This is a genomic window from Marinomonas algicola (genome assembly GCF_014805825.1).
In the GTDB taxonomy this organism is placed as follows: Bacteria; Pseudomonadota; Gammaproteobacteria; order Pseudomonadales; family Marinomonadaceae; genus Marinomonas; species Marinomonas algicola.
This window is the reverse complement of record NZ_CP061942.1, coordinates 1-57,671: the sequence shown is the minus strand read 5'-3', so window position 1 is coordinate 57,671 and position 57,671 is coordinate 1. Positions and strand designations below refer to the sequence as shown.

Annotated in this window: 53 protein-coding genes and 4 pseudogenes (1 of these 57 running past the window's edge); 33 read left to right on the top strand and 24 right to left on the bottom strand. The window is 43.8% G+C overall.

The window, feature by feature from the left end:
- Positions 1 to 1,099 carry the 5' portion of a hypothetical protein gene (locus IEZ33_RS20205; protein ID WP_191603805.1) on the bottom strand. Its footprint begins 98 nt before the window's first position, so the window shows 1,099 of its 1,197 coding nt (coding positions 1–1,099); it begins with the start codon at positions 1,097 to 1,099; its stop codon lies off the left edge, out of view.
- Here IEZ33_RS20205 and IEZ33_RS20200 point away from each other — a divergent pair.
- Complete coding sequence (locus IEZ33_RS20200) at positions 1,095 to 2,069, top strand: IS5 family transposase (RefSeq protein ID WP_240009725.1); 975 nt, start codon at positions 1,095 to 1,097, stop codon at positions 2,067 to 2,069. The two genes, IEZ33_RS20205 and IEZ33_RS20200, sit on opposite strands and share 5 nt — an antisense overlap.
- Positions 2,070 to 2,184: 115 nt before the next feature.
- Here IEZ33_RS20200 and IEZ33_RS20195 read toward each other — a convergent pair whose 3' ends face one another.
- The 5 genes from IEZ33_RS20195 to IEZ33_RS20175 form a co-directional block, all read right to left on the bottom strand.
- Positions 2,185 to 2,511, bottom strand: coding sequence for a hypothetical protein (locus IEZ33_RS20195; RefSeq protein ID WP_191603803.1), 327 nt, complete (start codon positions 2,509 to 2,511; stop codon positions 2,185 to 2,187).
- Between the two features lie 271 nt (positions 2,512 to 2,782).
- Positions 2,783 to 3,223 (bottom strand): hypothetical protein, encoded by a 441-nt coding sequence (locus IEZ33_RS20190; protein ID WP_191603802.1) that lies wholly within the window; start codon positions 3,221 to 3,223, stop codon positions 2,783 to 2,785.
- 208 nt (positions 3,224 to 3,431) lie between these two features.
- Complete coding sequence (locus IEZ33_RS20185; RefSeq protein ID WP_191603801.1) at positions 3,432 to 4,136, bottom strand: RES family NAD+ phosphorylase; 705 nt, start codon at positions 4,134 to 4,136, stop codon at positions 3,432 to 3,434.
- On the bottom strand, positions 4,120 to 4,527 hold the full coding sequence (locus IEZ33_RS20180) for a hypothetical protein (RefSeq protein WP_191603800.1): 408 nt from the start codon (positions 4,525 to 4,527) through the stop codon (positions 4,120 to 4,122). The genes IEZ33_RS20185 and IEZ33_RS20180 overlap by 17 nt, the downstream gene beginning before the upstream one ends.
- 142 nt (positions 4,528 to 4,669) lie before the next feature.
- Positions 4,670 to 4,960, bottom strand: coding sequence for a helix-turn-helix domain-containing protein (locus IEZ33_RS20175; protein WP_240009722.1), 291 nt, complete (start codon positions 4,958 to 4,960; stop codon positions 4,670 to 4,672).
- Positions 4,961 to 5,453: 493 nt separating this feature from the next.
- On the opposite strand from IEZ33_RS20175, the gene IEZ33_RS20170 reads away from it, so the two are divergent.
- Entirely contained in the window at positions 5,454 to 5,723 is a 270-nt protein-coding gene (locus IEZ33_RS20170; protein ID WP_055464734.1) for an SHOCT domain-containing protein, read from the top strand.
- Between the two features lie 61 nt (positions 5,724 to 5,784).
- Here the strand turns inward: IEZ33_RS20170 and dsbD are convergent, their stop codons facing one another.
- Positions 5,785 to 7,674, bottom strand: a complete 1,890-nt coding sequence (dsbD, locus tag IEZ33_RS20165; protein ID WP_082443882.1) for a protein-disulfide reductase DsbD — start codon at positions 7,672 to 7,674, stop codon at positions 5,785 to 5,787.
- Between the two features lie 68 nt (positions 7,675 to 7,742).
- A complete protein-coding gene (gene cadR, locus IEZ33_RS20160) occupies positions 7,743 to 8,195 on the bottom strand; it encodes a Cd(II)/Pb(II)-responsive transcriptional regulator (protein WP_055464751.1) in 453 nt (150 codons plus the stop codon).
- Between the two features lie 81 nt (positions 8,196 to 8,276).
- Here cadR and IEZ33_RS20155 point away from each other — a divergent pair, with 81 nt between their 5' ends.
- The 11 genes and pseudogenes from IEZ33_RS20155 (at position 8,277) to IEZ33_RS20105 (ending at position 18,180) form a co-directional block, all read left to right on the top strand.
- The gene (locus tag IEZ33_RS20155; protein WP_211262094.1) at positions 8,277 to 10,478 is read left to right on the top strand and encodes a heavy metal translocating P-type ATPase; all 2,202 of its coding nucleotides are present in this window, start codon (positions 8,277 to 8,279) and stop codon (positions 10,476 to 10,478) included.
- 16 nt (positions 10,479 to 10,494) lie between these two features.
- Entirely contained in the window at positions 10,495 to 10,764 is a 270-nt protein-coding gene (locus tag IEZ33_RS20150) for a TFIIB-type zinc ribbon-containing protein (protein ID WP_055464737.1), read from the top strand.
- Between the two features lie 55 nt (positions 10,765 to 10,819).
- Complete coding sequence (locus tag IEZ33_RS20145; protein ID WP_055464738.1) at positions 10,820 to 11,824, top strand: DsbA family protein; 1,005 nt, start codon at positions 10,820 to 10,822, stop codon at positions 11,822 to 11,824.
- Positions 11,825 to 11,852: 28 nt separating this feature from the next.
- Positions 11,853 to 12,338, top strand: a complete 486-nt coding sequence (locus IEZ33_RS20140) for a DUF411 domain-containing protein (RefSeq protein WP_191603799.1) — start codon at positions 11,853 to 11,855, stop codon at positions 12,336 to 12,338.
- A gap of 95 nt (positions 12,339 to 12,433) precedes the next feature.
- Positions 12,434 to 13,024 (top strand): Spy/CpxP family protein refolding chaperone, encoded by a 591-nt coding sequence (locus tag IEZ33_RS20135; protein WP_055464740.1) that lies wholly within the window; start codon positions 12,434 to 12,436, stop codon positions 13,022 to 13,024.
- A gap of 173 nt (positions 13,025 to 13,197) precedes the next feature.
- A complete protein-coding gene (locus IEZ33_RS20130; RefSeq protein WP_055464741.1) occupies positions 13,198 to 13,650 on the top strand; it encodes a disulfide bond formation protein B in 453 nt (150 codons plus the stop codon).
- The gene (locus IEZ33_RS20125) at positions 13,647 to 14,300 is read left to right on the top strand and encodes a DsbA family protein (RefSeq protein ID WP_055464742.1); all 654 of its coding nucleotides are present in this window, start codon (positions 13,647 to 13,649) and stop codon (positions 14,298 to 14,300) included. Before IEZ33_RS20130 ends, IEZ33_RS20125 begins: the two co-directional genes overlap by 4 nt.
- A gap of 120 nt (positions 14,301 to 14,420) precedes the next feature.
- Positions 14,421 to 14,954, top strand: a complete 534-nt coding sequence (locus IEZ33_RS20120) for a DsbE family thiol:disulfide interchange protein (RefSeq protein ID WP_055464743.1) — start codon at positions 14,421 to 14,423, stop codon at positions 14,952 to 14,954.
- Positions 14,955 to 15,072: 118 nt separating this feature from the next.
- Entirely contained in the window at positions 15,073 to 15,624 is a 552-nt protein-coding gene (gene lspA / locus IEZ33_RS20115) for a signal peptidase II (RefSeq protein WP_082443884.1), read from the top strand.
- Between the two features lie 2 nt (positions 15,625 to 15,626).
- The gene (locus IEZ33_RS20110; RefSeq protein ID WP_055464744.1) at positions 15,627 to 16,952 is read left to right on the top strand and encodes a M23 family metallopeptidase; all 1,326 of its coding nucleotides are present in this window, start codon (positions 15,627 to 15,629) and stop codon (positions 16,950 to 16,952) included.
- A 186-nt stretch (positions 16,953 to 17,138) separates the two neighbouring features.
- A pseudogene (locus IEZ33_RS20105) lies at positions 17,139 to 18,180 on the top strand (DMT family transporter).
- 146 nt (positions 18,181 to 18,326) lie between these two features.
- On the opposite strand, the gene IEZ33_RS20100 reads toward IEZ33_RS20105, so the two are convergent.
- Positions 18,327 to 18,869 carry a recombinase family protein gene (locus IEZ33_RS20100; RefSeq protein WP_055464746.1) on the bottom strand — a complete coding sequence of 181 codons (543 nt, stop codon included), beginning with the start codon at positions 18,867 to 18,869 and terminating at the stop codon, positions 18,327 to 18,329.
- Positions 18,870 to 19,038: 169 nt separating this feature from the next.
- Here IEZ33_RS20100 and IEZ33_RS20095 point away from each other — a divergent pair.
- Positions 19,039 to 19,950, top strand: a pseudogene (locus tag IEZ33_RS20095) (DUF4158 domain-containing protein); the annotation flags it as partial.
- 38 nt (positions 19,951 to 19,988) lie between these two features.
- Here IEZ33_RS20095 and IEZ33_RS20090 read toward each other — a convergent pair.
- Complete coding sequence (locus IEZ33_RS20090; RefSeq protein ID WP_191602418.1) at positions 19,989 to 20,936, bottom strand: IS30 family transposase; 948 nt, start codon at positions 20,934 to 20,936, stop codon at positions 19,989 to 19,991.
- A gap of 108 nt (positions 20,937 to 21,044) precedes the next feature.
- Here IEZ33_RS20090 and IEZ33_RS20085 point away from each other — a divergent pair.
- Positions 21,045 to 23,162: pseudogene (locus tag IEZ33_RS20085) on the top strand (Tn3 family transposase); the annotation flags it as partial.
- On the opposite strand, the gene IEZ33_RS20080 reads toward IEZ33_RS20085, so the two are convergent.
- Complete coding sequence (locus IEZ33_RS20080) at positions 23,119 to 23,631, bottom strand: recombinase family protein (RefSeq protein WP_240009721.1); 513 nt, start codon at positions 23,629 to 23,631, stop codon at positions 23,119 to 23,121. The pseudogene IEZ33_RS20085 and the gene IEZ33_RS20080 overlap by 44 nt on opposite strands.
- A gap of 272 nt (positions 23,632 to 23,903) precedes the next feature.
- Between IEZ33_RS20080 and merR the strand changes: the two genes are divergently transcribed.
- The 7 genes from merR (at position 23,904) to IEZ33_RS20045 (ending at position 29,059) form a co-directional block, all read left to right on the top strand.
- A complete protein-coding gene (gene merR, locus IEZ33_RS20075; RefSeq protein ID WP_191603808.1) occupies positions 23,904 to 24,356 on the top strand; it encodes an Hg(II)-responsive transcriptional regulator in 453 nt (150 codons plus the stop codon).
- Positions 24,357 to 24,587: 231 nt separating this feature from the next.
- Positions 24,588 to 25,871, top strand: coding sequence for a Glu/Leu/Phe/Val family dehydrogenase (locus IEZ33_RS20070; protein WP_191603798.1), 1,284 nt, complete (start codon positions 24,588 to 24,590; stop codon positions 25,869 to 25,871).
- A 78-nt stretch (positions 25,872 to 25,949) separates the two neighbouring features.
- Positions 25,950 to 26,297, top strand: coding sequence for a mercuric transporter MerT family protein (locus IEZ33_RS20065; protein ID WP_058405804.1), 348 nt, complete (start codon positions 25,950 to 25,952; stop codon positions 26,295 to 26,297).
- Between the two features lie 46 nt (positions 26,298 to 26,343).
- Positions 26,344 to 26,619: a mercury resistance system periplasmic binding protein MerP gene (gene merP / locus IEZ33_RS20060; protein WP_191603797.1), complete on the top strand. Its 276-nt coding sequence runs from the start codon at positions 26,344 to 26,346 to the stop codon at positions 26,617 to 26,619.
- Positions 26,620 to 26,628: 9 nt separating this feature from the next.
- Entirely contained in the window at positions 26,629 to 27,048 is a 420-nt protein-coding gene (gene merC / locus IEZ33_RS20055; RefSeq protein WP_191603796.1) for an organomercurial transporter MerC, read from the top strand.
- 20 nt (positions 27,049 to 27,068) lie between these two features.
- Positions 27,069 to 28,508 (top strand): mercury(II) reductase, encoded by a 1,440-nt coding sequence (gene merA / locus IEZ33_RS20050; protein WP_191603795.1) that lies wholly within the window; start codon positions 27,069 to 27,071, stop codon positions 28,506 to 28,508.
- Between the two features lie 113 nt (positions 28,509 to 28,621).
- Complete coding sequence (locus IEZ33_RS20045; RefSeq protein ID WP_191603794.1) at positions 28,622 to 29,059, top strand: MerR family transcriptional regulator; 438 nt, start codon at positions 28,622 to 28,624, stop codon at positions 29,057 to 29,059.
- A 169-nt stretch (positions 29,060 to 29,228) separates the two neighbouring features.
- On the opposite strand, the gene IEZ33_RS20040 is transcribed toward IEZ33_RS20045, so the two are convergent.
- From IEZ33_RS20040 to IEZ33_RS20025, 4 genes are all read right to left on the bottom strand, one after another.
- Positions 29,229 to 32,228, bottom strand: coding sequence for a Tn3 family transposase (locus IEZ33_RS20040; protein ID WP_191603807.1), 3,000 nt, complete (start codon positions 32,226 to 32,228; stop codon positions 29,229 to 29,231).
- A gap of 529 nt (positions 32,229 to 32,757) precedes the next feature.
- The gene (locus IEZ33_RS20035; protein ID WP_191603737.1) at positions 32,758 to 33,732 is read right to left on the bottom strand and encodes an IS5 family transposase; all 975 of its coding nucleotides are present in this window, start codon (positions 33,730 to 33,732) and stop codon (positions 32,758 to 32,760) included.
- A 343-nt stretch (positions 33,733 to 34,075) separates the two neighbouring features.
- Positions 34,076 to 34,960 (bottom strand): hypothetical protein, encoded by an 885-nt coding sequence (locus IEZ33_RS20030; RefSeq protein WP_191603793.1) that lies wholly within the window; start codon positions 34,958 to 34,960, stop codon positions 34,076 to 34,078.
- Between the two features lie 421 nt (positions 34,961 to 35,381).
- Positions 35,382 to 37,166 (bottom strand): hypothetical protein, encoded by a 1,785-nt coding sequence (locus tag IEZ33_RS20025; protein ID WP_191603792.1) that lies wholly within the window; start codon positions 37,164 to 37,166, stop codon positions 35,382 to 35,384.
- Between the two features lie 1,898 nt (positions 37,167 to 39,064).
- Here IEZ33_RS20025 and IEZ33_RS20020 point away from each other — a divergent pair.
- The 5 genes from IEZ33_RS20020 (at position 39,065) to tnpC (ending at position 42,626) form a co-directional block, all read left to right on the top strand.
- On the top strand, positions 39,065 to 39,331 hold the full coding sequence (locus tag IEZ33_RS20020; protein ID WP_191603791.1) for a hypothetical protein: 267 nt from the start codon (positions 39,065 to 39,067) through the stop codon (positions 39,329 to 39,331).
- A gap of 91 nt (positions 39,332 to 39,422) precedes the next feature.
- Positions 39,423 to 39,656 carry a hypothetical protein gene (locus IEZ33_RS20015; protein WP_191603790.1) on the top strand — a complete coding sequence of 78 codons (234 nt, stop codon included), beginning with the start codon at positions 39,423 to 39,425 and terminating at the stop codon, positions 39,654 to 39,656.
- A gap of 118 nt (positions 39,657 to 39,774) precedes the next feature.
- Complete coding sequence (locus IEZ33_RS20010) at positions 39,775 to 40,110, top strand: hypothetical protein (RefSeq protein ID WP_191603789.1); 336 nt, start codon at positions 39,775 to 39,777, stop codon at positions 40,108 to 40,110.
- 528 nt (positions 40,111 to 40,638) lie between these two features.
- Positions 40,639 to 41,001: an IS66 family insertion sequence element accessory protein TnpB gene (gene tnpB, locus IEZ33_RS20005; RefSeq protein ID WP_191603788.1), complete on the top strand. Its 363-nt coding sequence runs from the start codon at positions 40,639 to 40,641 to the stop codon at positions 40,999 to 41,001.
- Between the two features lie 26 nt (positions 41,002 to 41,027).
- A complete protein-coding gene (gene tnpC / locus IEZ33_RS20000) occupies positions 41,028 to 42,626 on the top strand; it encodes an IS66 family transposase (protein ID WP_191603787.1) in 1,599 nt (532 codons plus the stop codon).
- Positions 42,627 to 42,644: 18 nt separating this feature from the next.
- Here tnpC and IEZ33_RS19995 read toward each other — a convergent pair whose 3' ends face one another.
- Both IEZ33_RS19995 and IEZ33_RS19990 read right to left on the bottom strand, forming a co-directional pair.
- Positions 42,645 to 45,482: a UvrD-helicase domain-containing protein gene (locus IEZ33_RS19995; protein WP_191603786.1), complete on the bottom strand. Its 2,838-nt coding sequence runs from the start codon at positions 45,480 to 45,482 to the stop codon at positions 42,645 to 42,647.
- An 832-nt stretch (positions 45,483 to 46,314) separates the two neighbouring features.
- Positions 46,315 to 47,289, bottom strand: coding sequence for an IS5 family transposase (locus IEZ33_RS19990; RefSeq protein ID WP_240009723.1), 975 nt, complete (start codon positions 47,287 to 47,289; stop codon positions 46,315 to 46,317).
- Between the two features lie 574 nt (positions 47,290 to 47,863).
- Between IEZ33_RS19990 and IEZ33_RS19985 the strand changes: the two genes are divergently transcribed.
- The 4 genes from IEZ33_RS19985 to IEZ33_RS21075 all read left to right on the top strand — a co-directional run bounded on the left by IEZ33_RS19985 (position 47,864) and on the right by IEZ33_RS21075 (position 50,228).
- Entirely contained in the window at positions 47,864 to 48,181 is a 318-nt protein-coding gene (locus tag IEZ33_RS19985; protein ID WP_191603784.1) for a hypothetical protein, read from the top strand.
- A 180-nt stretch (positions 48,182 to 48,361) separates the two neighbouring features.
- Positions 48,362 to 49,474 carry an AAA family ATPase gene (locus IEZ33_RS19980; protein ID WP_191603783.1) on the top strand — a complete coding sequence of 371 codons (1,113 nt, stop codon included), beginning with the start codon at positions 48,362 to 48,364 and terminating at the stop codon, positions 49,472 to 49,474.
- Between the two features lie 226 nt (positions 49,475 to 49,700).
- A complete protein-coding gene (locus IEZ33_RS21080; RefSeq protein ID WP_420844881.1) occupies positions 49,701 to 49,949 on the top strand; it encodes a helix-turn-helix domain-containing protein in 249 nt (82 codons plus the stop codon).
- A 123-nt stretch (positions 49,950 to 50,072) separates the two neighbouring features.
- Positions 50,073 to 50,228 (top strand): hypothetical protein, encoded by a 156-nt coding sequence (locus tag IEZ33_RS21075; RefSeq protein WP_420844882.1) that lies wholly within the window; start codon positions 50,073 to 50,075, stop codon positions 50,226 to 50,228.
- Here IEZ33_RS21075 and IEZ33_RS19970 read toward each other — a convergent pair.
- The 4 genes and pseudogenes from IEZ33_RS19970 to IEZ33_RS19955 form a co-directional block, all read right to left on the bottom strand.
- Positions 50,218 to 50,430, bottom strand: coding sequence for a DDE-type integrase/transposase/recombinase (locus IEZ33_RS19970; protein ID WP_191603781.1), 213 nt, complete (start codon positions 50,428 to 50,430; stop codon positions 50,218 to 50,220). The two genes, IEZ33_RS21075 and IEZ33_RS19970, sit on opposite strands and share 11 nt — an antisense overlap.
- 15 nt (positions 50,431 to 50,445) lie before the next feature.
- A complete protein-coding gene (locus IEZ33_RS19965) occupies positions 50,446 to 50,652 on the bottom strand; it encodes a transposase (protein WP_191603780.1) in 207 nt (68 codons plus the stop codon).
- 42 nt (positions 50,653 to 50,694) lie between these two features.
- A complete protein-coding gene (locus IEZ33_RS19960) occupies positions 50,695 to 50,967 on the bottom strand; it encodes a helix-turn-helix domain-containing protein (RefSeq protein ID WP_191603779.1) in 273 nt (90 codons plus the stop codon).
- Positions 50,968 to 51,069: 102 nt separating this feature from the next.
- A pseudogene (locus IEZ33_RS19955) lies at positions 51,070 to 51,293 on the bottom strand (IS6 family transposase); the annotation flags it as partial.
- 32 nt (positions 51,294 to 51,325) lie between these two features.
- Between IEZ33_RS19955 and IEZ33_RS19950 the strand changes: the two are divergent.
- Positions 51,326 to 51,994: an IS66 family transposase gene (locus IEZ33_RS19950; protein WP_191603778.1), complete on the top strand. Its 669-nt coding sequence runs from the start codon at positions 51,326 to 51,328 to the stop codon at positions 51,992 to 51,994.
- A gap of 81 nt (positions 51,995 to 52,075) precedes the next feature.
- Here the strand turns inward: IEZ33_RS19950 and ltrA are convergent, their stop codons facing one another.
- A complete protein-coding gene (ltrA, locus tag IEZ33_RS19945) occupies positions 52,076 to 53,350 on the bottom strand; it encodes a group II intron reverse transcriptase/maturase (protein ID WP_191603777.1) in 1,275 nt (424 codons plus the stop codon).
- Positions 53,351 to 54,063: 713 nt separating this feature from the next.
- Here ltrA and IEZ33_RS19940 point away from each other — a divergent pair.
- On the top strand, positions 54,064 to 54,579 hold the full coding sequence (locus IEZ33_RS19940) for an IS66 family transposase (protein ID WP_191603776.1): 516 nt from the start codon (positions 54,064 to 54,066) through the stop codon (positions 54,577 to 54,579).
- Positions 54,580 to 55,152: 573 nt separating this feature from the next.
- On the opposite strand, the gene IEZ33_RS19935 is transcribed toward IEZ33_RS19940, so the two are convergent.
- Positions 55,153 to 56,259: a hypothetical protein gene (locus tag IEZ33_RS19935; RefSeq protein ID WP_191603775.1), complete on the bottom strand. Its 1,107-nt coding sequence runs from the start codon at positions 56,257 to 56,259 to the stop codon at positions 55,153 to 55,155.
- 26 nt (positions 56,260 to 56,285) lie between these two features.
- Positions 56,286 to 57,560: a ParA family protein gene (locus IEZ33_RS19930; protein WP_191603774.1), complete on the bottom strand. Its 1,275-nt coding sequence runs from the start codon at positions 57,558 to 57,560 to the stop codon at positions 56,286 to 56,288.
- Between the last annotated feature and the right edge of the window lie 111 nt (positions 57,561 to 57,671).

Sequence of the window (57,671 nt, the reverse complement as noted above, 5' to 3'; positions counted from 1 at the left end):
ACTCACCCACTTTTAAGTTACTGTTTGCTATAGCCGTGGCTATACTCTTTTTCTTCGATATTCCTAACCCCATTCTCCAATGCGGAATGCATTTTCTCATGATGTTGCTATGACTCTGGCCTTTGCCATGCAGCAGGGTGAAAGTTATGGCCACATCAGCAGTTTTAAGTAGGGACAATGCTTCGATAATAGGTTTCGCAGCCTCAACACTTGTGAATCTCATTAAGTGATTTCGTTTTTGAGTGTGCTGCTGAAAACCGTTTAACAGTACTTGTAGCTGTTCTGGCTGATTCTTACTCAGTTCATCAAGTGACTTAATCAGGCTTAGGTATGCTGCGCGATCTTGAACTATTTTTCTGGGCTGTGCTGGTAGAGGAAGTGTTTCGCCGTTGTAGCTTTCTAGATTGATTTTCTTGGCGTTCGATATGTCGAATTTATGAGCACCAGCACTCAAAAGTGAAAGTAGATTGTTCTGCCATGTTTCAATATCGGACTTAGCTATACCTGTGCTATCGGATAGCCGTGAGATCTTGTCAAATGTGTTGGAGCTCTGTATTAACTTAAACAGAACCTTACGACATTGGTTAAATTCTCTCTCAAGATCGCTATTAGCGGTCTCAAGACTAAAGTTTATGATCGCTTCTGCGGGTGGGATGGATACTGTTTTTTGATCAATGATTAGAAACTTCTTGCGAAAGTTTTCTCTGTATTTGTTCTTTCCAGGTTCTAGCCAGCGATAGATGGTGCTCATAGATTGGCCGGATGCTAATGCGAGTTGTTCGTGTGTTGGCGCCAGCCTTTCTTCAATCAATTCACGGGCAATATAATCTAGCAGGTGGCTATAGTGTTCGAGCGTTGTTTCAGGGGAGGCATGCCCCATGAGCATTGATATTGCGTACAGACTCTTTTTAGTGGGGGTTAAAGTCCCAAATAGATGTCTCTTGAGTCCTTCGCTGTTTCTAATCCACTCCTGTGTCCGTGGATACGAATCAAAAATACTTAAAGAGGATTTGTCATTCAGCATTAGGGAACATGCGATTAAGTCGGTAACATGAGACAATCTTGCCGACTTAATCTGACTACGACTCCAGCCGATCATGAACCAACTCTCTTTCGCCGACACCGAATTTACCAGCAAACGCCGCAAAACTCGCAAAGAACTCTTCCTCAGTCGAATGGATGAGTTGATTCCCTGGCAGCAGCTTGAAGACCAAATTGAACCCTTCTATCCAAAAGCAGGTAACGGCCGTCGTCCCTATCCTTTGTCTACCATGTTGCGTATTCACTTAATGCAGAACTGGTACAACATGGGGGATCCAGCCATGGAGGACGCGCTTTACGAGATTACCTCTATGCGGCTGTTTGCTGGGTTATCTTTAGAAGGCGCAATACCTGATCACACCACTATTATGAATTTTAGGCATTTACTGGAAAAGCATAAGCTTGGACGTAAGCTCTTTAAAGAAGTCCACAAATGGCTATCAGATTCGGGGATTTACTTTAAAGAAGGCACCATCGTTGACGCGACTATTATTGAAGCCGCTAGCTCGACCAAAAATAAAGCCAAATCACGTGACCCAGAAATGCATCAGACCAAGAAAGGAAATCAATGGTTCTTTGGGTTGAAGGCACATATTGGAGTCGATGCTAAACGTGGCTTGGTGCACAGTTTTACCACCACTTCTGCCAATGAACATGATCTAAACCAAATCACTGAACTCATGCATGGCGATGAGACGTTTGTCTCAGCCGACTCAGGCTATCGTGGCGTAAAAAAACGTGAGGAAACCAAAGATAAGAAATTGGACTGGTTGATTGCGGAGATGCCAAGCAAGGTTAGGGAATGGAAGAAGCATCCCCGTATTAATAAAACCCCCATCAATACTGAGTACATAAAAGCGAGCATCAGAGCAAAAGTAGAGCACCCGTTTCGAATACTCAAATGCCAGTTTGGCTTCCGAAAAGTAGTCTATAAAGGATTATCAAAAAATGACAACAAGCTCGCGGTGTTGTTTGCACTGGGAAACATACTGCGAGTGGATCAGATGATAAGATCTGCACGGAGTTAATCCGTCTGGATGACGGTAGTTGGAGCTTTAAAGGCTTCAACTAGAGGATAAGACACACTAAAAACTGAGGTTTTGAGCAAATTGAAAAGCAAATCAAGCCAGTAGTGATTTCGTACTAACTAGCTGACTTAATCGCACGTTCCATAATTGTGTTAATTAATTCAGTTAGTGCTAAGCCTTTATAATTTGAAAAGAACCAATCTATAAGGCCTTCTATAACTGATTGCTCGAAATCGTTATGTAATTCAATGGTTTGCTTGGTTATGTCACGTAAAGGGCTGCCAATGGGCAATGTTGATACAATGCTTAAAGCTTCCAGGTTGGGATAGAATTTTGTTAAGCCAGATGTTTTTTCCTTCAGAAGCCATCGCTGTACGGCTTCCGCCGTTTCTTTTTCTTGCAAAAATTCAGCTGATAAAAAAAGATTCGATAATGCTTTCATGTTGCGCCCCTTGTGCTTAGTTGATAAAGCTATTTTCTCCTTTTAAGAGGGACTTAGAGTTTAAATCTGATACCTGTATTATCTACACCAAAGAAGTTAAAGACGAAGTCTAGCAAAGAGAGTGGGGGGGCTTATAATTTCAATTTTTATAGATAGTTTGAGGCAGTACATTTGGTAAATTTGACCAAAATACTGCCATGATATTGATTTAAAAAATGACTGGTTTTGCTGTGTTATGTCGCACCTGTTAGTTGTTGTTTTTTGTGCATGTTTAAGAACATACTATCATATCAATATCTGGGCTATGAAAGTACAAGCCGCTTTGTTTTAGATTTTCAACAACATTGTTAAGACATGTGCAATCAGTATGGCTTGAAAAACCAAATTCATCAAAAAAGGTTATTCTTGGTGTTTCACTTGTAGAGGGATGAACTAGGCCGAACCTATCCTTTTTAGCGTTGCTGTAAATTGAACCGTATCCATTCTTGTCTAATTCAGATTTTATACGCCTTTCATGGGATCGATAATAGGCTACTCGCTTTGATCTTTTTGCTTGTCTTGATAAACCTGGGTCCTCGGAATGAATGAAAAACTCCTCAGTCCCGTCAAAAAATGAAATTAAATCATCTATTTTTAGGTGAGAAATTAGATTGAAAAATTCACGGTCTGTAGCGGCCGCGCACGCTTTTTTTTGAAGTTCTTGAATGGTCATAATTAGTCTCCAATAAATGTAAATCGCTTTAATTCAATAAGTTAATTATAAAGATTACATTTGAAGAGCTGTTTAATTTCAAATATCCAGGTTAATTTACCCAACATGTTAAAGGGGAACCCTGACTACGAGAAGATGGTTATTCGAAAGTCGGTAAGTTTTAGTCGAGATTTCCTCACCCTTAATTTGGCTTCGTAAGATGTTAAAATTAAAGACTAATAAATCGACCAAGTTTAGAGTAATTGGTGAACTTTTCACCATCAAACATAATTGCGTAGTGGCCAGATTGAATCACTTTAGAGGTGGCTGGTGGTCTAGTAATAGCTACACATAGACCTCCGTCATCACGCATAGAGTTGTAAAGTATTCCATGCATGTTGGACATTAAAACTCCCGCTAAAAGGCGATGATTAGCATCATACTCCTCAGTCATTAAATCAGGTCGATTTCGGGCATCGTAGAAAGCTTCTTCAAAGTGCCCCGTATAACATCGAACCACAGCCGATACCTCAGATGTGAATTTCATTTCATCGACCCAATATTTACGGGTATGATGTGCCCATTCTCTCAGGCTGGTTTGTAAGCTATCAGAGCAATAATAAGCTCCTTGCTTATCGGTGCTGTAACGTCCTGACCTTGGGTAAGCAAATGAGGCCATAACCGCTCCCCAGCCGTCTCCATAACGCAAGTCTGCCTTATCAACATAAATATCTTGTAAGCTTAGAAGATGATTTGATTCACCATTACTGTTGCCCAAGTTCAATAAAGATCGGCTGGCTGTCATGTTCTCTATTTCACCCAATACCAAATTATCAGCATGGTTATTAGCAAAGATATTGATAGTTGGGTATTTTGAATGAATCACACGATAATGCTTCCACTCAGGCTTTACTGTTTTAGGCGCGTCTAGCATCAAAATGGTTCCTAACTGCATTTATGAAAAGTATGTCTGAATCGATTAATATTTGCTCTTTAGCGCTTTTTCCCTGAAAAAGAGGATGATCGATTGGACGTTTAAAAAAGTCGAATTCGTAGCCTTGGGGTGCTGACAAAGCTAATGCCTTATGTATGCCCAGCAATAACGATAGACGAGTAATTGTGTCTCTTGATAGAGTTACTTCGTTGTTGTTCTTAGCCTTTCTTACCCAAGATTTGTAGGTATTTCGAGATACGCTACCCATTAGAATGCATGCTTCATCAAGTGTTAAATTCCACTTTTCTTGTCTGCGCATATCTTCGAGCCACAAAAGAGCAACAGCAATTTTTTGAGCCTCGGTTCTTGTTTCTATGTTATGTGTATGCATTTTATGTTCTCCATTAGGCTATAAAAGAGAGTATAGCCTAACAGTCAATATTGATCAAAATATATAAATACGATCAATTTTGAAAAGCTATTCCATCATGTTTCTAATAGGGGGTTTTGTGCCCATCCCCTCGAAATTAACCTTAGTCTGAATTTTTAAGCTTTTTTCTAACTCTAATCACTGTACTTCGGCTAACTCCAACAGCTTCAGCCGTTTTATTAATACTAAATCCAGCTTCAGTAAATGAAGCTATTCTTTCATGGTTTTCTAAATCAGGCTGACGACCGTGATAAAGTCCCTTTTGCTGTGCTTTTACAATACCTTCTTTTTGCTTAGGGGTTTGAAGTCCAACGGAACGAAAACGTACGCTAAAAGTAACCGTCCGGTAAACCCATCTTGAGCCATGTGCTGGCTTTGCCAGGATAGTGTCCACTTAATTCTTAGTGGACACCTATTAGGGGTTACCGCACGAAACGGAAAATATTGTACGTTAAGGTTTCCACGGCACCCATTGAGGGCGAACCAGCCCTTTTTTGACCTTACGGCGCCGACGCCCTATCACGGTAGTGCATTGCAGATTTAGAGAGGGAAGGCATCGGGGACCCACCGGTGTCGACACATTGCTGCTGACCCCTTCAGGCCTGAGTGGGCTGTTGATGAAACTTCAGAATTCCATTAAGCGAACATCCCTCTTGGCTCGCGGCATGAATGGGGACTGAGCGGTCTCTGCGATATTTGATTCGGAGCTGGAAATACCTGACTTTTGTGCCAATTTAGCCCTTGCCTTTGCATGACGTCGCGTAAATGGTGATGCAGACAAACAACAAGGCAAGAGCGGACAATAGAGCGCAATCGAGATCGCCGACAGCTAGAGGGGACGTGCGACCAAGTTGACAGTCGAAATGCGCTATCATTAGGGTAGTCTAATGTTTGGTGGTACCAGGGAGGTGGATGTCATGTGGCACGATCACATGTGGAGCGGACCAGGGATGATGGGATGGGGGTTTATCCCCATGGTGCTGTTTTGGTTGTTGGTTATCGGGGTTTTCGTTTTTCTGTTCAGGTTGTTCTCGGGCAAGCGTTCGGAGCCCTCGGATGATTCCAGCTTACAGATTTTGAAGGATCGCCTAGCCAGCGGTGATATCGACCAGGTGGAGTTTGATTCTCTGTACGACAAGCTCAAACACGCCCATTGATGTAGCTGATTGGCCGAGCCAACTTTTGTGGAGGCTCGGCCGATGTCGCTTTGGTTGGGCTTCAAATGCTTCGTAACAAATCAACGAAATCGGCGACCGTTGGCACGCCTATCAGGATCTTTTCTGCCAGTAGCTTACCCTTGTGGTCATAAAAAATTTGCGCGGGTGGGCCGATGATTTTGTACTCCTTGTTCAAGGCGGTCGCAGCATCATCGTTAGCCGTAACATCGACCTTAATCAGCGTAAAGCGTTTGAATTCCGCTTGTACACTGGCGTCAACAAACACAAAGCTTTCCAGCTCTTTGCAGGTAATGCACCAATCTGCGTAAAAATCGAGCATCACGGGGCGCCCTTGGTCACGGGCTTGATCAAGCAAGGGGCGAAGCTGATCGAGTGAGGTAACCTTGGCAAAAGGTGCCAGAGCCACGGAGCTGTTGGATGACCCTCCACCGATTCCACCAAGCGGTTTCAACAAACTGGCGGTTCCAGCCGCTATGCCGATCAGCAGGGTTGAGCCGTAGATCAGCATCAGCACCCCGATGCCTTTACCTAGTTTCCCCCAGCCTGACGAACCCTCGGGCAGTCGATCCAGCGCTTTCAAGTAGATGGAAGAGGTAATCAGGATCGCACCGACGAGCAGTACCGTCACCGTTGGAGGCACAATGCGATCCAGCATCCAAACGGCCATCAGCAGCATGACAACGCCGAATCCTGCCTTGATATGAACCATCCAATGCCCTGCTTTGGGTAGCAGTTTGCCCGCCGACGTACCGATGATGATCAGCGGCGCGCCCATGCCCAAGCTCAGGCTGAATAACGCGGCCCCACCAAGCACCGGATCGCCGGTTTGGCCAATGTAAACCAAGGCACCCGCCAGAGGGGCGGCGACGCAGGGCCCTACGATCAGAGCAGACAGAACGCCCATTGCAAAAACACTCGCGGAACGACCTCCGCGTTGTTGGCGGCTGAGGTTCGCCAGTCGATTCTGAATCACGGCGGGCATCTGTATCTCAAAAAAGCCGAACATCGATAATGCGAAAACCACGAACATCAGGCTGAATGTCGAAATGATCCAGGGATTTTGGAATGCCGCTTGGATGTTGGCACCGAAAATACCCGCAGCGACTCCGGCCAGGGTGTAAGTTAGCGCCATCGCAAGCACATAGATGCTGGAGTAGAGGAACGCCTGTCGGGTGGACACCTTCCCCTCATGACCCACAATGACTGAAGAGAGAATGGGGATCATCGGAAACACGCAGGGGGTCAGTGACAGGGCTAGGCCTGCTAGGAAAAATAGCAACAGGGTAACGCTAAAACTACCTGAGGTCAGCATATCGGAGAAACGGCGCTGATCCGTCAAAGAGAAATCGAGTGGGTCATCAGAGATCTTAGGTGATACGGCTTTGGCCAAGAGAGGTGCGGCTGGAGCGGTATCCGTGGGCACGGCGGTTAGCTGGACCGTTTCAGTCTGGGGGGGGTAACAGATGCCTCCCTCCCAGCAGCCCTGGTATTCAATCTTGAATTCCGGATTTGGATTCCCAGCTGAAGACTGCTGCACCGCGATCCGAAATTCGGCCTGATCGTAATAGACCTGGCTCTGTCCATAAATAGCGTCTTCTTTTTCAACCGTAGGCCCCTTTTGAATATCACCGACGTCGAGCTGACCGTTGGTGTGCAGTTTGATCTGGTCTCGATAGAGGTAGTAGCCGCTTTCGGGCATGACCCATTGCAGGACCAGCAATCCCGGTTCGGGCTGGTTGTAGCTGAAGAGATAGGCTTCTTCCACCGGTAGAGGGCCTTGAGGTTTCTGACCTGTCAGCGATTCCCACAGACCCGCATTGGCTACGCTCAGTTGCGCCCACAGCAGAGCGACCATTGCCAATCGCCAACAGAAACTTAGCTTTAGGAAAGAGGAGGGGCTCGGCTGCTGATTTGTCGTTCTGGTGTTCATCTACACTCTCAATCTCTAACGTATCGGGTCGTCTGTTTAGGTACGGTTATTCCTTAAGGTTCACAAGCTTAATCAGAGGCCTGAGGATGCTGATGTCCACTGCATACGCCTTCCGGCTGGCAGTTTTCCAAGAATTGTAGGATGCCGCAATTGGCCGCCTGCCCTTCCGGGTTGACAACTTGGTTGCACTGCGTCCGTAGCTGGCGCAGCTGTTTTTCCAGCTGTTTCAGCTCTTTAATCTGCCGCTGGGTTTGAACAATGTGGCCATCAATCATCTCATTGACATGATGGCAGCTATCGATCGGGTGATCTCGGCACTGGAGCAGTTGCCCGATTTCGTCCAGATTGATGCCAATGCCGCGGCAATGGCGGATAAACAGCAGCCGCTCCCTGTGCTGATCACTGTATATGCGATAATTGCTAGTGGTACGCTCGGGTGGCGGCATCAAACCTTTGCGCTCGTAAAACCGGATAGTGACCGTTTCGGTATCGGTTAATTTTGCCAGTTCTCCAATTTTCATCTCGCTACCTGCTTGCTTGACATTATACCCACTATAACCTTTATAGTAATGGCTAAGCAATTTTCTCAAGCCGGAACTCTTATGCAATCGAAGTCATCAACCTCCTGCTGTGGCGGCTGCCAGACCGAAGCCACCGTGACCGATACCGCACCCCAGACGGAACCGTTGACGGGGGGCGTTCGCCTCTACATCAACGCGATGGACTGCCCCACCGAGGAGCGGATGATCCGCGCCAAGCTGGAAACCATGCCGGAAGTAAAAAACCTGGCATTTAACCTGATGGATCGGGTGTTGACCGTTCAACCCGCGACCGCTGACAGCATGCCCGCCATCATTCGAGCGCTGGAGGATATCGGCTTTCCCCCTGAAGTTCTCGATGATGATCAGTCGATCCCGGTCGAACCCTCTTCCGGTTTTTTCAAAGACTATGGGCGGTTGGTGCTTGGTGGGCTTTGCGCCCTGGTAGCCGAAGTCTTGGATTACCAAGCCATTGATCAAGCGTGGCTTATTGTAGCCTTTGCCTTGCTGGGTATCGCATTGAGCGGACTCGGTACATACAAGAAGGGCTGGACTGCGCTCAGGCACCTGGACTTCAATATCAACGCGCTGATGTCGATTGCCGTTACCGGTGCCATGCTGATCGGCGAGTGGCCGGAAGCGGTCATGGTGATGGTGCTTTTTACCCTGGCCGAGGTGATCGAAAGCAAGTCGTTGGATCGTGCGCGTAACGCCATCAAGGAGTTGATGGCGCTGGCGCCGGATACCGCGACCGTCAAAGGTCCCGCCGGGGATTGGGTGGCGCAGCCGGTTGGCGAGGTTGAGCTCGGTCAAACCGTGCGCGTCCGCCCCGGGGAGAAAATTCCACTCGATGGAGAAATCATCTCGGGGTCGGCGGCCGTTAACCAGGCACCCATTACCGGTGAGAGCCTGCCGGTCGAAAAAACGGAGGGTGATAAGGTGTTTGCCGGTACCCTGAATGAGACCGGCATGCTGGAACTTAAGGTCACGGCGCTTGCAAGTAATTCAACCGTTGCACGCATTATTCACGCGGTGGAGAAGGCGCAGAGTGAGCGCGCACCGGCGCAGCGCTTTATTGACCGTTTTGCACGCGTCTACACGCCTGCCGTTCTGATTCTGGCCGCCCTTACCGCACTGCTGATGCCGCTCGCCTTTGGCTGGAGCTGGATTGATGCGGTATATCGTGCCCTGGTTCTGCTGGTGATCGCATGCCCATGCGCGCTGGTGATCTCTACCCCGGTGACTGTGGTCAGCGGATTAGCGGCGGCGGCGCGTCATGGGGTGCTGATCAAAGGTGGGCTCTATCTGGAGCAGGCCAGCAAATTAAAAGCCTTGGCCTTTGATAAGACCGGCACCCTGACCGAGGGGCGCCCGCAGGTGACTCATGTCGAGCTGATCGGTGATGCAACGCACGCCGATGCGGTGCTGTTCGCCGCCTCCTTGGCCAGCCACTCAGACCATCCCATTTCGCAGGCGGTGGTTCGATTCGCCAACGAGCGGGAGCAACTCAGCGATTTTCTCTCCGTCGATGGGTTCGAGTCGCTGACCGGGCGCGGGGTTCAGGGGCGGCTGGAAGCGCTGGACTGCGTACTGGGGAACCACCGATTAATCCATGAACTCGGTCTTTGCTCCAGCGCCTTGGAAGCATCGCTGGAGGCGATCGAGGAACAGGGGCAGACCGCCGTGGTGTTAGTATGTGACCAGCGACCCTGGGCGATCTTTGCCATCGCCGATCAGCCCAAAACTCACAGTCGTAAAACCTTGGAACAATTAAGGGAATTAAATGTCCATACGCTGGTCCTGTCAGGCGACAATCCCCATACGGTAGCCCGTATTGCGGAACAACTGGGCGTCGACGATGCCCGCGGTAACTTGCTGCCGGAGCAAAAGCTGGAGGCCGTACAGGCATTAAAGACGCAGCACGGCATCACCGCGATGGTGGGCGATGGCATTAACGATGCGCCGGCGATGGCAAGTGCTGACATCGGCTTTGCCATGGGTGCCGCCGGTACCGATACCGCCATCGAAACCGCCGATGTGGCGTTGATGGATGACAACCTGGAAAAGCTGCCCTGGTTTATCCGGCTCAGCCGCACGGCGAGTTGGCGCCTCAAGCAGAATATCACCTTAGCGCTCGGCATCAAGCTGCTGTTTATGGTGCTGGCATTAACAGGTGAAGCAACGCTCTGGATGGCGGTGTTTGCCGATTTGGGTGCCAGCCTGTTGGTGATATTCAACGGCTTACGCTTATTACGTTTTAAATAGTGGAGGAAAAAAACGGATGAAATGCCCCCATTGTGACACCTTGCTGCAGATGACCGACCGGCAGGGGATCGAAATTGACTATTGCCCCAGCTGTCGCGGCGTCTGGTTGGATCGCGGTGAACTGGATAAGCTTATCGAGCGCTCAACGCAAGCCGATGACCGGCGTCCGGAATCGCGACGCAGCGAACCACGCTCGGACTACCAACATCAGAACCATCACAGACAGGGTTCGCACTATAAAAAACGCAAAAGCTTCCTTGGGGAACTTTTCGACGTTTTTGACTGAAACCGCTGGAATTATCAGCAACCAAATAATTTTACCGAGTTAAGGACCGTACAAAATGCTTAAACGAATCACTGCCGTGGCTGCGATTGCCGGGTTGCTTGTTTTACCCTCCGCCTATGCAGAGCAATCCCCCAAGCTGACCTACGATGGCCAGCAGTATCAGGGGGACACCCTGCCGCCTGCGTTAAAGCAGTCACTGAACCAACTGGCGCAACAATACAACGACCAGCGCCGCCAGGCAGTCGATCAGTACGCGTTGAATCGCTATGTGCAGGAAGAAGCCAGCAGACAGAGCAAAGATGTCAAAACCTTGCAGCAGGAGCTGATGGCCGTCGCCGATCCGACCGAGGAGCAACTGAAGGGGTTCTACGAGGCCAACAAGGCACGTATCCAAGGTACCTTCGAGCAGGTTAAGCCCGAGCTGGTTAACTACCTCAAGCGGCAGCAGATGACGGAAAGAGCGCAGCAGCTATTGGAGCAGATCGCGCTGAAAAAGGGCTACCGCGTGGAACTTCCCGAGCCTGAACAACTGCGCCTAGACGTTGCTACCAAGGGGTACCCCTCCAAGGGAAACCCAGACGCAAAAATCACTCTGGTTGAATTTGCCGATTACCAATGCCCCCACTGTAAGAATGCGGTCGAGGCCGTCGATGCGCTTCTCAAACAGTACGGCGATAAACTTCGTGTCGTCTATAGAGACTTCCCGATTAATCAGTCCGGTATCTCCCGTAAAGTTGCGGAAGCCGCGGTGTGCGCCGACCAACAAGGGCAATTCTGGAAATTCCATGATCTCGCGTTCGAGCGCCAAAACTACCTCAAGTCAATCCCTGTCGATGCCCTGGCCAAGGAAGCGGACTTGGATATGGGCAAGTTTGGTGACTGTTACCAAGACGCCGCCACCCAGGCCAAAGTGACCGCGTCGCTGAATGAAGCACGCGAGCTGGGTCTCTCCGGGACGCCATCGTTTTTCGTCAATGGTCGGCCGCTGGGCAACACCCACGGCGATCTGCTGAAAGACCTGAAGGAATTGATCGACGAGGAGCTACAGGCCGGTAGTTGAACTAACGTATTTCAAGAGGAACAATAAAATGAAACATCTACTCACATCGGCGCTACTAGTGCTGGCTTTAGGCAACGGAACAGCCGCCGTTGCCGCTAACCCAGCTTGGCTCGAAAGTAAGTCGGAGAAGGCTTACGAAATAACCGTTTATCGCAGTGCTTCTTGTGGTTGCTGCAAAGGTTGGATTTCCCATCTTAAAGACCATAACTTTGCCGTCAAGGACGTCGTGGTCGACGACGTGAATCCTTATAAAGAAAAGTTGGGTGTGCCCGCCCAGGGGGCGTCCTGTCATACGGCAGAAGTTAACGGCAAAGTGATTGAAGGGCATGTGCCTGCGCAAGACATCAAGGCCCTGCTTGGCTCAAATTCTGATATTCGCTTGCTGACTGTGCCGGGGATGCCTTCGGGTGGGCCGGGTATGGATATGGACGGTGCGAGAAAGGATGCCTTCAAGGTTTATGCTGTCGACAGTGGAGAGCAGGTCAGCGTCTTCAACGAATATAAGCAGTATTGATGGGGGGTAAATTCGGTACCTCCCTAACATCGAACTATAGGTAGTTGAATACCTATATTTCCATGTGATTTGTGTGTGCTTAAAGGAGAAAATCCATGAAAACGAAGCGATGGATGTTAAGTGCCGGAATGGCCATGAGTTTGGCTGCGGTATCGGCAGTGGCGGACCAGCAATGGTCCGGCGGAATGATGAGCATGATGGGCGGCCCTGGGATGATGGATGGGTGCGGCATGATGAGTGGCTCCTCACCCCAAGGGAAACCTGCTGCGGGTATGAAACACGGCTCCGGCATGATGCACAACCAGGGGATGATGCAGAACCAGGGCATGATGCACGGGCGTGGTATGGCGCCAGAGGCGATGAGCGAAAGGCTGGGGCAGAGCCTTCAGCAGCTAGAGAGTGAGTTAAAGCTGTCGGCCGATCAGCAGTCCGAGTGGCAACGATTTGTGACCGTTGTTAAGTCGCAGTCAGAATCGATGGCCCAGCATCACAATCGAATGTATGGGCTGTTCGAGCAAAGCGCCAGTATGACGCTGCCTGAGCGGGTTGCGTTGCACAAGGAAATGATGGGAGAGCGCTTTGCCAGTATGAGCCAGTTCAATAATGCGATAACAGCCTTCTATCAGTCGTTGAATGCAGAGCAGAAAACACTCATGGACGGTTATCCGATGATGGGGGGAATGTAGCGGCTAAGTTCGGATTAGATCGTTTCATGAACTAGCAAAACGCTATTTTTTTCAGCAGCCACCGGGACGACTGAAGGGGTAAGCCCGGAGGCTGCTTTTTTTCTCGTAAGCTCGGTCAACACCTTTTTCAAACAAGGCTTTTTTGGAATGAGACACGAAACGCACAGGTAACCATGAGTAGTCTATTAACGAACGATCAAGACACAGCCGATAACACGGGCTGGTCGTTGATCTTTTTCTGCTGGATTCTGGCCGTTGTAGCGGTGCTGGGAAGTTTGTTTTTCAGTGAGGTGATGGGGCTGCAGCCCTGTGTGCTCTGCTGGTACCAGCGAATCTTTATCTACCCGCTGGCGGTACTCTTTCTGGTCGCGCTGTTCCCACTGGATAAACGCGTTGTTCGATACACGCTGCCGCTTGCCGTGATCGGGTGGGGATTTGCGGTGTACCACTACCTCGTTTACTCCGGTTACATTCCCGAAAGCTTGCAGCCCTGCAGCCAAGGGGTCTCCTGCGCGGAGATCAACTTGGAACTGTTCGGTTTTATCACCATCCCCATGCTGTCGATCTTGGCTTACTCAGCGATCATCGCTTTACTGTTAATTTTTAGAAAACGGACCTACCCATGAATAAAAAACTGATTGTCGCGTTATCCGGTGTTCTTCTTTTTGCACTGTTCGGGATAGCCGCCTATCTCCTTGAAAGCCAAAAAACGGCGGGGATCACCGAGGTCGCGAGCGACCCCAAGATAATGAAGCGGTATTATTCACCGACGATGGGTCCATCCAGCGCTCAGGTGACGATCGTCGAGTTTTTCGACCCTGCCTGTGAGACCTGCCGGAAGTTTCACCCCTACGTAAAGCAATTGATGGAATCAAATCCAGGGCGGGTCAACATTGTCATGCGCTACGCGCCGTTCCATCCGGGGTCTGACTATATCGTGAAACTGCTTGAAGCGGCCAAGCTCCAGAACCTGTTTTGGGAAACGCTTGAGGCGACTTATGAATCACAGCCCTTCTGGGCCCAGCACGGTAACCCTCAGCCGCAGACGATCTGGCAGTACCTGGGTGGTGTTGGCCTTGATATCGCGAAGGTCAAAGAGGATATGCAGAGCCAGCGCTTTGAACAGCGCATACAGCAAGACCTTGAAGACGCCAGCGCGCTGCAGGTAACCAAAACCCCGACCTTCTTTGTCAATGGCAAACCGCTCTCAAGCTTCGGTTATCGACAATTGAAAGCCTTGGTGGAGTCAGAAATCAGTGAAAATTACCAGATGTGACCCGGCTTTCCGGGCACCGTTTGGTGGGCGTATGGTGTTGGAATCTGGCGCTGTGGCCTGCAGACGGGTTAGCGTACAGCGACTAAGTCGTCGGCTTTCTCACCTACATAGAGGCTTTGTATGAGACGAGTCCTGCTTTTTTTGCCGCTAGCTGTCGTCATTGGGCTCGGCTTTTTCTTGTGGAGGGGGTTGTACCTTAATCCGAAGGAGTTGCCCTCGGCCCTGATCGGTAAACCCGTTCCACAGTTCGAGCTCCCTTGGCTTGAAAAACCCGGTCAAACTCTGACGCAGGAGGCGCTGAAAGGTAAAGTGAGTTTGCTCAACATTTGGGCGACCTGGTGCCCCTCCTGTCGTACGGAACACCCGTTTTTGATGGAGTTGGCTCATCGAAGGGGTATTCCGATCTATGGCGTCGATTATAAAGATGAAGTGCCTGCCGCTAACAGATGGCTGTCAGACCTCGGTAACCCTTATGTCGCCAATGTTGTCGACGACAAAGGCTCTCTAGGGCTCGACCTTGGCGTCTATGGTGCGCCCGAAACCTTTATCATCGACAAAAGGGGAGTGATCCGTTACCGGCATGCGGGGCCTTTGAATGATGCGATATGGAAACGAGATTTACTGCCTGTTTTTCAGCAGCTGCAGGGTGAGTAGCGATTCAAATCAGCCCGTTTTTATGGCTGTCACCGGCACATCAACATAGAACACCCGACACAACCCCTGACGTGCGTCAGGCGCGCTGTTCCTCGTGTTAAAAAAAGGTCATTGTTAGATGATAAAAAATGATTTCCCCGGCACTCATCGAAACCGTGGAGTACAGATTTTACTTGTTTCTATGCTCACACTTGCACTGGACCAACTGAGCAAGTGGATAGCCCTTGCCTACCTGCTGGAAACACCGCGGGTGATTGAGGTGACGGCCTTCTTTAACCTGAGGCTTGGTTTCAACACGGGCGTGAGCTTCGGTTTGTTTCGTGACTTCTTTGCCAATGCGCCAGAACTGCTTGCGCTGATCAGCTTGGCGATAGTGGCTGTGCTGCTCATCTGGGCTTGGCGTTCCGATTCGTTTTTTGAGCGGATCAGTCTTGCCGTGATCGCGGGCGGAGCGCTTGGTAATATCGTTGATCGGTGGCGCCAGGGGGCGGTGACAGATTTTTTGGATTTTCACTGGGCTGGCTGGCACTGGCCGACATTTAACGGTGCCGACATCTTTATTACCTTGGGTGCGATTTGTCTGTTGCTGTCGGGGCTAAGGCGGACTGACGAAACCGATTGGAAAGAAAAGCAAATTACCGGCCGACGCGGGCCGACGAGGGTTAACTGACTGTGAGTACGGCGACGAAAGTTCTAACGCGTTTGAATTCAAGGCCATTGGCGCTCTGGAAAGGTTTCGGTGTCGCCCTTATCGGCTATTTTGCATTGCAAGTCTGGATTGATTGGCAGGTAACGGATCAAGCAAGCGCGCCACCGCAGTGGGAGGCGCTCGCTGGGCCAGGGGTTGCTGTCGAGGAGACACAGCCTGCGCCCATCAGTCATGAACGTCTATCTGAGCGTGATGCAACGTCGGAGGTGGTACTCGCTGCAAAGGCAGGGGATACCCTCGATGGCTTGTTAAAGCGTCTGGGGCTTGATTCGAAGATGCGCTCTGCAGTGGTTCAGGCTCTCACTGCCGAGTTTGATCCGCAAGCACTTCAGCCAGGACACGAGGTGGTTATAAGGTTTGAAGACAACCAGAAAACACCACAGCAACTTCTGTTAAAGATTGATGCGGGCGTAAAAATCCTATTGTCATTCGGCGATCCATTAACTGTCTCTCGCTTGACTCCCGCGATAACGTCGCAAGAGCGAGCGGTTCGATTCAAGCTAGACCGTTCAGTTTATGCTTCGCTAAAAGCGGCGAACATCCCGACCCGCTTCGCCCAGGATCTATCGCTCATGTTGGCCCCTCTGATTCAGTTTGATCGGGCCTTCAAAGGTGGAGAGAAATTCGAAATCCTATGGCATGAATACCCATTGGCAGAGGGGCGCGAAGCCAAACCGCCGAATCTGAGGTATGTCCGTATAGAGATGGGCGATCGTACCATTGAAGCCACCCGCTCCAACGGTACCGATAGCCACTCCAGAATCTACAAGAACGGCGAGTTAGTCCGCACCTTGGTAACGCCCGTGGACGATGGGCAGATTTCATCTATTTTTGGACCGAGAAAACACCCTGTTTATGGCAATGTGCGGATGCATACCGGTGTAGACTACTCCGCCCTGCGTGGCGCTCGGGTCACGGCATCGGCTCCCGGGGAAATTCTTTATATGGGGCGCCGCCGCGGCTATGGTCGCGTTATTGAGATACAGCACGAGAAAGGGGTTGTGACTCGGTACGCACACTTAGAGTCCTTCGCGGCAGGCCTTGAGCGAGATAGTCGTGTAGCAGCAGGGGATGAAATCGGTAGTGTTGGCGCTTCAGGTATAGCGACCGGGCCCAACCTACATTTCGAAGTCTTGAGTAATGGGCGCCCCCTGGACCCACTTTTCGGTCCTCGAACGGTGCTTTCAAAAGCGATCAGCTCGGTGGATGGTGAACATCGCGACCTCTTCAATATGCGGGATGCCTTTGACCGAGTGCTCTTCGACTTAAAACGGAGCGAGAACGGATAGTGCTGCATAGGGTAGGGTCGCTTGTATGTCGTTTATTGCGACATAGAACCGCAGTTTATCGGTTCTATCATAAGTAGGAACAAAGCAGATGAATGAAGGTAATGGCCGCTTCCACTCTTTGTCTGCATCGACAAAGCAACAGGCTGTAATCTGAATGCGACGCTGTGAATCCAACTTAGGGGCAGTATGAATCAAAGTATCGCTTACGCCATCTTGGCTGCCCTGCTATTTGGAGCCAGCACACCCTTTGCCAAACTGCTGATCAACGAGGCGTCGCCCTTGGCTCTGGGCGGAATGCTTTACCTGGGCAGTGGCCTAGGGCTTGGGCTCGCGAGGCTGATCAGGGATCGAGGCTGGAAAAATCCGGGCATACCTACGATGGAATGGCCCTGGCTGCTTGGGGCTATTTTCTTTGGCGGGGTTCTGGGTCCAGTCGCCCTCATGTTCGGATTGAGCTACTCCAGCGGCGCTTCAGCGTCACTCTTGCTGAACCTGGAGGCGGTTCTGACCGCTCTGATTGCATGGGTCGTCTTTCGGGAAAACGCCGATCGGCGAATCGTGTTGGGGATGATCGCCATCGTAGCCGGAGGGGTTGTCCTGTTCTTGCCGACGGGGGAGATAGGCGTTACAAACAGTATCGGTTCGCTAGCCATTGCGCTGGCCTGCCTGTGCTGGGCGATCGATAACAATCTGACCCGCCAAGTATCCGCCTCCGATGCGGTGTTTATCGCCGGGAGCAAAGGGCTGATCGCCGGATCTGTTAACTGTGCGCTGGCCTGGTTTATGGGAGATGCATTTCCTCCGCTGGCAACCACAGGCGCAATCATGACACTGGGGCTGCTGGGCTACGGTGTAAGCTTGGTCTTGTTCGTATTGGCACTGCGGGGATTGGGAACTGCGCGCACTGGCGCGTATTTCTCCACAGCGCCCTTTATCGGAGCACTGATCGCGCTGACCTTGTTACACGAACCCGTTACCTCCGCTTTCTGGATTGCCAGCGTGCTGATGGGGTTGGGTGTGTGGCTGCATCTGACAGAACGCCATGAACACCTGCACACCCATAAGCCGTTGGAACACAGTCACACGCACCGCCATGAATATCATCACCAACACGATCACGAGTTTGACTGGGATGGGCAGGAGCCCCATTCGCACCAGCACGCGCACACCGAGGTGACGCACAAGCATCCACACTTTCCCGATAATTCACCACCGTCACCGACACTAACTCATCCACATGGCCGCAGAACACTGGCGCCGCCTTCAGGAATTTCATGAAAGTTGCTCTGGATAAATCGCTGGAGGTTTTGTTTGTGAGAGAGGGGCTTTTTTCTTAAGCTACCGGCCATGCGTCTCAGTGCTGCAGGACAGGCATTACCTAAGTAATTTATACACTGTAGACCTGCCGATACCCATTTGCTTGGCAATGTCTGTAGCCCCAACCCCTTCCTCACGAAGCTCTTTTACTCGTCTTCGGTCAATAGTTCGCTTGCGACCAAATTTAACACCTTTCGCTTTTGCCTCAACACGTCCTTCATTTGTTCTTTCCAATATCCGTTGTCGTTCCGCCTGTGCCACGGCAGAAAGAATGGTAACAACCATCTTTCCCATAGTGCCTTCCGTGCTAATGCCATCATCCAGAAAGCGGATAGCAACACCCATTTCATCGAACTCCTTGATTAACTGGATCATGTCAGCAGTGTCACGGCCAAGGAGATCCAGCTTTTTTACCAGGATTACATCGCCTTCCTCCACCTTTAATCTCAATAGGCGTAATCCCTCTCGGTTAACATGACTACCCGTTACTTTGTCGGTAAAGATTCGATTGGCTCTTACTCCTTCCGCCTTGAGGGCTTTGACCTGCACATCGAGCGATTGCTGGCTTGTGGACACACGAGCGTAACCGAAGAGTCTCATGAGGTGAAAATAGTCTCCTAAATCGATTAATAGATCGTCTGTCTGCTAAGTCTGAGAAAAGCGATTTAATAGACAGTTTATTGTAGGCACTTTATGATGTCCACTAACTTATAAATTAATAGACACTGCGAATGCTCGCGATTCTTACAGTTATTGGTTGGGGTAGCACATGCCCGTCGATTTTTTAACCTCGGAACAGAAAGCTAGCTATGGGCAATTTTCTGGCGAACCGAATGAAGTGCAGTTGGCCCGCTACTTTCATCTGGATGAAGCTGACCTCGCTTTTATCCTTCAGCGGCGTGGTGTTCAGAACCGTTTCGGTGTCGCCTTACAGTTGGGCTGCGTTCGATTCCTGGGAACCTTCCTCGCCGATCTGTCACGGGTTCCGGCCAATGCTCAATGGTTTGTTGCACGACAGCTTGGCATCACCGATATAGCAACCCTGGCCACCTATGCACAGCGTGAAACCACTCGACGGGAGCACACGGCCCAGATCCGTACCCACTATCAGTACCGGGAGTTCACGTGGCCGTGGTCCTTCCGGCTGAACCGCTTACTCTACACACGCAGTTGGATCGGCAACGAACGCCCCAGCCTGCTTTTCGATCTGGCCACCGGTTGGCTGATACAACACAAGATCCTGCTGCCCGGCGCCACCACACTGACCCGCTTGATTTCCGAAGTGCGCGAGCGGGCCACCAGTCGCTTGTGGCAACGGCTGTCGGCGTTGCCGACATCGGAGCAGACCGCAAAGCTTGAGACGTTGCTTCAGGTTCCGGAGGGAACACGAACTTCCCGCTTTGACCGCTACCGCAAGGGGCCGGTGACGATCAGCGGTCCCGCCTTCAATGAGGCGGTTGGCCGTTATCAGGAGCTGAAGGCCTTCGGCATGCATGAGCTGGATTTTACCGGCATCCCGCCAGTCCGCTTTAAAAACATCGCCCGTCACGCCGGAATGATTTCTATGCACAAAATAGCCCGCATGCCGGAGAGAAAGCGCACGGCCATCCTAGTGGCCTTCGCCAGGGCATATGAGACCATCGCCCTCGATGAAGCCCTGGACGTGCTGGATTTACTGATTACCCCCGAATTCAAGTCCGAAGTGCGACACTTTTCATTTCAAGCAGCCAAACACATCTTTTTAAAAATAACGGCTGGTTGCTTGAACCCTAAACACTTCCTTGGACGATGGTTTATTCGTCTCATCGCGAAATGTATTCTCTCTTCTGTAACACTTCTTAAATCAGTGCCTTTGGGCACATACTGTCTTAGAAGGCCGTTACTATTTTCATTCGCTCCACGCTCCCAAGAGCTATATGGATGAGCAAAATACACTTTCGTATCTAATGCTTTAGCTATCTTAGCGTGATAGGCAAACTCTCGACCATTATCTGCTGTGATCGTGTGCACATGATCTTTAAAAGGCATCAATAACTCTATGGTAGCCTGAGTCACATCTTTGGCTGACTTTGAGTTCACTTTCTTTATCAGGTAAAAGCGCGTCTTTCTTTCCAATAAAGTAACGATGGACCCCGTTCCATTCTTGCCTAAAACAGTGTCTATTTCCCAATCACCAAAACGCTTTTTTGTCTCCACAATGACTGGGCGCTCATCAATAGAGACTTTGTTTTTAATCACTTCTGCTTTCGTTCGCTGTCCTTTCCTGTAGCGTTTTTTTCCTTGCCTCAAATGACGATAAAGCGTCCCTTTGTTTCTTTTGTCATCATGGATATATTGATAAATCCATTCATGACTAACAGGAACTCCGCAGTTTTTAAGTACGTTAGAGACTTGCTCAGGGCTCCAGTCGATTTCAATTAAAATACGAATAAAATCAATGGTCTCTGATGATATTCGATACTTAGCGGATGTCTTTCGCCTTATCAAGCATGCTCTTTGAGCTTTATCAGGACAATATCCTGTTGCTTTTTTATTCCGCTTTAGCTCACGATAAATCGTAGCTCTATGGCAATTAAGTGCACGTGCTATATTTGAAACTGATATTTCTTGCCCTAAAAGAGCTGAAATCTGGTATCTTTTGCCTTCGGTCAACTGCTGATAATTCATGTTGGTACTGCTTAGTTTTGTGGTGAAAAGAAGTGTACCAACTTCAGCAGTTGGCTTCTTCTACACCTGATTTGCAGTGTCGCACTTATTATCTGAATTTAGGCCTATATTGCCGGTGAGGCCAAAAAGCTGGGCCAGAAAAAGCGGTTGCGGACACTGAAGGATCTGGATAAATCCGCGCTGGCCTTGGCGGAGGTTTGTGCCCTGATCCTCAATGAAAGTACGCAGGATGAACTGCTGAGGTCGGCCATCTTTGCCAAAATGCCGCGTGAAAAACTGGCGGCATCCATTGCCACCGTCCATGAACTGGCTCGCCCTTACGACGACAACTTTCAAGATGAAATGGTGGAACAGTATGGCAGGGTCAGACGCTTCTTACCGAAATTACTGTGTGATATCGAGTTCAAAGCGGCTCCGGCGGGCAAGGCGACCCTGGAAGCCCATCAATATCTGGCCGGTCTGTTGAAATCGCGCAAGCAGCAACTGGAAGAGGCGCCACTGGACATTGTTTCCAATCCCTGGAAACGTCTGGTGTTTGACAAAGAGGGGCGAGTCACCAAGCGAGGCTACACACTGTGCTTTCTCGATAAGCTGCAAGACAGCCTGCGCCGCCGTGATGTCTATGTAGAGAACAGCGATCGCTGGGGTGATCCACGGGCCAAGCTGTTGCAGGGCCAGGAATGGCAGGCCAACCGCATTCAGGTCTGCCGGTCACTCGGTCATCCACTGAATCCCCAAGAAGCCATTGATGGTCTGGTGCGCCAACTGGATGCCAGCTACAGACAGGTGGCCGCCAACTTTGATGACAACAAGGCCGTTGAATTGGATCTGTCTGGCAAGCGGCCCACATTGACCATCACCAATTTTGACAAGCTGGATGAACCGCCCAGCCTGGCGCAGCTCTCCCAGCAGGTCGAAGCCTTGCTGCCCAGCGTGGATCTCACGGAGCTGTTGTTGGAGATAGACGCTCATACCAGCTTCGCCGACGAATTTACCCATGTCAGCGAATCCAATGCCCGTGCCGGGGACCTGACGGTCAGCCTCTGCGCGGTGTTATTGGCGGAGGCCTGCAACATCGGATTGGAGCCTCTGATCAAGCACCAAGTGCCCGCCTTAACCCGACACCGCTTGAACTGGGTCAAGCAGAATTACCTGCGGACTGAAACTCTAGTGAAGGCCAACGCCAAACTGGTGGACTACCAATCCACTTTATCCCTGGCCGGGCAGTGGGGCGGCGGCGAGGTGGCTTCCGCCGACGGTATGCGGTTTGTCACACCCGTCCGCACCATCAATGCCGGGCCGAACCGGAAATACTTTGGCTCCAGCCGCGGCATTACCTGGTACAACTTTGTCTCGGACCAGTTCTCCGGCTTTCATGGAATTGTCGTCCCTGGAACACTGCGTGATTCCATCTTTGTGCTGGAGGGTCTGCTGGAGCAGCAAACCGGCCTAAACCCGGTGGAGATCATGACCGATACTGCTGGTGCCAGCGACATGGTGTTTGGCTTGTTCTGGCTGCTGGGGTACCAGTTTTCACCGCGCCTGGCTGACGCCGGTGAATCCGTATTCTGGCGCGTGGACAAGGCCGCCAACTATGGCGCATTGGATGAGTTGGCCCGCAGTTGCGTCAATACCCACAAGATCGAACAGCACTGGGATGACATGATGCGCATTGCCGGTTCGCTCAAACTGGGTACCGTGCAGGCCTCCGAGCTGATCCGCTCGCTACTGAAAAGTGATCGGCCTTCCAGCCTGGCACAAGCCATCATTGAAGCGGGCCGGATCAATAAGACCCTTTACCTGCTGAACTACGTGGATGATGAAGACTACCGCCGTCGGATTCTGACCCAGTTGAATCGCGGGGAAAGCCGTCACGCGGTCGCACGGGCCATCTGCCACGGCCAGCGTGGCGAAATCCGGAAACGGTACCGGGAGGGTCAGGAAGATCAGCTTGGAGCGTTGGGTTTGGTGACCAACGCTCTGGTGCTGTGGAACACGATTTACATGCAGACCGCCTTGGATCACCTGAGACGACAGGGCGAGGACGCGAAAGAAGAGGACGCGAAAGAAGAGGACGCGAAAGAAGAGGACGAAGCCAGATTGTCGCCACTCAGCCATAAACACGTGAATATGCTGGGCCACTACTCGTTCACCCTGGCAGAACAGGTGCTGAATGGGCAGCTCAGACCGTTGAAGCAGCCATCGGACCTGGACGAATGGCCTTAGCGTACGTTTTCGTTCCGTTGGACTTCAAACCCCGCTTACGTTCTCGTTCTCGATACTCTTTATATGCACTAGCCGCTAATATTTCTAACAGCATATTATTAATAGCGCTAAGTATTGAACTCATAAAATCATCACTTGGAAAACTGCCAAATGTTAAATGACTTGTTGGTAGATCTAAACTAACAACACTAATTCCTTTCTCATTTATTGAAGCTACAAGAGTTTTCCAATCATCGGGGCTTAACCTTGTTAAACGATCTATCGATTCAACTAACAGAACATCACCGGACTCTGATTCATCCAGTAATCGAATTAGTTCTGGTCTATCTAAAGAATTGCCAGATTTATTTTCTATATAGAAAGAAGCTATTCGTTTGCTGAAGCCAGAAACGAATTTTTTTAATGAGCTTTTTGCTCTATTGGCATCTTGCTCAGAAGTTGATGCTCGTAAATATGCTCTTATGAACATTTTTGCCTAATTAGGTCTATTTAGATGGTGTCATATTATATAGGTTTATTTAGGTGGTGTCATTACGTAATGACCTGTGATATTTCTATAGTGCCTTTAGGGTGTACTCATGAAGAACTGCATGTAATAACACTAATTTGGAGTTTGATAATGAAAAAGGATAAACCATACATTGTTATGTTTTAGTGGTGGCCGTACCAACAGCCCTATCTCTTTCATTTAATGGGTGAAAAAATAAAATTATGTAGCGGTGTTAAAACTCATATTCATTGCTGGTCACTCTAATTAGATATAAAGTAAGTAAACAAAAAATCGGTAAGGTAATTGATAACGTGTCTAAACGAACCATAAGTATGTTGGCTAAAGAAGTGAGCGTAAATGTCGAGACAATTCGCTTTTATGAACGCAAAGGCTTAATTAATCAGCCACCAAAACCTATGCAGGGCTATAGACATTACCCGAATGAAACGGTAAACAGAATACACTTTATTAAGCGTTCTCAAGAATTAGGTTTTACACTGAAAGAGATTGAAGGGTTACTTGCATTAAACGATAGCCCATGTAGTAAAGTCCAAGAATTAGCTAATAAAAAATTAATTGCAGTACAAAAAAAGAAAGCTGATTTGTTACTTTTAGAGCAAGCGCTAGAAGAGCATTTGAGCCAGTGCCAAAATAATGATGACGATAGCCATTGCCCGATAATTGATTCTTTGCAGCCGAAGTAGTACCTAATTAAAGATTTCTGTCAAAATCCTTCCCTCCACATAGAAAGACTTCATGTCCGAGTTTAATGCCCTGTTGACTCCGTACCTATATACGCAACCTATTATTCATAAAACTTAGCGGAATATACGTAACTCATGTAATTGAACGCTTTTGCGTGTAAAAAAGGTCAATCTATGTACAGGAAAAATACCATTTCTGAAACATATTGTTGCTAGCGGAGAATAAAACTTATGACATCATTATTTGAAGATGCGCAATCACGTCTGATCGAGGTTATGAAATATGTAACTTTATCAGATGATGTCGTTAACAGACTAAAATACCCTAAGAAAGCACTGAGCGTAAGCATTCCAGTGCGCATGGATGATGGTGCACTCCGTGTCTTTACGGGATACCGTGTCCAATTTGATGATACCAGAGGACCGACAAAAGGTGGGATACGCTTCCACCCAGATGTTAACTTAGATGAAATTACTTCTCTGAGCTTTTGGATGACAATAAAGTGTGCGGTCGTTGGTTTACCCTTTGGTGGTGCCAAGGGAGGAATCAAAGTAACCCCTAAAGAACTTTCATTGCTAGAGCTTGAAAGACTTTCTCGTGGATATATCAGAGCGATAGCCGACATTATAGGTCCGAAACGAGACATTCCAGCACCTGATGTTTATACCAATGCAACCATAATGGGATGGATGGCAGACGAATATTATCAAATTATGCGAGAACAACTTCCAGCGGTCATTACGGGCAAACCTGTTCATTTAAACGGCTCATTGGGAAGGGATTCAGCGACAGGGCAAGGAGCATTATTTGTGCTTTTGCAATGGCTTAAGGCTTTTGAGTTAGCACCAGAGAACACAACTATTGCAATTCAAGGGTTTGGTAATGCCGGATTTCACTTCGCAAAGTTAGCATATGAGTTGGGATTTAGGATTGTAGCACTGTCTGACTCAAAAGGTGGGATTGTATCTAATGATGATCTAAATCCTCAATTAGTAATGAATCAAAAGCTAGCTGATAACACGCTAAAAGCCATGCTGTATTGTGATGGCTCTGTATGTAGAGAAGCAGAATTTAATGTTGTGTCAAATGAAGAGTTACTTGAATTAAACGTTGATGTATTAGTTTTGGCGGCACTTGAAAACCAAATAACAGAGCAGAATGCAGATAAGATAAGAGCAAAACACATATTAGAAATTGCTAACGGACCGATAAGCCCAGAAGCTGATGAGGTTTTAAAGCGAAAAGGAATAAACGTACTACCTGATGTATTGGTAAACGCTGGGGGCGTAACTGTAAGCTATTTTGAATGGGTACAAAATCGTTCTGGCTTTTATTGGGATAATTCAGAAATAAATTGCCGATTAAAGAAGATTATGGATACAGAAGCCAATAATGTTTTTGACTTGGCGCGGCAAAAAAAATTATCACTTCGCTCCGCAGCGTATTTACATGGGATCAATAGAATATCAGGAGCGATGACCGAGCATGGAACGCGAGAGTATTTTCAAAAATAAAATTTATGCTAAATTCCTCTTGACTCCGTACTTAGGTACATACAATACACTTGCATTATCACTTAATGAGGTATCCATATGAATCAAAAAGAATCAAACCTTCCAATGATAGGAGGCATCATCGCAGCATTAGGCGCAGGCGTATGCTGTGTAGGTCCTTTAGTCCTGCTACTACTGGGGGTTAGTGGCTCATGGATTGGTAATTTAACTGCATTTGAACCCTATAGGCCATTATTTATCACATTCGTAGTGTTGTTGTTTGGTTACTCAGGTTGGAAAATTTATCGTCCAGTAGAAGAGTGTGAGCCGGGAACCGCCTGTGCAGTTCCTAAGAAGCAGCAACAACGAAAAGTCATTTTCTGGCTGAGCGCTATAGCTGCAACAATTTTTGTGACCAGTAATTATTGGATACTTTTGTTTGCTTAATATACAGATCAAGAAATTTATAACATTTTACAATTTGGAGCTAATTATGAAAAAATTATTATTAACCGCACTGCTTTCACTCTCTAGTTTTGGTGCTTTTGCTGAAGTAAAAACAGTTACGCTGGAAGTACCAACGATGAACTGTGCGACATGCCCAATCACAGTTAAAAAATCGTTAGAAAATGTTGATGGCGTTGAAAAAGCGAAAGTTACCTACAAGCCTAAGCTAGCTATTGTTTCTTTTGATGACACTAAAACCAACATCAATGCATTAATCACAGCGACTACCAATGCTGGCTACCCATCTACATTAAAAAAATAGAGGCCAAGTATGTTCAATCCTTTAAATTTATTAACTCGTATAGGCGATAAAGCAGGCTCTTTTGGAGCCGTTGTTTCGGCAATGGGATGCGCCATGTGTTTTCCTGCCATAGCGAATATTGCAGCAGCCATAGGTATGGGGTTTTTAGGTCAATGGGAAGGATTATTTATTAATACCTTATTCCCACTATTTGCATCGTTAGCACTTGCCATGAATATCTTAGGTTGGTTTAGTCACCGCCAATGGCACCGCAGTTTAGTTGGTTCAATTGGCCCCATTTTGGTTTTACTCTCTTTATACCCTTGGTTCCAGTACGGGTGGAGTTCATACGTTACTTATACGGGGCTAGGACTGATGGTTGCTGTATCAATTTGGGACATGGTTTCTCCAGCAAATAAACGCTGTGATGATGAAACTTGTACCGCTTAACTTTTTAAGAGGAATAAAATATGTCAACGAATAGTTGTTGCTCGTCAAATGACACTCAGCCAGAACAATTACATGTAGCCATTATTGGTAGTGGCTCAGGAGCATTTGCCAGTGCTATTAAAGCAGCGGAAGGCGGAGCAAGAGTTACTATCATAGAGGGAGCGGATGTTATCGGTGGCTGCTGTGTAAATGTAGGCTGTGTTCCTTCAAAAATATTGATCCGTGCAGCGCAATTAGCGCACCAGCAACGTATTAACCCATTTGATGGTTTAGAGAATATTCAACCACAACTTAGCCGCTCCTTATTAGCACATCAGCAAAGTGCTCGCGTTGAAGAATTACGCGATGCTAAATATCAAAGTATTTTAGAGAACAACCCCGCGCTATCTTTACTTAAAGGTTATGCGCGTTTTAAAAATGAAAATACCTTGTTAGTTCAAAAGTCTGATGGTAATGAGGAAGAGTTGGTTGCAGATCGCATCTTAATTGCTACAGGCTCTACACCAAGCGTTCCACCTATTGATGGGCTAATTGATACTCCTTATTGGACATCAACCGAAGCTTTATTTTCGGAGGAGTTACCAAGTAGTCTGGTTGTCATCGGCTCTTCTGTTATAGCACTGGAAATTGCACAAGCTTATGCCCGTTTGGGTAGCAGTGTAACAGTATTAGCACGACATACGCTTTTATATGCAGAAGATCCGTTATTAGGTGAAAAGCTGACTGAATGTTTTGAAAAAGAAGGCATTCGTGTACTTAATAATACGCAAGCAAGTCATGTTTCTTATGGTAGCAATGGGTTTTCATTGGAAACTGACGAAGGAACATTAATCGCTGAAAAATTGCTTATTTCTACTGGTCGCCATGCAAATACTGGCAAGCTTGGTTTAGAAAACGTTGGTGTTAAAACAGATAAAAGTGGTGCCATTGTTGTTAATAGTATGATGGAAACATCAACAGCTAACATTTATGCCGCAGGTGATTGCTCCAATATGCCACAGTTTGTCTATGTTGCTGCTGCTGCCGGAAGTAGAGCCGGAATTAATATGACGGGTGGAAATGCGCAACTCGACCTATCTACCATGCCTGCTGTTATATTCACTGACCCACAAGTTGCTACGGTAGGTCTAACTGAAGAACAAGCTTCAGCGGAAGGAATAGATACGATAAGTCGTGTACTTGATATGGAAAACGTACCTAGAGCATTAGCAAATTTTGAAACTGATGGATTTATCAAACTAGTTGCAGAAAAACAAACAGGTGAGATATTAGGCGCACAAATACTCGCGCATGAAGGTGGTGAACTTATACAAAGTGCAGCATTAGCCATTCATAACAACATGACCGTAGAGGATTTAGCAGGTCAACTATTTCCGTATTTGACGATGGTTGAAGGATTGAAGTTATGCGCTCAAACCTTTAGCAAAGACGTTAAAGAGCTATCTTGCTGCGCAGGGTAATCATTTAACGGTAATGTACTTATAGAAATGTTAATGGAATGCCGATTGATTGAATACAATCAAGATATATTGAGGCATTCCATTAAGATCACAAATTGGAAACATGCTAAACCATGATTAAATCTAAGGTTGAAAACATTCCTGTTGGTGAAGTCAGTTTTTTAACGGAGATCCCTGATATCAATAAGTTCATTAATAGTGATGATGATGCGTTGGATTTTCCTTTGAGTATTTCTCAACTGGCACAAGCTGCACAAACGTCTGTCCATACTATAAGGAATTATACACTTGAGAATATAATACACTGCGAAGAAAAAACTAAGTCAGGTTATGCCCTTTACGGTTTATGTGCATTAAAGAGGTTAAAGTTCATTCGAGCAGCAAGGGCGGCAGGTCTTCTTGTAGTTGATATCAAGCCATTACTAATGGCAATAGATGAAGGAGAAAGAAAAGTTCCTGAAGACATCCAAAAGCTGCTACTTACTAAAATCAAGCATAGAAAAGTATTTTTAGATCTAGTAACAAACCAAATTGAAGAGCTTTGCAATTAGAACAATTATAGAACAGCTTATGGCTCGACTAAAAACTTGTTAGCTTATCTGTTTTCTATCAATGTTAGCTTGTATATATCAAGCATATAGAATATCAACACCTCCTATTTTTAATGGCACTTTGATGCGCAGTACCTTTTGAATTAGAAATACAAACAGATGGCATTATTTAACTTATTGATTCTACGTCACTAAGTAAACCAGCTAAGTCGATTTCTTTGCGGTCTTTATTAAAGGCATATTCCCCATTTAGATTAATGTGTTGCCAAGCAACAGGCGAAAGCCGAGAAATAACATCAACCACATCTTGCCTACCGTTCCTCTCTTGGATTTGTAAAAATGCCGATAGTAACGCGGAATTATAATAAATAATGCAATTTGAAATGAGTCGAGCACAATCGTTCCATTGTGATACTTGGTAATCATTCCCCCCTCGAAATTTATTGCCATTAACTGAAGTAATAGCACGTTTTAACTGATGGTATGCTTCACCTCTGTTCAAGGCTTGCTGGACGTAATGACGCAACGTTGAATTATCAACATACTCCAAAACATAAATAGATTTAATTAAACGGTCGTACTCATGCAATGCTGACAATGTTCGGCTCTTGCCGTTACTGAGCTTTCTAATGATTGTGCTTTGAGTGGTGGTTTTACGACTCAATGAACAAACAATATGCTGAATATTGTCCCACTCTTGTGCAATTAATTTATGGTTAATGTCTTTCCTTAATTGAATACGGCCACCGTCCTCTTCAGTCACTTCAAATAACTCAAAAAACACTTTTTTCATTTTTGCGTATCGAGGGGCGAATGTGTAACCAAAGAAATCCAAAATAGCAAAGTTAACATTATTGGTACCATGCGTATCGGTCGATAAAGTATTAGGCTGTATCTCTGAGGAGTTGTTATAGAGTAAGTCAAAAGCAAAGTGACCTTCATATTCGTTAGCGCCAATGACTTGCGTACTCACCGGAACATGATTAGAAACCAATGTTAATGCTGAAACACCTTTACCTTTAGAGAAGTACTTAGACGAATACCGAGCCTTAAACGTATTTATGCGGCACTCGAACTTTTGACCATCAATACTTGAAAACAACTGATTATCGTCCACATGGTAATAGGCAAATATTGGCAACGTGGCGATAGCATTAGAAACCTGATCATTAGATGTTTTCAGTGTTTCATATCTGACATAACTATCATCTACACTGCGTAATTTACCCATAGAACGGTCGGATATATTCGCCATTTTATATAGCCCGTAATTAGTACCGTTTGCCAATATACAGGCGATCAGATCTTCTTTATTTACGGGTGACTTTTCTTTTGTTGCAGAAATATGAGTGAATGAATTTAAGTAACCTGTCTTTTGATCAACAAAAAGCATCAGTTCAACAATACCCATGTGTTGAATTTGATTGTAGAGAGGATTTTCTATTGTTTGTTGCCAACGACTGTTAGGAATTGACCACTTGAGTTCAGTCTTACCAGGAATAAACTCTACATACTTATTATCACCGCTAAAGATATGTTCGCTTGCTTCCTTCAGCTTAACTTCTAGTAGTTGGCTCTTATCGGCCAATGTTTGATTAATGGGTGTAACTAGCTTATCAAGGCCAGTGTTTTCAATGATTATCTCTTTTTGCTGCCATTCTTTAGGCTGTATAAGATCTGATATTAAACTTCGATTATTAACGCTTTCTTTCACTGTTAAGCTATTGCTGTGAAATAATTGTTCTGCTTTACGGTAAAGGAAATACTCGAATCGATTAGCAATTAATTTGGTATTTTCTCCTTCCAAATACTCGCGGTCATGTTTTGGTACCACATCGAGGTTAATCGTTTGAATAGCTTTAGATTCGCCTAGTTCAGAGTGCGCCATAACGTACTGCTCATGGAGTTCATCTTTTAAATGAATGAATTCAATATCGATAGACATAAATAATGAGCGAATAAGTTTTTTAATTTTACTGGATTGTTTATCAATAAATTGCCATTCGTACTGACGTCCATCAAAGTCGTTATTATCTAGGTGATCACTTAATAGCTTAATGCTATCGGCTGGAATCAATTCAAAGGCTTTTTTACGGACATCACCAAAGGTTAAATCATCGTCCATATCGGTATCGATGAAGTACTTCAATAAACTACCAGCGGATTTTAATTTGGTTCTAACAATGTTTACATCTTCAACAATGCGTTGTTTGGCGTAGCTTTTAGCTGACTCGGTTAACTTTCTGAGCAAGTAAATAAATGCAGCAACAAGGTTATCGTTAGTTTCTCGGTACCTGAAGAACAAATAACAAACGAGATATAAAATGGTTTGGCTATCTGCGTGTCTTCTGAGTTTATAAACGGACTTATGCTTAACCAGTGAGGCATAGTATTCAAGGTTCTTCGGTGATAATTCAAGTTCAGCAATTAGCGATTTAATTTCTGGATAAAGCGAGCGTATGATTTTATGCGTCTTCAGCTCTTGGGTGATTTGGCTCGTTGAAAAGTCCTTAGCCATTTTCTTTAACTTGGCTAAGTCAGTAAAGGTATTATTTGATTCAAGGAGTTTAAGTAGTGTTACTCTGGTACCTGAAGATAAACTTTCATTTAACACTGTTTCAATACGGTTACGCTCATTTGATAATACCGCAGAAATAGTATCTTGCAGCGTTGTATACCCTGCCAGTGCTATTCTGTTCTGACCAAAGTAAGCAATACATTCATCGAAAACATACCTTGGCTCAAGGTTTATTTTTACAACGTCATTAAGCCTTTTTAAAAGCGGCTCTTTATCTAACTTACTTTGATATGTTGTAAATCCTGTATATTTTAATAACTTATTAATCAGCTTGGTTTTTGTTGTTGGTGATAAATCATCAAGAGACATATCTTTATCGCTGAAATACTTGGCTCTTACATAATCTAAGTCACTTCTGACTTGAGAAAAGGAAAAATTAAATACTATTGGCCGTGACCTAAAGTAACCAAGTAGTAAGATAAAATACACTCTGGTTTCAATGCGTCTTAATTCGTTGACAAGCCTTTGAGTTTCACTATCCAATGAAAAATAATCGTCACGATCTTTACGGTTGAAATTGGGTAAGGCATAGAGTTCGTTGATTTCTGATTCACTAAGAATTTGTATACGCTTGGTGTTTGATGAAGAAATAGTGGCAAGCCTTTCTTGTTATTTTTAATAACCATACCTTAATCAATGAGATTAAAGTTTACCAGCTCACTACTAAACACTACCAAAATACTGATTTAAGCTCCTAAAGTGGTAAACTTTTCTTGAGAGAGTTTACCACTTGGTAATGTTGCTTATGAATACTAATGCCGATTTCGATGGGATGGGTTAAATAATACAAACTGTGTTATTCAAGGGGTGAAGTCCAATGGTACGAAAAGTTACTCTAAGCGTGAAAATTCAAGCTAAGGTTAATTTCGAGGGGATGGGCGCAAAACCCCAATAGAGTCCATTGTAAGTCTCCGTGTTGCATTCATTATCAGGATAGCTATGTCTTACAGTATAGCGGTATGGGCAAATTGCTGTCAGAGCTTTAAGGAAGCTGCGATCAAGAAGTCACAATGCACTAAACTTTTTTCATTCGAGAAAAAAATCACGATATGTCATTCATTTTAGTGCTTTTCGTAACTAAGTGAGCCAATTTGACCTTATTAAGTGGGTTTTGAACGGACTAACCCCTTGCCGCTCGTATCATCTGATCGATCCTAAACACATTGGCTAAGGCAAACAGCATCGCCAGTTTGTTGTCATTCTTTTTAAGACCTCGATAGACCACTTTCCTAAAACCAAACTGACGCTTTATGATCCGAAATGGGTGTTCTACTTTTGCTCGAATGCTGGCTTTAATGTATTCCGTTTGGATCGGTAGCTTGTTTATTCTCGGATGCTTTTTGAGAAGGCGTACCTTACTTGGCATCTCAGCAATCAACCAATCGGCTTTGATGTCTTTAAGTTCTTCTCGTTTTTGCGCGCCCCGATAACCTGAATCCGCTGATATAAAAGTCTCGTCACCATGAAGCAGATTTTCTGTCTCTGTGATGTCATGTACGTTAGCCGCTGTCGTACTTAAGCTGTGCGTTAGGCCAGTTCTAGCGTCTACGCCAATATGAGCTTTTAATCCAAAGAACCACTGCTTACCTTTTTGTGTCTGGTGCATCTCGGGATCGCATGCTTTTGCTTTATTCTTCGTTGAACTGGCAGCCTCAATGATCGTGGCATCGACAATCGTGCCTTCTTTTAAGTAAATTCCTGCGCTGGACAACCACTTATTGACCTCTTTAAATAGCTGACGGGAGAGCTTATGTTTTTCCAGCAAGTGCCTAAAATTCATAATAGTCGTGTGGTCAGGAATAGCACTGTCCAGCGACAGCCCGGAAAACAAGCGCATTGACGTGATTTCATAAAGCGCATCCTCCATGGCAGGGTCACTCATGTTGTACCAATGTTGCATGCAGTGAATACGAAACATGATGGACAACGGATACGGTCTTCTTCCTTTTCCGGCTTTTGGGTAGAAAGGTTCAATTACCGCTTCAAGCTGATCCCAAGGCATCAACTCATTCATCCGAGAAAGAAAAATTTCTTTGCGTGTTTTACGACGCTTATTGTTGAATTCACTGTCGGCAAAAGTGAGTTGATGTGACATGGTCAAGCTCGAAGGTTAAAAATGAATTGTCTCATGAGAAGGACTTATTCGCATCTTCCTTAGGTTGATCAAGGTTTCCATGTATTCCCCATCTCTTTAATTGGTTGATGGAGTTATTTTCTCATTTCTGTTGGATACGTTAGGATGTAAAGGGATTCTCGATATAAAACCACCCACATAGGTTAAAGGTAAGAGTAATGGTAGTAACCCTAGAAAAAATAAATTACGGTTGATCTTTATCATTTGTGAAATCTCAAAATTTATAAATTAAATCTGTACCAAAACGTAACAAACCATATTCCATTACACTGCTTTTAATCTGAAATTTAGTATCAATAATAGCTCACCTTTTTTTGACTATAACGACAATCACAAGACTCAAAAACATGAGCATCACTACAACGGGTATACCGTAACCGATTCTATCAATGACAGCGTTCATTATTGTGCCAGTCATACATAAAGAGCCTGCTGCAATAAGGCCCTCCGATAAATTTTCCACACACATTAAGTTTCTTGATTTGAGCACCACTCCTATCACTATTGTTAACCCCCACATTATTATCGAAATTACATCGTTATCAACCTCGGCTAAAGTGAAAATCAGCAAAGAAAACATGAAAAATGATGCCCCCACTATTTGGGCGGACGAGGTTAAGCCGTTTCTAAATGGTAGTATCGAGCAAAAAAATACGCTTGTTGAAACAATTAAGTAACTAGCGCTCGTGTTTACGATGTTTGCAGCATCAAGCCACGATGCAATAGATATCACCAGCGAAGCAACAAAAGCTATCTTAATTAGTGTGTGCTTATTGCGGCCCTTAGATGCCCATAACGCCCCCAAAGCACCGGTAGAGAATAATGGCAGTACAACACTGGTGTCACTCACAAGGGTCGGTAATAAGATCATAGAGCCACTCAATGCGAGTAATCCGCATGCTGATGCGCAAACGAGATGCAAGCTGATGAATTTTTCATTTAGTAGTTTGTTTGCAAAGATAGTCGCGGTCAAAAAGGCAAGGGCTATAATAAAGCCCGTAATTCGATCTCCATTACTCAAGTGCCATAGTATTCCTAGTGCTGATAGTGGCATTATTAGCAATGCAACATCAAAGAGTCTTTCCATCCAAGGTCTTGAGGTGCCTTTAAGCGCAAGAATCTCATCACGTTGGCTTTCATCTATGATCCGTAATCGAACGCTCTTTCGAAGTAAAGACTCAAGTGTCATAAAATTAACTACTCCCAACGGTTTATTAATCACAACAGCGAAGACAGATCTTTTAGATTGTGTCGATAAGATCACTTGAAAAAACAACGCTCATTGCTGTGAGTCGAACCCAATAACCAGAACTACATGCAAACTGCACAGGCTTGTCCTGGTTCAGCCAAGCCGAACATAACCTTTTTTGTACGAACCATCCTATCAAACTCAGTACAGCCATGCTGAGACTCAATATGCAGAACTAAGCCAAGTAACGTAAAATCATGTTACCAACCTTATTGCTCATCATCGGCATAAAACGCTTGATACTGTTCAATACGAACTGTCTTAACACCAATTGATCTGGCTTCTGATAACAGTTTCTCTGTTTCTCCAAAAATTGAAAAGCTACCATCTTATTGCTCATAATTTTAATGATAGTGGATGATCACCAATTAGTATCTTCGATATTAGTGAGAGCTTCATTAACATCAGCACGATTTAATTTTCGCCGCTCTTCGTCTGAAGCTGGTAAATATTGCGAGTCGGTAGTAGGGCGAGGTTTTCGAGGTTTTGGCTCATTACTAGCTGCTTCTTCACTGTTATCAAAGAGCTGTTGTTGAGAAGGGGAAACAGATTGAGCCTTCAGTTCCACATTGGTCCCGTTTAAATCGATCATTTGTTTTTTGATAAGACGGTTATGTTTGCTCTTATCTCCCGTTATGCGGTCGGCGCGATCTCGGCTAAAAATACTCGATATTATTTCACAATTAGCTGTGTGAAAAATCATATGGAATCCAAGAGTACACACTTGATTTACTCCATTATCGTTCCATTTACCCGTAGTTGTACCTTTTGAAAATAAGCTTTTTGCACCCTGCAAAAGGATTTCCGAAAAAGTGTTTTCTGGTCCGTTTGGAGCGAGGTAACGATGTAACTGAGTTGTAGTAAAGGTTTTGAATCCAGCGTTAGACTCTTTGTTTGTCCTCCCTATGTGTACATTCAGGAACTGATATAATAGGAATATGATGCCGTTATTTGTATAGCCAAGCAGCTCTGAATGCGCGATTACAAGCAAGCTGTTCTTGTCTTGAAATGCATTTAGCATCCCGTTATAAGTGTCTGAGTCTACGCTGATTTTGAACCAGCGGGGCTCTGCGTTAGAACCTGGTTCGATGGTATCAAGTTGTGCCTCAAGTTCTGTAATAAACCTTTTGTTATAGAAGTTTGTATTTTCACTTAAACCAAGCAGGTGTCGAGCTTGGATACTGTTTGCATGGTCACCGATAATGATGTGATTGTTTGTGTGGTTGAGTCGCATCAATGATCTAACGTATTGCTTTCTAATTGATCCAGCGGAATATTCCCTGGGTTTTATGTCTGGGTTATCTTTTTGGAACGCTTTGGCAATTCTGCATACGTCTACAATATCGATGAAGAATGTATTGGAAGGCTGAATTTCTAGTGAGATCTGTTGCTTGAGGGTTTCAAAGATCATATTTGTAATGATTGTCAGCGCAAGAATGTCCTCATCAATCGTAGCAACACCTATGTCATTAGTTGAAGAAGCGCGTATATTTACGGGAGTGTTATTTACGGAGATTGATATCCCGTCTTCGCGATTGAATTTATGACGAGAAGATTGACGCCATGCTTGTCCTAATACGAGCCACGGTTTTGCCAATACGCTTACTGAATCGTTCAGAATCTTTGTAATCACTTCGCGGGAGGGGGACATGTGTGAGTTGACAAGCTCCCTCTGAACTTCATGAACCGCTGTTGGAAGCGTTAAAATGTCAGATATTGGCGCTGGTGCTTCTTTAGTGTCTTCAATAAGACCTGAAACCTCAAATGGAGGTGGAATAACATAAATTTTTTTCCGATAGCTGCGTTGGTGATGTTTATAAATGCATTCCTCCTCTACTGCTATCCTTGCTTCAACTAGCCCTTTAAAGCGCTGCACTAATGTGCCACGACTGCTTGGTAGGTCGCGTTTGCTGAGATAGCTTTCAATCAATGTCTGATCGAGCAAGATGTATTTTTCGTCTTCAATAAGAGCTAATTCGGAATCTGTCGATTCGCAACATGTGTACAAAAAGTCATATAAGCCAGTTGAGATAGTTTTTTGATCTCGAAGTGCTCTGAATGTTTTCAGATATGCTGAAGGCCTACCGCGGAGTACTAATGCCTTATGACTATTTCTGATGTGTTCTTCTGAGATTATGGATGCCATATTAAGTACTTCAGTATTTATTTCTATCGACACGTTAATAATTATCGATGCTTAGTTCATTGTCAAAGCAAGTAAGTTGTAGATAGTATATCGTGTCTTTTCAATTATGTTCACAATATTAGTTCTTTTAATATCTATAATATATGAGTGGATAACTGGCCTGATTATTAAAACGTATACACTCTATCTATATGAAATATAATGAGAAAATAACATTCCCTCTTTTTTTTCAAGAAAAATGTTTTGAGGTGTCATTATCAAAGATGTAGGTGACATTACGTGTATAAGAAGGTGTCATTACGCTTATAAGAAGGTGTCATTACTACTCCAGGGCGGTTATTGTCTGTTGATGTCTAAGAAATAAACTTGAAATTAACTAAAAAAGGGCGTTTACAGTGGTGTAGTAATGACACCTACTCTTTCCACAGAATATAGCGTATGTAGGTGTCATTACTATGTCCATGGTGACTGAAAAAACACAAACGTATGAATAAAAACCTATTAAAAACAACAGGAAAGACATTTATAATGAGTAATGACACCTTTACTAACCTCGAACATTGCCTCATTTAATAGTAGGTGTCATTACCAAATAGATATTTTATGATCCTAATCTATGTCCTTCAGTCATAAATAGTAGATGCCTTTACTTCAGATTACTCAGTATTAGAGTGGATCTGGGCCTATTTCACCTAATTACGTGACAACAGGCTGTTTCTTCGGTAACGAGAACCCCGAGAACCTGACACCTTCTTTTTAATCGGTAGGTGTCATTACCACAATCAGCTGTTTCATGACTAAACTCATGCCTTCGACCACCATATAGAGTGGTTTCAAGCGGTTGCTTCGGTAATGAGAGCCTCTAAAACCTGACACCTTCTTTTTAATCGGTAGGTGTCATTACCACGATCAGCTGTTTCATGACTAAACTCATGCCTTTGACCACCATATAGAGTGGTTTCAAGCGGTTGCTTCGGTAATGAGAGCCTCTAAAACCTGACACCTTCTTTTTAAGCGGTAGGTGTCATTACCACCATCAGCCGTTTCATGCCTAACCTCATGCCTTCGAGCCTTCGACCACCATATTAGCGGTTTCAAGCGGTTGCTTCGGTAATGAGAGCCTCTAAAACCTGACACCTTCTTTTTAAGCAGTAGGTGTCATTACCACGATCAGCCGCTTTATGCCTAAACTCATGCCTTTGGCCACCATATTAGCGGTTTCAAGCGGTTGCTTCGGTAATGAGAGCCTCTAAAACCTGACACCTTCTTTTTAAGCAGTAGGTGTCATTACCACGATCAGCCGCTTTATGCCTAAACTCATGCCTTTGGCCACCATATAAAGTGGTTTCAAACGGTTGCTTCGGTAATGAGAGCCCGGAGAACCTGACACCTTCTTTTTAAGGGGTAGGTGTCATTACCGCGAAACGGATATTACAATGACAACTACGGTGTCATGTCGAGCCACGTATCTATCACTAACTTTAATGATTTCAACTTAACTGCCATATTTGTCTGTGAGATAAGATTTCCGCAGTTAATAACAGCTCATCTCGAATACCGAGCTAGTACCAACTATTTCATTAATAGTTCAGTGGATTTTGTTTCATGGATAGCTGACACCATCAATGAAGACAAAAAATTGAGAAAGGAGAGGGTGGCACTGATAATTGACCCTAAGACGAGTAAAGCCCTCACGGATGTTTTTTATTGGGGTATAAGCAACGGACTGTCACTGACTGCCGCTTACTGCGCTGATTTTTATCAAACTTTTATGTCGTCGTACAATAAATAACAGCACAAGATAAAACTTTAAATCACACATGATGTAATTACAAATCATGTGTGATTTATTTTTGAATTTTTTATATGCTTAATGTATCGACAAAAGAGTAGTTTAAATGGCAGTTAAGAATGGCGATAACGGTTCTATTGAACCGGGTCGTAATTATGTAAAAAGCTTGCGATCTCAAGCTGGTGGAGTGAAGCCTTTCTTTAGGAAGCTGTATGGACGGGAACCGACTGTCAACGAGCATATTACCCTTAACAACTATATCAATCGTGGACATTACAACGCCGACTTTGTCGTTTTGCTGATAAAAGAATTCAACCTAGAAGACGTTACCCTTGGTGAATTTTATTGCCACATTCACCCACCCAAAAGTTAAAGGCTAATTTCTAATCAGTTAAGAGACGCAGTCACATCTACTTCTAATTATATAAAACAATTTAACTCTACAATTAGGCACTTATGAAAATATGAAAAAAATATTAATGATTTCAATTATGACTTTAATGTACACCTCGCCTTCGTTTGCAGAGTCCTCAGAGTCCTGCACCAAAAAAATCAATATCATGATGTCAGCATTCGAATTGGCCGCTGAATATAGAAAAGCAAAGGGGGAGGCGTTAATAGAACAAATCACATCATATCGTAAGTCACATACAGAATGCGAAACACTCGCTCTCATGAAAAATATTGTAGGCGGTTAATTTCACCTAAGGGCAAAGTCAAAAACCATAGAACTGATGATCTCTACACACCTTGTGCACTTCACTGAATAATTTTGATGAGTCAATATGTTGAGATGATCATAAAAGGAATCTAGTTGTGAAATATTATGTTTTTAACGGACAAAGACTCCAACTTAAGCAATTGTATTCTTTGCCTTTCATGAGCAAAGTTAGAGTTGCAAAACTAATTGAAAAATACGCCATCGATGTCGAAAGTGACGTGACAGATATTTTAACAAAAGAAAATGCACTCTTAGTGTTAAAGAGTAAAAGAAATTTTGGATATTATTTGCATGGAGAGTTGCTAACATTAAAAGAAATTGCTGAGCGGGTAAGTATTTCGAAATCGAGCGTTAATTCTAGAATCAAACTTCGAGGCATAGAAATCGAAACAGACGTTAGTGAATTATTTTTGGATGTCACTATCAAGTAAGTCATAAGTATTTGATTTATAATACTGATTCCGATAATGGTAATAACCTTTATCGCTTTTATATGGGTAATTAGTAAGAGAATTTCCTGGTAAATTAATGTGATTCTACTGGTAATTTCATTGATATTTTTTACCACTACTATGAAAATCGACGAATAATATTCAATTAGTGGTAAACAAATTTAAGCGGTGGTAAAAAAACTAAAGGCGATTGGTAAGGATAATTTATTCTTTGCCTTTGTAAAAAATTCGTAATGTTTTTTACGTGAATTGTATGACCCTATCAACTTCGATCAATCTAAAGATATTTCAATCGTTCAAACATTGAATATCACACCTTAAAGCATGCGCATTTCTTGCTTATTCATCGTTTGCTAAGACCCACTGAAAGAAGTTAAATCCCCCCTACCAGTAACTAAAAAGAGTAAAAATTTCATGAATAACCGTAAGCGTCGGTTAAACCCCACATAGTAATCCCTTTTAAAAACCATAAAGTCTTTTGTTTTCTTTCAAGGGAATAAAAGGCTTATGTTTACCGCATCAAATCAACTTAATGTGACCCTCATTTGCGGGCCAACCGATATGCGTAAAGCCATTGATGGACTATGTAATATTGTCGCGTACGATCTGGAAAAAGAACCCTGTAGCGATCATATTTTTGTTTTTTGTGGCCGAGCACGCGATAAAGTCAAAATATTACAATGGTCTTCTAATGGCTTTTGGCTGCATTATAAGCGTCTCGAAAAAGGACATTTTCAGTGGCCTGGTATTGATGACGAACAATTGTCGATTCAAATATTACCACGTCAGCTGAATTGGTTATTGGATGGTCTTGCGCTCAATTTACAAGAGGCTCACCCACATTTAACGTATCGATATCATGACGATTAGGGTGTTCGTTTGGTATAATCCAAGCCATGAAAATACTTCCTGATGACTTACCCAATGACGTTGGATCGCTTAAGGCTCTTTTACTTGAGCAGTCTCTGCTGCTGGGTGAAAAAGAGTCGTCATTGATAGAGCAAGAAAAAGCATTAACAGAAAAAGATAGCAAAATCGCTGAATGGGAATCTAAGTATCAGCTGATTCTTGAGCAATGGCGCTTAGCTCAACAAAAGCAATTTGGCAAAAGCTCTGAAGTATCTCCTGGGCAGGGTGAACTGTTTGACGAGTCAGACAGTAATACTCAAGACGGCAACAATGATGTTGAAGAGGATAGCCAAACCGTTTCTTATACGCGCACTAAACCTAAGCGTACGCCTTTGCCGAAAGACTTACCTCGTGAGACTGTTCTGGTTGATCTTGCTGAATCAGATAAAACCTGTTCATGTTGTCAAACACCGCTGCATCGTATTGGCGAAGATACTTCTGAGAAATTAGAATTTCTTCCCGCTCAGTTAAAAGTCATTGAAACCGTTCGTCCTAAATACGCATGTCGTCAGTGTGAAAAGACCGAGATACGAACAACGATTAAGCAAGCCTCAATGCCGGCCAGTATTATCCCTAAAGGCATCGCAACACCCAGTTTATTAAGTCAGGTGATCACAGGTAAGTTCCAATACAGCCTGCCTTTATACCAGCAAGAAGCCATGTTCAAGCAATACGGTATTGAGCTGAGCCGACAAACGATGTCGGATTGGATGTTAAAATGCTCTGCCGCGTTACAGCCTCTTTATGATCGACTTCATACAATCTTGCTTGAACAACCCGTGATCCAAACGGATGAAACGACGCTTAATGTCATTAAAGAAGACCGCTCTAACTGTTACATGTGGCTCTATTGCACCGGTAAAGACGGACCTGACAAACACAGCCCGATCACCAATATTGTATTATACGACTTCCAACCTACACGAAGCGCTCAATGTGCCCTCGATTTTTTACAAGGGTTCGATGGGTATCTCAATGTGGATGGCTATCCCGCGTACGAGTCGACCAAGGCAACGCTTGCTGGTTGCTGGGCACACGCACGCCGAAAATTTATTGAGGCGGAAAAAAGCATGCCTAAAGGGAAATCGGGCAAAGCAACCGTAGCGATCAATCACATTAAAAAACTGTATGCCATCGAAATCTTAGCCAAGCAACAAGGGACAATTGAAGAAGCCTTGAAGATACGTCAAGAAAAAGCGTCTGTGATATTAGCGACGTACAAAGCGTGGCTCGAAAAGTCGGCTCAACAAGTACCGCCAAAATCGCTTTTAGGTAAAGCAATCCAGTATAACCTCAATCAATGGGACAAGCTCACGACTTACCTCACGGATGGACGGATCAATATCGACAACAATCGAGCCGAACGAGCGATCAAACCTTTTGTAATTGGACGTAAAAACTGGCTGTTTGCTAATACAGGCAACGGAGCCAAATCGAGTGCGACACTTTATAGTGTCATCGAAACGGCTAAAGCAAACGGGCTGATCCCTTATGATTATCTCGTGACACTGTTCGAAGCGCTACCAAAAAGGGAAAGTACAGACTGTATAGATGACTTGTTACCATGGAACGTCAAACGTATCTAGAGGGTGATGACCGGACGTTCACGTATTCTTACATTGGTCATTTTTTAGCCCATAGCCGGAACAGCCCCAAAACTCACCATACTTGCCATTTCGTAGTCTCATAGGCCTCCCACATTGTTCACAAATCTTCATCGAATGACGACAATCTTGATTATTGCAATCACTTGAATTTCGATTATCAACTGATGGTGCACCGCACTCAGTACATACACGTGCCTTACCTACACGACACCCCTTTCCTGTGCTGCAGGCATAGAAACCTCCAAACTTACCATTTATTAGTTTCAAATAACCTGCTTCGCAATTAGGGCATTTAAATATTTTCCTATAGCGCTCATGGAAAGCTTTTGAATGAATACTTACTTCATATTTTGGGGCTAATAATTCACTGATAAATGCTGACGGTGATGTTGGATCACCGATGATATAAGACTTCTTCTTGGCTCGCGTGAGGCCAACATAAAGTAATCTTCTTTCTTCAGAATGAGGATATGAATCTAACGTCGGTAAGAGTGCCTCTATCACTGTCTGGTCAACATTCTCGTTAGGAAAACCTAGTTTCCCTTGTGAAAAACCGATTAAAATACAGTAATCTGCCTCCAGTCCTTTAGACTTGTGAAAACTCCAAAGTGAAACGTTCTCAACTAATTTATTTTTAACTAAAGCAGCTTTTGATTCGTTTAACAGGTAGTTATAACGTCCGATGACTGCGATAGTAGCAGTGCTATCAACACTTTTAATCTTTGAAACAACTTCTACTACTCTTTGATATAAACCGTCTTTGACACCGACCTTATCATCCAGCAAGTAAACTTGTGAACTATCGACCTTAGTATGCGTGACAATATACTTTTTATACTGTTCAGGGTTTTCCATTATGAATAATCCTGCCATGTCAGCAATACTGTTATTGTACCTAAACGTCTTTTGCAGTTTTGTTTCCGTATAAGGGCTAACTAATTCATCGAATCGAGTAGTAAGTTCAAGCTTGCCACCGGAGAATCGGTAAATAGATTGCCAGTCATCACCGACCACAGTTAAAGATGGTGTTGGTCCTCGTTTAATGATGGCTTTGACCAAATCCATACGTGCAGTTGAAATATCTTGAAATTCATCGACAAGTACATAAGTCCATTTTGGTGTGAACAATCCTTTGTCTATTGTTTCAATACTTCGAATAATCATGTCGTCAAAATCAATCGCGTTTTGCTCTTCAAGCTCTTGAACATACGCTTCATGTAGATCGTTCAGTAACACAGTGTACTTCTGAGGTTGTGATATATTGGCGCGTTTAAAGCGGGTCAGCATGCTGTCGAAATCAAGCCGTTCAACCCTGATTGATGATAACGCTTTTAGCAGTAAGTCTGTCCAGTTGCCTATCTTACCGCTACTTTGAAGTTTCTCGAGCAACTGCTTACTATCGATAGGGCTAAATTCTACTCCTAAGTTTTTAAGTTTCTTTTCTAAACCTGATGTGAGCGTTTCCTCAATCCACTCATAATGGAATGTCTCAACAAGCATGGTGCTACATTCAATATGTAAGGCTCTCTTACTCTTCATTTCCTCATTATATTGATGGGCATCAATATCTGGCCGAGTGTTGCCTTTTCTATCAATACCAAAGTGCTCAATATAAATATCGGTACCGTCAAGATGAAAATCAGGCGTATAGTCAAAACCAACTTCAATCCTACGCTTGCTTACATACTTGGCTTCATAAGTGTAAGGAATACCGCTCAAATACATGAAGTTTGCAATTAACAATTCCTGGTAACCTTTAACCAATTCGTCATTAAGCGTTCGAAGTTCATTGTCACGGACATACGCTTCGTACTCTGCTTGTGTCTTTATGGTAAAGGGGTCAACAGGCTCTGGGGTTAAACTGATAAAGTCGACGAGACGGCTTATATCACCAGATAGATAATTCAGCAGCCACTCTGTTACCCATTGCTTCAATTTCAGGGGGTCTTCGACAAAAACACTCATGTAAGTTGAGATACTAGCATCGCTCAACACTTGTCGACCAAGAGAGTGAAACGTAGAAATATATGGTGTTTTATCTAAGGTGATACCTACTTTTTTTGAACTTTTATCTAGTCGCGCTTTTAGTTCATTTGCAGCTGCTTTATTATATGCCAAAATCAAAATTTCATCAGATTCTGCTACCCCTCTATCAATTAAGTCTAGCGCTTTAGCAACCATCACAGATGTCTTACCTGTCCCTGCGGCTGCAAGTACCATATTAAAGTCATCTGAACGAAGTACCCCAAGACGTTGCTCTAGCGTTAGCTTGTTTGATTCAACGTTATCTAAAAATGTTTCGCGCATTTGTAGATGGATTTTTTCGTGGTGTTGCTGAAGCGCCTTATACGACACCGGGTTAAATTGAGTGATTTCTTTAATCTGCTTGATTAATGCATCACTTAGAAACTGTTTCCAAGTAACTGGATCGCTTTCAAACCCTTTACTTAATGTCGAGCAAATCTGTTGAAGTTCACTAAGGCATGATTGCCTAGGATATTGAGAGATAACAGCGCTCTCCCATATGGCAACCAATATTGAAAAATTTTCAGAGAGTGAGATAGCTATTTGTTTATTTAGGGCGTTAACAAAATTCTGTGCATTCTGTTTTTTTAAGAAACTGATTGATTGTGAAGCGTTGTTTAACGTCAATGTTAATTGACTACCGTACCACCTTTCATTCAACTGTGGAAACTCACAACACTGAGTTAAATCAAATGCTGCCTGTGTGCTTCTCATGTGGATGACTAATGTTGCACGTTCAAAGCTAATACCCTTGTATCCTAATAATCTCCCTAACGTATTTGCAGGTAAAAAATCCATTTCTTTTGGCATAGCTAGACCTAAATTAGTTTAAAGTGTTTATTGACAAAGTATTCGTAGATTCATTTTTTAGTTAACATACAGACATCTTGAGTTAACAATTTCTTTGGATTGCCCTGAATTTTCTCGATACATTTAGCACGTTTACATTCCCATTTAGACACAGGATATTGTTTATTCTAGGCCGTGATTAACTTTTTTTTTTTGTTTACTCATTTTTTATTTACAATAAGACTGTTCCATATACATATAAGTGCGTGCAATCGTTCCTCTAGAGCCTTCAGATGGTGAGTATTTCTATCATTGATGCGCATGTCGTAACTACCGAAATCTGAATTAACTAAAAGCCTTGACAGGTACCGAACCAATTACAGGAAAAATATTATGTATATTGGCCTGCATATATCCATACTCAGTACTCACCTTTTAAGCATTTTTTTCTTCCTTTAAACCACTTTCCTTTACGATTGACATATTCGATATTAGCATTACGCCACTCACTAAAAGCACAGCCAAAGTTTTCAGCCGCAACTACCTATTCCTATTCGATTTTTCAAACTATTTTAAAGCATTTTGTCCCTATAAGTTCGGGAAACTTTTCAATATTTTTTAGCATCAAAATTAGCAGCACAATAAATAGTAACGCGATCATCATGATAAATATTTCTTTCGAGCATTTGCCTTATTGTAGGCATCGTTAGGGAACGTGCGATTAAGTCAGCTAGTTAGTACGAAATCACTACTGGCTTGATTTGCTTTTCAATTTGCTCTAAACCTCAGTTTTTAGTGTGTCTTATCCTCTAGTTGAAGCCTTTAAAGCTCCAACTACCGTCATCCAGACGGATTAACTCCGTGCAGATCTTATCATCTGATCCACTCGCAGTATGTTTCCCAGTGCAAACAACACCGCGAGCTTGTTGTCATTTTTTGATAATCCTTTATAGACTACTTTTCGGAAGCCAAACTGGCATTTGAGTATTCGAAACGGGTGCTCTACTTTTGCTCTGATGCTCGCTTTTATATACTCAGTATTGATGGGGGTTTTATTAATACGGGGATGCTTCTTCCATTCCCTAACCTTGCTTGGCATCTCCGCAATCAACCAGTCCAATTTCTTATCTTTGGTTTCCTCACGTTTTTCTACGCCACGATAGCCTGAGTCGGCTGAGACAAACGTCTCATCGCCATGCATGAGTTCAGTGATTTGGTTTGGATCATGTTCATTGGCAGAAGTGGTGGTAAAACTGTGCACCAAGCCACGTTTAGCATCGACTCCAATATGTGCCTTCAACCCAAAGAACCATTGATTTCCTTTCTTGGTCTGATGCATTTCTGGGTCACGTGATTTGGCTTTATTTTTGGTCGAGCTAGCGGCTTCAATAATAGTCGCGTCAACGATGGTGCCTTCTTTAAAGTAAATCCCCGAATCTGATAGCCATTTGTGGACTTCTTTAAAGAGCTTACGTCCAAGCTTATGCTTTTCCAGTAAATGCCTAAAATTCATAATAGTGGTGTGATCAGGTATTGCGCCTTCTAAAGATAACCCAGCAAACAGCCGCATAGAGGTAATCTCGTAAAGCGCGTCCTCCATGGCTGGATCCCCCATGTTGTACCAGTTCTGCATAAAGTGAATACGCAACATGGTAGACAAAGGATAGGGACGACGGCCGTTACCTGCTTTTGGATAGAAGGGTTCAATTTGGTCTTCAAGCTGCTGCCAGGGAATCAACTCATCCATTCGACTGAGGAAGAGTTCTTTGCGAGTTTTGCGGCGTTTGCTGGTAAATTCGGTGTCGGCGAAAGAGAGTTGGTTCATGATCGGCTGGAGTCGTAGTCAGATTAAGTCGGCAAGATTGTCTCATGTTACCGACTTAATCGCATGTTCCCTTATCAACTGAGATCTACGCGTTTGACGCACCTAGCCCAGAATCGACATCCGCCTTTCTTAAATCTTCTCTATACGAATTTCAAATAAAAAATAAGAATGGTGCGTTTTTAGATATTGCGAAATATATGCCGGGGAAAAAATGATTACAAACTTAAGTCTGAACTCAGTGCTTGATTATTTAACGCCTGTTCAGAAGCAACAAAAATTACTGAAAGTGGCTTAAGAGTCCTACAGGATTACTTGACCATTACACCTTGATACTGCTTATCCAAAAGCATGCGACACTTGTCGCGACCCGAAATCAAACCTTGATATTGCTTATCCAAAAGCGTGCGACACTTGTCGCAACCCCGAAATCAAACCTTGTGCACTCTCTTCTAGTGAGTTAAGGATTTCTCCTTTAGCTTGCGCTTTACTTATAGATACTGAACACCCTACCAGCTCAAATCTGACTTAATTCATACGATATCCCAAGATTTAATTTTATAAAGTGCAGAGGTGTCTAATGAATAATTCACGGTTATCAAATGAGAAATGGGAAATTTTGATGAATGCTGGGCTATATAATGAAACGGAAAATTTTAGCTGTAAAAGCTATGATGAGGCAAAGTTATTCATCCAAAAAAACTTTAATAAAAAACAAACAAACAAACAAACAAAAGAATTAAATCTAGATATCACAGAAATGGCTCAACTTAATATTGGTGTAAACCTTACTCACGGGGCCGCGATGAAAAGCGGTCCTATTTACCACTATGAAGCGAGCCTGCTGAGTATCGCCATACCACAGTTAAAATGGGTTAATTTATTATTCTACCTTTAACCAGTGTTAGGGGCTATAAGCAGCAACTCTCGAAGTCATTAATCACCTCTACGCGGCATATAATTAACCTATCAGATCAACTCTCTCTAGTATCCTGTAAAGAGATACCTTGGGTAAATTGATATAAGTTTACTTTCATGAGATACTATCGGTATCTTATTATGATTTACTGAGGATTACATGAACCCATTTACACCTGACAAAGTCACCAATGTAGATGACTTCTGCGGTCGAGAAAAAGAACTAAAAAACCTATTAAATTTAATTTCTGCGAAATCTAATGTCATGCTGTATGGGGATCGCCGCTACGGAAAAACAAGCTTGATTCGTAAAGCTTTTTCGGAACTATCAGGCAACGTACTTCCTGTTTATGTTGACATATATGATGCGGTAGATGAATTAGATTTTGTTAAAAAGCTCTATACATCTATCACTTTAGTAACCCCCAAAAAACTGAAGGAACAAGCAGGGGAATGGCTTAGAATTCTAGGCAGGATCAAGGGAGTTGAATTCCAACCATCAAAGTCTGGAGATGGTTTTTCTTTTAAACCTACATTCACTTCGTTGGATTTTGATGAGTTATTACAATCCGCTATAACGCTTATTGATAACTACTGTGAGCATAGTGATTGCTCTCATGCAGTGATAGCTTTTGATGAATTTCAACAAGTAGCTGAAATGAAAAACGTCAAGATAGACGCTAAATTACGGCAGATATCGCAAGACAATTCAAATGTGTCATTCATATTTAGCGGATCAAAGAAGACCATACTTCGTGACTTACTCAACTCTCCAACTCAACCGTGGCATGGCATGACAACCCCAATCCCAATAAAAGGGATAGAGTTATCTGATCTCAAATTATTTTGTGAGAAACGCTTAGGTGGTTCGTTTGAATTCTCAGCATTTGAAAATCTATATGAAGTATTTCGCGGACAAACGAGACTAATACTTCAAGCATGCTTCTATTTATTTTCTGATCAAATTATAAACCCTAAAATAAGTGATGTAGAGAGAGTAATCAAAAATCAAGTAAACGCTTATGATGACGAATTTAGAGACAAGTTCTTAAAATATTCACCCCGTCAGAAAAAAGCACTTAAAGCCGTTGCTAAGATGAAAGCAGGTAGTCTTTTTTCCGCATCGAATTTGAAAGAGTTAAATATGTCAAAACAAGCTCTAAACCAAGCAATTTTATCTCTAGAAAAAGTTGACGACATTCAGAAACAATCAGAAGGTATTTATATTGTATCGAATATTACTTTTTCGCTGTGGCTTCGTGAAACTGACTAAATCAGTCTATAGAGACTCTCACAAAAAATTTAAGCATTACCTGATAAGGTCACAAATTAACTTTTGTGACCTTTCATTTCAATACAGAGCTGCCAGCCTTTGGACTTTAACTTAGCGTTTTATCTATATCTAAAGCTTACTTTGTTACCAACAATGCAAAACTGAGCCACTTCAACAATTGAAATCTGATCCAGTTGTATAACTATAGAGTCTTTTGAGAGACTCTATGATCACAAAAAAAGAGCTTATGAAAATTCAGATTTTGCATCAACAAGGTAGGTCTCAAAGAGCCATTGCTAAAGAGCTTGGTGTTTCCCGTAATACGGTGAAACGATATTTAAACCCAAAAATAAACAGGCCAATTTACCCAAAGCGGGAAACTAAACAATCCATACTTGATACGTTTAAACTTTTTCTTCACTCCCGTATCGCTCACGCCAAAAGCCCATACATTTATCAGCCGTTGTTCTATTGAGAGAGATAAAGGCTTTGGGCTAAAAAGGCAGTTTATCTTTATTGCGACATTCATTTTCAGTTAAAGAAAATCCTTACTGCCTCCTTAATGGAATACTTAAGCACTCAATTGACATTATAAAATATTGATAGCGATGAAAAGGCCGTTTATATGCTAGCCAAGGCCGCAAATGGGAGTTTAAGAGACTCTCTTTCCCTATTAGATACAGCAATACCTTTTTGTAACGGTGAGTTCACGGAGAAAAATATCGCCCTACTTTTGGGGGGCACTACGTTTTGATTGCCATTACAGTGCTAAGTGGACGATAAAAATCATCACGAACATAACGTACCATACGCTCTGCTTTTCTTTTTGTTTGAGGTCGATAAGGGCGGCAGAGTTTCGGTATGAAGTTCATACTTTTAGCGAACTGGTAAAAAGATTGATGTAACTTATGATGTCCTTCTCCATAAGCATCGCGTTCAATGACCACTGTTTTCATATTGTCATACCAGACTTATTGGAGAATGCCTTGAAAATAGTCGAAACACAGTCGATGGCAATTCTCCATCGTGTCATAACGCATGTTATCAGTGAACACAACACACATCGCTCGACTGTAGCCAAGCACAGCAATGAAAGCATGAATAGGATGTTTACCTCCTCTCATTTTCCCCCAGTCTACTTGCATTTGTTGCCCTACTTCTGTTTCAAAACGAACCACGTCATGGCTTGGCTTAGTTCCTCGATACTGATGTAAGTACTGTCACAATAAAGACAAACTGCCTTTGTAGCCCAAAGCCTTTATCTCTCTCAATAGAGCAACGGCTGATAAATGTATGGGCTTGGCGTGAGCGATACGGGAGTGAAGAAAAAGTTTAAACGTATCAAGTATAGAGTGTTTAGTTTCTCGCTTTGGGTAAATTGGCCTGTCTATTTTTGGGTTCAAATATAGTTTTACCGTGTTACGAGAAACACCAAGCTCTTTAGCAATGGCTCTTTGAGACCTACCTTGTTGATGCAAAATCTGATTTTTCATAAGCTCTTCTTTTGTGATCATAGAGTCTCTCAAAAGACTCTATAGTTATACAACTGGATCAGATTTCAATTGTTGAAGTGGCTCAGTTTTGCATTGTTGGTAACACACGCCTGACCTAGGCCGCCAATACCACTTCAACATCGATTCTATTTCAGGTGCATAGCGCTGAACCCAGCGATAAATAGTGGTGTAATCAACTTCAACTCCTCGTCTCGTTCACAGAGCATTTCTTCGAGTTCTCGATAACTAATACCGTATTTACAGTACCATCGCACAGCCAAAATAATAATGTCATACTGAAAGTGACGATTTTTAAAGAGATTCACAGAAGGTAGCTATCAAACTATGGAACACTATATTGAGTGGATCTTATTTGCAACGGAGCCAAATCAACAAACAGCTCATCACCGCACCGCAGCCAAACCTGATTTTTGACAGTTCTGTCGCCGATGTGAGTTTTATCGTTGGCTTACTGATTAATAAGTTTTTGTATCACCTACCACTTTATCGTCAACACCAGCAACTGAGAGCTGCTGGCATCACCCTCAGTCGTGCCACCCTCACCAATCTGACTGAACGAGGGATTGAACTACTACGGCCCATCGTCATAGAGCAACTTATTAGCATATTGGACAGCAAAACACTGGCCATGGACGAAACGCCGATAAAAGTCACTCGACAGCCTGGGGTAGGCAACAAACCCGGAAAAATGAAACAAGCCTATTTTTGGCCAATCTATGGTGAGCAGGATGAAGTGGTGTTCACCTTCTCCCAAAGTCGTGACATGAAGCACATTCAAGGTTTATTGGATCCTGTTTGGCAGGGCACCTTACTGACCGATGGCTATGCCGCTTATAGCAGCTACGAAGCCAAATTACCGGACATCACTCATGCCCAGTGTTGGGTGCACATGCGCCGCCAGCTACTGAAAGCCGAAATGGAAGAAACCGAGGCCGTCACCCACGCGCTGAACCTAATTGCGGCCTTGTACCAACACGAAAGCTCTATCCAACATCGAGTAGGGTGAGGCTTATGCCTCATCCCTCTCACAGAACCGTACGTACGAACCTCGTATACGGCTCATGTACTCTTCACATTTTTTATCAACTTACTTCCTAAATGCTGATGAAGCAAGCCATCCCGTTGTCACTTTCTCTATTGGATGTAAACCAAGCGCTTCAAACCATTGGTTGGGCATTGCGACACTAGATAAGGGGCTTAGGGAGTTACGCCACGAGTTCATCTTAATGAACTTAAACGGTGGCTTTTTCCCTAACTGCTTCAGTCGTCGATGGAGCCTTGATGGCTTCTTCCACAACCTAAGCTGTATGGCTCTTAGTCTTCGTCTTATCCAACCTGCCAAGGCTTTTAGCTCTCGCTTACAATTGGCTATACTAAAATAATTCACAAAACCTCGCACCACTGGATTTAGCCGTTTTATTACTTTGGCTAAATTTATGCCACCGTTCCGTTTTGTCAATTGCTTCACGTTTTGTTTAAAACCGATGAGTTTTGAGGCGTGTATCCGTGTCCACTGGCTACCTATCTCCACTCCCAAAAACTTCACCCCTTTGCTGCTATGAACAATATGAGTTTTCTTTTGGTTCACGGTTAATTTCAAGTCTCGCTCTAGTATCTGGGTGGATGCCTTAAGCGCTTCTTGTGCGGCTTTTTCTGTGATGCACAATATCAAGATATCATCAGCATATCTCACTATTCGGTGATTACGCTTTTTCATTTCTTGATCGAACGCATCTAGGTAGATATTCGCCAATAAAGGGCTAATAACGCCACCTTGTGGGCTTCCTATCGTACTCGCCTCCCAGTGTTCACCTATCATTACCCCACTTTTTAAGAACTGATTAATCAGATTTAAAATACTACCGTCTGTCACTTTGCGTTTGACACTGCTAATTATCAACTCATGATCAAGCAGGTCAAAACACTTCGACAAGTCCATGTCTACGACCCAGTCACGATGGTATTTACGGATAAATACACTCGCTTTGCTGATGGCGTCATGACAGCTTCGTTTCGGCCTGTACCCATAACTCGATGGGTGAAAGTCAATGTCGAATATCGGTTGGAGTATGTTCAATAGTGTTTGTTGCACTATACGGTCGCGAACTGCGGGGATACCTAGCATTCTGACACCGCCATCGTCTTTGGGGATTTCTACCCTTTTGACTGGTTGCGCACGATATTGCTTGGTTTGCAGTTCACGTTGCAGTTGTTTCAAGTTTTCTTCTAAATTCAGGGCAAACGCACCTACGGACTGCCTATCTATTCCGGCCGCTCCTTTAGCACTTTTCACCTTTTTGAATCCTTTGTACAGGTTATTAATATCTAATAATTGCCCATACAAGCTGTAGTAAACTGTCATCTTCTGCCTTTGCTTGCGGTATGTCCATTCGTCTCATTTTGCTTATCGGTTGATTCTTCATGGTGACGTTAGGTGTGCTAGCCTATTGGCAATCTGCCTAAGCGGTCAGCCATTACTCCATTGCTCGCCCTTCCATTCTCAGCGTCTACATTCCTGCTTGGCCGTCATGTCTTGGCTATTTTCGTCGAAATACTTGTGAGCCGATAAACTAAAGTCTTCGTCTTTCATACGCTTAAAGAATACTTCCCCTCTTCGCAATCAATTAAAGCTTTTGACTAAAATTGACCCTATCAAACGTAATGCTGATAGTCGGCTTGGTTTTATCCTCCACACCATTACTGGCTTTCACAGGCCTAGCCTTACTCACTACTACGGTTTCATCTGCCACCTCACACCGACGCTAAACCTTGAGTCTCCTCTTGAATTTACGCCACTTACAAACAGCAAGTTTAGATGCCAGGCTTCCCCAGTTACTGTACTGACTCCCTGTTAGAAATCCCACCCTCAAGCACAGTATTGGTCTGACTAAGTATCGGGCTTCGCGCTATTTTGCACGCTTACCCACCAATACTGCCGAAACAGGTTACGGTTAGTTGTGTACCTCTAACTTCCTATGGCTTCCTTCAGACCCCACCGTTAGCCAGTGACGCCCTTGCCATTCGGATTATCTTCCCCTTAGTCGGGGTGATAAGGCATCTTTCAGGCTATCGGGTTTGCCAGCTTCGCTGGGCAAACAAAAAATCTGGACGGGTGAGAAAAAACAAGACAATCGAGCGCAACACAGCAAGCCCTTAGTAGACCAGCTTTTTGCCTTCTGCGAAAAACAAAGCCAGCGAGGCGACCTATTGCCAGACGATAGCTGGACGAAAGCGCTGAACTACACCGTACAGCGTAAACGCCAACTGATGGTCTTCTTGGAAAATCCGGACGTTGCTATGGACACCAACCACCTAGAGCGAGAGATAAGATCCATCCCGATGGGTAAGAAAAACTGGCTCTTCTGTTGGACAGAACTGGACACCAAACACGTTGGTCTTATCAAGAGCCTGATCAGCACCTGCAAGCTGCACGACATCGATCCAAATGTCTATCTGACAGAGGTCCTGCAACGAGTCAGAACACCCAGCCAAGGACGTCGCCGACTTAACAACGAGGCGATGGAAGCACCTGTTTGCAGGCAATCCATTAAAATCGCCATTGTCCTGAGTGTCAATGACTCCCTAGAATGAACGCTTACATACTAGTAACGTCAGCTACAAAATATACGTAACCCGATATACAAACAGATCTTGAAAAGCTAAAAACGGCGTAACGAGAATGTGTACATCTCTAAAGATAATGTGCTTATCATAGCCATCAGCCCAGCATTTTTCATAAAGTGGTTATTTACTCGGACAGAACGTTTTTACCAATTTACGATGTAAAGTAGTCTGATAGACAGGTGTCTACCAGAGTCACAAGAAGAGGCCTGATAGACAGGTGTCTACCAGAGTCACAAGAAAAGGCCTGATAGACAGGTGTCTACCAGATAAGGGTTGAAAAGTTAGTAATCTTGTCAATTATATCGCTACCGGAGAAAATTGTTTAAAAGCCAAAATAACTAGGGGCTACTCACTAAAAACGACTATTACTAATGAGTTTTTCTTTTTGATTTTATAAGAGCATTTCTAACACAAACTGGACATTCACCAAGAAAGATTTCTTGAAAAAGAATCGGTAAAGTCCAAAATTCTTGAGCTTTGAGAGAGCTAAATGCAGTGTATTTGTGAATATTCATGATAACCCCTTGCTACAATTCAAACTTAAATCACCTGATCAATTTTTTTCTTTAGCTCTTCAAAAAAAACAGCGTGTTCATTAAACACACTCTTTATCTTATCCATCTGACTTTCTGAATAATCTTCTCTGGTAAAAGAAAAATTAACTGTGCACATTTGATCATTTATAACAAAATCATTGGAAATGTCATTTTTTTGCGTTGTATCGATCGATACTTTATTAGTCTGTAAAGCATTATTTATCAACTCTATATCAAGAGAGGGTAAGTTGGATAAAATTGACTTCAAGGTAGTTATTTCACTTTTAAACTGATCAAGCACGGTAGATCTAATATTTTCAACAGCAACAAAGCTATACCCTTTGAGGGTGACATCGTCCTTAACAGTTTTACGAATAGATATTTTTTTTCCTGACTTGTATTCAACAAAATCTATTACTAGTTTGGCGAACTTAGCAGATAATTTTCTCGAATCAATGCCAGTCAGAAACTCATTTATCTCTGTATATATAATGGCAAATGGAATCATCAGGGAAAATCGCCCCTGACTAAGGGAGGACGCTCCCGTTAAGTTATAATTCTCTATGATATTTTTAACAGATGCATTGGGTTCAGACGCTGCATACATATCATAAAAGGATAGGGCGTTTATAGATTGCTCTGTGAAAGTAAACTTTCGATTAGAATCCGTTCTTCTAATTTCCTGAAGAACAAGCCACATATTGTCTTTATCTAAATGAATAACATGAACATTGTATTTAATATCAATATTCAATTTATTATAGATATCGATACAACAAGCTCTACGAGTCGCACCATTAGCAATAAAAATGAGATCAGAGTCTGGCAATGTGTAGCCTATTGCTGGCTCACTTAATGCTTGAAACTCAATAATATTTTTATATAAATTTAATCCTTCTAAGTCAATTTTAGAAATCTCCCTCGGGTTGTAAGGCGAAACCTCCGTTTTTTCACTGAGCGCTGAAGAATCAATAGAAAGATCGTTTGTTTTGAAAGTATGTTTTTTACCTGTAATTTGATCTATGAAGATACTTTTATTATTTTTTAAGCTTGAAAGCCCGTTACCACTGGCTGTATGTAAATCTCTACTTCGCGAACGGAAATTATCCATGCTTTATGACCTCATGTTCTAATTTGTTAAATTGATCGTATTGCTAAAATAAATTGACTATAGACAGCCTGAACGCTTTCAGAGGCTTTTCTTAAATTGATCTTTGAACACAACCCCTCAGCATGCGATAAATCTAGTACTGTTCTATGTTTGCTAGAGGCTGCAACAAACGCATCGCTATGAACAAAATGAGAACCAAAAAGGCTTTCCTGAGCAGACTTAACAATTCTATGTTTTATGTTCACTTCCGCGGTAGACTTAGGGTCGTGGTCGGTCAAAACCATTTTGTGTACCTTAAGGTTTTCGCCTTTAGAAGGAAGAGTTGCATATCGACGATCTAACGCTGATAAAAATGACCCTGTTGATGAATAATCCATTTCTTTAGGAGCAATTGGCGTTAATAAGAAGTTAGAAATTTCTAACGCCAGCCAAGTTAATGGCCCGTCTACCGGTGGAGTATCAATGAGAATAACATCATATTTTTCCTGCAAGGCGGGTAGAATGGTCTCCCTTAACCTAGAAAATATTTTATCTCTTTCTTCACTGCTTGCCTGCCAAAATTCGTCGGTTAAACGCTCATCCATAGGATGAGCAGGCATAACATTCAAATTACATAAATGGGTTTCAAATGGCGCTTTTTGGATAATATCTTTCTCATCAGCCACATCCAAAAGCTCAAAAAACTGATTTTTCTCTAAATCCTTACCCATAATAATATCAACTAGAGTTAGAAATATTTCATTCTCTGGATCATGGACAGTAAATTGGTCCATGCTTCCTTGTGGATCAAGATCAAGAATCAGTACATTAGCGCGTAAATGAAGATCTAACGCTGTAGCGACCGCTAATGAAGAAGTAGTTGTAGATTTTGCAACTCCACCTTTTTGATTCGCAATGGCAACTACACACTTTTTTAGAGGAAATCTATTATTTCCGACTTCCACTGAATATTTAGGAAAGTTCCAGTGATCTAACAGAGCATGAACTTCAGGCTGTGTGAGAAGGTAACGGAAATTTGTATTACTTTGGATGGGCTCAGGTATAACACCAAGTTCTACGGCTTTAGTAAACTTCTCTCCAAATGTTTTGGTTGCACCACCAACAAACTTTCTCAACGCTGTTTTTGTAATAGCATGATTGTATACAATCCGAGGCATACCGTTGACTTGATCGCTATCAATACGGACGGAGTCATTTGAAAGGATTCGATCTTTTAGGGTTTGCTGATCCGACAACATTTCATGCCCAATTTTACTGGCATTGTTGGATATCACGTTATTTGTAAAATTTTTATGCGCCATGTTCGCTTCCTCAGTGACCGATGAGGAACATGGTACATAAGAACGAGACAACTTAGAACCACTTTTTTTATTAAACACTTAAAAAGTGGTTCTAAGTTGTCTATTAGGTTC

Coding starts and splice junctions, on each gene's coding strand:
- IEZ33_RS20195 (WP_191603803.1), bottom strand. CDS start 2,511: ATGAAAGCATTATCGAATCTTTTTTTATCAGCTGAATTTTTGCAAGAA.
- IEZ33_RS20190 (WP_191603802.1), bottom strand. CDS start 3,223: ATGACCATTCAAGAACTTCAAAAAAAAGCGTGCGCGGCCGCTACAGAC.
- IEZ33_RS20185 (WP_191603801.1), bottom strand. CDS start 4,136: ATGCTAGACGCGCCTAAAACAGTAAAGCCTGAGTGGAAGCATTATCGT.
- IEZ33_RS20180 (WP_191603800.1), bottom strand. CDS start 4,527: ATGCATACACATAACATAGAAACAAGAACCGAGGCTCAAAAAATTGCT.
- IEZ33_RS20170 (WP_055464734.1), top strand. CDS start 5,454: ATGTTTGGTGGTACCAGGGAGGTGGATGTCATGTGGCACGATCACATG.
- dsbD (WP_082443882.1), bottom strand. CDS start 7,674: ATGAACACCAGAACGACAAATCAGCAGCCGAGCCCCTCCTCTTTCCTA.
- cadR (WP_055464751.1), bottom strand. CDS start 8,195: ATGAAAATTGGAGAACTGGCAAAATTAACCGATACCGAAACGGTCACT.
- IEZ33_RS20155 (WP_211262094.1), top strand. CDS start 8,277: ATGCAATCGAAGTCATCAACCTCCTGCTGTGGCGGCTGCCAGACCGAA.
- IEZ33_RS20150 (WP_055464737.1), top strand. CDS start 10,495: ATGAAATGCCCCCATTGTGACACCTTGCTGCAGATGACCGACCGGCAG.
- IEZ33_RS20145 (WP_055464738.1), top strand. CDS start 10,820: ATGCTTAAACGAATCACTGCCGTGGCTGCGATTGCCGGGTTGCTTGTT.
- IEZ33_RS20140 (WP_191603799.1), top strand. CDS start 11,853: ATGAAACATCTACTCACATCGGCGCTACTAGTGCTGGCTTTAGGCAAC.
- IEZ33_RS20135 (WP_055464740.1), top strand. CDS start 12,434: ATGAAAACGAAGCGATGGATGTTAAGTGCCGGAATGGCCATGAGTTTG.
- IEZ33_RS20130 (WP_055464741.1), top strand. CDS start 13,198: ATGAGTAGTCTATTAACGAACGATCAAGACACAGCCGATAACACGGGC.
- IEZ33_RS20125 (WP_055464742.1), top strand. CDS start 13,647: ATGAATAAAAAACTGATTGTCGCGTTATCCGGTGTTCTTCTTTTTGCA.
- IEZ33_RS20120 (WP_055464743.1), top strand. CDS start 14,421: ATGAGACGAGTCCTGCTTTTTTTGCCGCTAGCTGTCGTCATTGGGCTC.
- lspA (WP_082443884.1), top strand. CDS start 15,073: ATGATAAAAAATGATTTCCCCGGCACTCATCGAAACCGTGGAGTACAG.
- IEZ33_RS20100 (WP_055464746.1), bottom strand. CDS start 18,869: ATGAGACTCTTCGGTTACGCTCGTGTGTCCACAAGCCAGCAATCGCTC.
- IEZ33_RS20090 (WP_191602418.1), bottom strand. CDS start 20,936: ATGAATTATCAGCAGTTGACCGAAGGCAAAAGATACCAGATTTCAGCT.
- IEZ33_RS20080 (WP_240009721.1), bottom strand. CDS start 23,631: ATGTTCATAAGAGCATATTTACGAGCATCAACTTCTGAGCAAGATGCC.
- IEZ33_RS20070 (WP_191603798.1), top strand. CDS start 24,588: ATGACATCATTATTTGAAGATGCGCAATCACGTCTGATCGAGGTTATG.
- IEZ33_RS20065 (WP_058405804.1), top strand. CDS start 25,950: ATGAATCAAAAAGAATCAAACCTTCCAATGATAGGAGGCATCATCGCA.
- merP (WP_191603797.1), top strand. CDS start 26,344: ATGAAAAAATTATTATTAACCGCACTGCTTTCACTCTCTAGTTTTGGT.
- merC (WP_191603796.1), top strand. CDS start 26,629: ATGTTCAATCCTTTAAATTTATTAACTCGTATAGGCGATAAAGCAGGC.
- merA (WP_191603795.1), top strand. CDS start 27,069: ATGTCAACGAATAGTTGTTGCTCGTCAAATGACACTCAGCCAGAACAA.
- IEZ33_RS20045 (WP_191603794.1), top strand. CDS start 28,622: ATGATTAAATCTAAGGTTGAAAACATTCCTGTTGGTGAAGTCAGTTTT.
- IEZ33_RS20035 (WP_191603737.1), bottom strand. CDS start 33,732: ATGTCACATCAACTCACTTTTGCCGACAGTGAATTCAACAATAAGCGT.
- IEZ33_RS20030 (WP_191603793.1), bottom strand. CDS start 34,960: ATGACACTTGAGTCTTTACTTCGAAAGAGCGTTCGATTACGGATCATA.
- IEZ33_RS20025 (WP_191603792.1), bottom strand. CDS start 37,166: ATGGCATCCATAATCTCAGAAGAACACATCAGAAATAGTCATAAGGCA.
- IEZ33_RS20020 (WP_191603791.1), top strand. CDS start 39,065: ATGGCAGTTAAGAATGGCGATAACGGTTCTATTGAACCGGGTCGTAAT.
- IEZ33_RS20015 (WP_191603790.1), top strand. CDS start 39,423: ATGAAAAAAATATTAATGATTTCAATTATGACTTTAATGTACACCTCG.
- tnpB (WP_191603788.1), top strand. CDS start 40,639: ATGTTTACCGCATCAAATCAACTTAATGTGACCCTCATTTGCGGGCCA.
- tnpC (WP_191603787.1), top strand. CDS start 41,028: ATGAAAATACTTCCTGATGACTTACCCAATGACGTTGGATCGCTTAAG.
- IEZ33_RS19995 (WP_191603786.1), bottom strand. CDS start 45,482: ATGCCAAAAGAAATGGATTTTTTACCTGCAAATACGTTAGGGAGATTA.
- IEZ33_RS19985 (WP_191603784.1), top strand. CDS start 47,864: ATGAATAATTCACGGTTATCAAATGAGAAATGGGAAATTTTGATGAAT.
- IEZ33_RS19980 (WP_191603783.1), top strand. CDS start 48,362: ATGAACCCATTTACACCTGACAAAGTCACCAATGTAGATGACTTCTGC.
- IEZ33_RS21080 (WP_420844881.1), top strand. CDS start 49,701: ATGATCACAAAAAAAGAGCTTATGAAAATTCAGATTTTGCATCAACAA.
- IEZ33_RS19970 (WP_191603781.1), bottom strand. CDS start 50,430: ATGAAAACAGTGGTCATTGAACGCGATGCTTATGGAGAAGGACATCAT.
- IEZ33_RS19960 (WP_191603779.1), bottom strand. CDS start 50,967: ATGAAAAATCAGATTTTGCATCAACAAGGTAGGTCTCAAAGAGCCATT.
- ltrA (WP_191603777.1), bottom strand. CDS start 53,350: ATGACAGTTTACTACAGCTTGTATGGGCAATTATTAGATATTAATAAC.
- IEZ33_RS19935 (WP_191603775.1), bottom strand. CDS start 56,259: ATGGATAATTTCCGTTCGCGAAGTAGAGATTTACATACAGCCAGTGGT.
- IEZ33_RS19930 (WP_191603774.1), bottom strand. CDS start 57,560: ATGGCGCATAAAAATTTTACAAATAACGTGATATCCAACAATGCCAGT.